The sequence below is a fragment of the Arthrobacter sp. UYCu512 genome (genome assembly GCF_040547075.1).
Taxonomy (GTDB): domain Bacteria; phylum Actinomycetota; class Actinomycetes; order Actinomycetales; family Micrococcaceae; genus Arthrobacter.
Genome location: NZ_JBEPPA010000003.1, coordinates 111,331 through 166,746 on the forward strand (window position 1 = coordinate 111,331; position 55,416 = coordinate 166,746).

The window sequence follows — 55,416 nt, forward strand, 5'->3', positions numbered from 1 at the left end:
GGAACCATAAGCGTCATTTTGTTACCCCGGTGATCTGGTTGCCGTTTTTATCGAATTCGTGGCCTTCGATTTCGTGGCGGATTTCTGCGGCGATCGGGTCGAGCCGGCGGTTTGAGTAACTGACGTACCAGCCGGTGATAGCGAAGGTGGTCACGAACTGCGCCAGCCCCATGACCAGGCCAACGTTGATGTTGCCCCACAGCTTGATGGACATAAACCCTGCCGCGTAGTCGGCCAGCAGGACGTAGGCGAAGTACCAGAGCAGGAAAGCAATGGCCATCGGAAAGACAAAGCTGCGGTGACGTTTGCGCAGTTCCTGGAACCGCTCGGTCGACTGGACTTCCTTGAAGTCCACGGCCGCCGCGGCGTCCGTATTTTGGGCTTCGTGACCCATCGTTCCTCCTCATTGAGAGATTTGAGTCCACACCGGCTGCCCTGGCCTGCTCCGAACAGCCCGCCGGCCAATGTGACTGCAATCACTGTCTCCCGTGACGTGCCTAACATGCCAGAACCGCAGTACCGTGCGTCGCTCAACGGTCGGGATGCTGCGCTCAGCGGTGCCGGCAGGACCGTCGGGAGCCTCACCTGCCCCTGCCCGTCCTGCGCCGCGATACGCTGGGCGCATGCCCGACTCTCCGCTGTTCATCACCGCCGCCATCGCAGTGATCGCGGCGGCGATCGCCGTCGTCGTCGCCGTCGGTTTAAAGGTGCTCCGCTCCTTCCGGGAGCTTGGCACCGACGCGGAGCGGGCCACCTACAAGACGCTGCATACGGCGTCGCGCGCCGGCCAGCACCTTCGCACGGGGCTTAACCCTGCCGGTGCCGCGAAGGCGAGCCGGCAGCTGCGCAACCTGCTGGGCTGTGACGCGCTGGCGATCACCGACGCTGCCGGCGTGCTCGCGTGGGACGGTGCCGGCGAGGAGCTTGAGCCGCTGCTGATGGAGCTGGCGTCCGGGGTGCTCGCCGGCGGCCACACCGCGGTGATCCCGGCGGGTGAACTGCAGGAACTGGCACAAAACAAGGGCTCCGTGAGCACCCGGCCGGAGGTGGAACGCGCCGCGGTGATTGCCCCGATCAAGGCCGGGGCCCGGGTAGTGGGCGTCGTGGCCGCTTTTGCCCCGGCGGCCGGCGCAGGGCTGGTACGGGCCACCAGCGAAGTAGCCGACTGGGTGGCCGCGCAGGTGGAGCTGGCCGAACTCGACGCGTCCCGCACGCTCCTGATGGAGGCAGAGGTGCGGGCACTCCGGGCCCAGATCAGCCCGCACTTCATCTACAACTCGCTGAACGCGATCGCATCGTTCATCAATACCGACCCGGTCCGGGCCCGTGAACTGGTGGTGGAGTTTGCAGATTTCACCCGCTACTCCTTCCGCCGGCATGGTGACTTCACCACCCTCGCCGAGGAACTGCGCTGCATCGACCGTTACCTGCTGCTGGAGCGGGCCCGGTTCGGCGACCGCGTCCAGGTGAGCCTCCGGATCGCCCCCGAAGTGCTCAGCACCGTCATCCCCTTCCTGAGCCTGCAGCCGCTGGTGGAAAACGCCGTCCGGCACGGTCTCGAAGCCAAGGAGGGCCCCGGCCACATCGCCATCACGGCGCACGACTCCGGCGCCTTCGCCGAGGTGACCATCGAGGACGACGGCGTGGGCATGGATCCGGACCAGCTGCGGACGATGCTCGCCGGGCACGGCGAGGGAGACCATGTTGGGCTGCGCAACGTTGACGCCCGGCTGCGGCAGGTCTACGGCGACGACTACGGGCTGGTCATCGACACGGCGCCCGGGGAAGGCACCCTGATCACGATGCGCGTGCCTAAATCCCAGCCTCGCCACGACGCCTGACCGGGACCCAAATGCCGTCGGCAGTAGTCTTGAGCCATGATTAACGTCCTCGTCGCCGACGACGAGTTGCCCGCCGTTGAGGAACTTGCCTTCCTGCTGGGCCGGGATGACCGAATCGGCGCTATCTTCCGGGCTTCCTCCGGTGCCCAGGCTCTGCGCGCCCTCGAGGCCGAGGAGGTCGACGCCGTCTTCCTCGACATCCACATGCCCGCGGTCTCCGGCCTGGATATCGCCCGCGTCATCGCCCGCAGCAGCAAGCCTCCCGCGATCGTTTTTGTCACGGCCGACGAGGACTGCGCGCTGGAAGCGTTCGAGTTGGCCGCCGTCGACTATCTGCTCAAACCCGTCCGGGCCGAGCGGCTGGCGAAGTCGATAGGCAGGATCAGCGAGTTGCTCAAGGACGGCGCACCGCGACCGGAAATGATCACCGTTGACCTCGGCGGCACCACCAAGATGATCCGCCGCGAAGACGTCACCTATGTCCAGGCCCAGGGAGACTACGCCAGGCTGCATACCACCGACGCAAGTTACCTCATCCGGGTACCGCTGGCCGACCTGGAACAGCAATGGGCCGAAGCCGGGTACCTGCGCATCCACCGTTCCTACCTCATCGCACTCAAGCATGTCAGCCAGATGAAGCTCGCGGCCGCCCGGCCGAGTGTCACCGTAGCGGGGGCCGAACTGCCCATCAGCAGGCGGCATCTGCCCGCGGTGCGGGAAAAACTCGAGGCGACCCGAATCCGTCCCCAGTCATGACCCGGGTCCGAGTCACAGCGCCCCGCAACACCACACCCGGCGCCGGCTTACCGCCGGCTGCACTGCCGGGCGCCGATTCGCGCGACGCCGCGGAGGAATCCGATGCCGGGCAGGTTTTTGTCCGTTCGCTAATCCGCTCGCAGTTGCGGCTTGCGGTGGTGGTGGCCGCAGGCTTCCTGCTGATCCTGGTTGCATTCCCGCTGATGCTGGGTCTGGTCCCCGGCCTCGCTGACTCAACGATCCTGGGACTGCCCTTCGACTGGGTGCTGCTCGGCGCCGGGATTTATCCGGTCATCGGACTCAGCGCCTGGCTCTATGTCCGGACGGCGGCCAGGAACGAGGCCCGCTACCGGGATCTCGTTGGAGACAAGTGAGGCGCCCGTGAACCCTGTCGTCGGCATAGCGGCCTTTGCCGCCGTCTCGCTGGCCACTGCCGCCATCGGCTTCTATGGGCTGCGGATCTCTCGCACCACCGGGGATTTTTATGTTGCCTCCCGTACTGTCCGGCCCTGGTGGAACGCCTCGGCGATCGGCGGTGAATATCTTTCGGCGGCGAGCTTCCTCGGCGTCGCCGGACTCATCCTGCTCTCCGGCACTGACGCGCTGTGGTTCCCGGTGGGGTACACGGCCGGCTACCTGATGCTGCTCCTTTTTGTCGCCGGCCCGCTTCGCCGCTCCGGTGCGTACACCATTCCCGATTTCACCGAAGCGCGGCTCGACTCCCGGGTGGTCCGCAGCGTCACGAGCGTCGTCGTTGTGGTGGTCGGCTGGCTGTACATCGTTCCGCAACTCCACGGCGCGGCGCTGGCCATCCGAATCACCACCGGGCTGCCCTCTTGGGTAGGGATGGTGGCGGTGGTCGCCGTCGTCTGCGTCACAGTGGTGTCCGGTGGAATGCGGTCCATTACCTTTGTCCAGGCGTTCCAGTACTGGCTGAAACTTACGGCACTTGCAGTGCCCATCCTCTTTGTCGTTTTTGTGCTGGCGGACTCCGGGGCACCGGCTGTGGCCCCGGCACCCGCGAACCCGACGGGCGCGGCGCCGGCGGGGCTATACCAGAACGTCTCGCTGCTGGTCGCGCTGCTGTTCGGGACCCTCGGGCTGCCCCACGTGCTGGTGCGCTTTTACACCAACCCCGACGGGCAGTCCGCCCGCCGCACTACCCTGATAGTTCTGGGTTTACTCTCGGTCTTCTATCTCTTCCCGACGGCGTACGGGCTGATCGGCCGGATGTTCGCGCCGGAGTTGGCGCAGAGCGGCCAGGCCGATGCCCTGGTGCTGCTGCTTCCCCGGGAGCTTGTGGGCGGCATGGCCGGTGATCTGTTGTCCGCCTTAGTGGTCGCCGGGGCCTTTGCCGCGTTCCTGTCCACGACGTCCGGACTGGTGGTTTCGCTCGCAGGCGTGATCAGCCAGGACCTCTTCGGCGGCAGTGTCAAAGGCTTCCGGCGGGCGGCAGTGCTGTCGGCAGTGGTCCCGCTGGGAATCGCATCGATGACGGGTTCCCTTGCCCTGGCCGGCAGCGTAGGGCTGGTTTTTGCCTTTACCGCATCCACACTGTGCCCGGTGCTTCTGCTGGGCATTTGGTGGCGCGGGCTGACCGACGCGGGGGCAATCGCCGGTATGGCCGCAGGGTCGGTGTTGTGCGGCGGGGCGATGGTGGCGGGGTCCATGCTGGGCGCCCGGGGTACCCCCGATTGGCTGGCGCAGCCGGCGGCCTGGACGGTGCCGGCCGCGTTTGCCGTGATAATCCTGGTTTCCCGGGCCACCCGGAACCGAGTGCCGCGGACCGTCACCCGGCTTATGACGCGCCTGCACACCCCTGAGCGGCCGCTGGTCACGGAGCGCTGACAACGCTCAGTCGATTGCGGCCATCAGCTCTACGACCCGGTCCAGGAAAGCGTCCACCTGGTTTTCCTCGTAGCCATCCTTGCCAACGGCGGGGCGGAAGACAGCGCGGCGGACATTGTCCACACTCAGCGGCTTGTCTTTTTCCAGGTAGCCGATCAGCGAGTGGCACAGGTCATCCACGTCGCTGGTGTTGTAGCTGCGGGCTTTGACCTTCGCGGGGCGCCGGAAGCGCTGGCCGTCGGGGCGGTGCAGCCGGCCACGGAGCATTCCGGCGAGCCGGCCGATCTCGCGGAGCCAGGCGTCCTCGCCGCGTTCGAGGACAAGCTCGTCGCGTTCCCGCACGGCGAGGGCGTCCTCAAGCCGGTCCAGGGCCGCGTCCACGGCTGCTGCAGCATAGCCGGCCTTAACGGGGTCGAAGGAGACGGCACGGACATCGGCGCTCTTGACCGGCCGCCCGGCGGACCGGGGGGATTCGAAGGAAACCCGGGCGCGCTGCATAAACTGGTCCACCTGCTTGGCATTGTAGCCGTACTGGTTCCGCTCCACGCGGTCAAAAGACGCAGGAATCTGACGTTGAATGTCCACTGTAACTGTTGTTCCTTCAATGCCGTTCGGCTGGTTTGCCCGGCCCCATTCTAGGGGCCGGAGGGTGGAAGATTGACAGCCTCACGCGCCGGCAAAGAGTGAGTAAAGGATAAACGCCGCCGGGGAAGCGAAGACGATCGAGTCCAGCCGGTCCATAACCCCGCCGTGCCCGGGCAGGATACTGCTCATGTCCTTGATCCCCAGTTCGCGTTTGACCATGGACTCGGAGAGGTCCCCGGCTGTTGCTGCGGCCACCATGCCCGCAGCCAGCGCCGCACCGAACCACCAGGGCTTGTCCAGTACGTAGACGGCGGCGAGCACCCCCACAAGCGTGGCACCGGCGATGGACCCGGCGAAGCCCTCCCAGCTTTTTTTGGGACTGATTTTCGGTGCCATCGGGTGCTTGCCGATCGAAGCGCCGACGAGGTAGCCGAAAGTGTCATTCGCGACCACCAGCAACAGCAGGGTGGCAATCTGCCAGGCTCCGGGGGGAATGAGGCCGTCCGGCCAGAGCCACACCGGCGTTTCGCCCGCCACGGTATGCAGCGGCAACACGGCGAAGCTGATCATAAACGGGATCCAGGCCAGGGTGAAGACTCCGGCGAAGATGCTGCGCGCGGAACCGGCGGCACCGTCCAGGGACCGCCACAACAGCACCGCTACGCTGCTGAGCATCATGGCGAACAGGAGGCTCTCGACGCCGCCAAAGTAGGAGGATACGGGCATCGCCGCGGTGCCGATCATCACCGGAACGATCGGCACCCTGGTGCCCGAGGCTTCCAGCGCCCGAAAGACTTCCCAGACGCCGAAAACGCCAAAGGCCGTGACGATCAGGACAAAACCCAGCGGCAGGAACAGCAGCCCGCCCAGGACAAAAAAGAGCATCCCAAGACCCACCACAATCGCGGCGGGTAGATTCCTGCCGGCTTTCGGCGTCGGGTTTGTCCGTTGCTTCCGCCGCACCCGGATATCAGCTCCGGGTTCCCCCTGTTCCTGCGTCATTAGACCTCGAGCAGCTCGGCTTCCTTGCGCTTGAGCAGATCATCGATACCGTCGACGTGGGCCTTGGTCATGGCGTCGAGTTCTTTTTCGCCGCGGTTGCCCTCGTCCTCGCCGGCTTCGCCATCCTTGACGAGCTTGTCCAGCGTTTCCTTCGCTTTGCGGCGGATGTTGCGGATGGACACCTTGGCATCCTCACCCTTGGTCTTGACGATCTTGACGTATTCCTTGCGGCGTTCCTGGGTGAGATCGGGGATGGTGATCCGGATGACGCTGCCGTCATTGGAGGGATTGGCGCCCACCTCGGAGTCGCTGAGGGCCCGCTCGATCTCGCGCAGTGCGCTCTTGTCGAACGGCGTGATCAGGATGGTGCGGGCATCCGGGATGGCAAAGGACGCCAGCTGCTGCAACGGCGTAGGCGAACCGTAGTAGTCCACCAGGACTTTGTTGTAGAGGCCCGGGTTGGCGCGGCCAGTGCGGATCGAGGCGAAGTCTTCCTTGGCTACCTCAATCGCCTTGTCCATCTTTTCCCCGGCTTCGAGCAAGGTTTCTTCGATCACGATCTCTCCTCAGAAATTGGTACACCCGCCACTGGCGGGGTGCTGTTGTGTTCCGGCTGCTTTCCCGCACTGCGGGGGCGGAACTGTCCTCGAAACATCCTAGCCGCTGCTAGGGACTGACTACGGTGCCCAGGTCCTCGCCCAGAATGGCGCGGGTGACGTTGCCATCACCTTCCATCCCGAACACCACCATGGTGAGGTTGTTATCCTTGCACATGGTCATGGCCGTCTGGTCCATCACACGGATGTCCCGGCGGAGGGCTTCGTCGTAGCTGAGGTGGTGCAGCTTCTCGGCCGTGGGGTCTTTCTTCGGGTCCGCCGTGTAGACGCCGTCGACGCCGCTTTTGGCCATCAGGACGACGTCGGCGTGAACCTCCAGGGCGCGCTGGGCGGCCACTGTGTCGGTGGAGAAGTACGGCAGGCCCGCACCGGCGCCGAAGATGACAACACGGCCCTTTTCCATGTGGCGGATGGCACGGCGCGGAATGTACGCCTCAGCGACCTGGCCCATGGTGATGGCGCTTTGGACCCGGGTCTCGACGCCGGCCTGCTCCAGGAAGTCCTGGAGGGCCAGGCAGTTCATCACCGTGCCAAGCATGCCCATATAGTCGGCCCGGGACCTGTCCATGCCGCTCTGCGAGAGTTCGGCTCCGCGGAAAAAGTTTCCGCCGCCGACGACGATGGCAACCTCGACGTCCGGCACTGCAGCTGCGATCTGCTTGGCCACGCCGCGGACGGTATCCGGGTCAACGCCGAGCTTGCCGCCCCCGAAGACCTCGCCGGAGAGCTTCAACAGGACGCGGCGCCTGCTCTTCTTTGGCTGGGCTGAAGTGGTGACGGTTTCCATGGTGCCTTCCCGTTGGTGAGCTCTGAGCTAGGTTATCGTGCCCGGGGCCAAAGGCGTGACTCGCCCCGGGCCAGGATGCGCCCGGGGTCACCCGGGCGCGTGCAGGGTGCATAACACTGGGCCTGCATACAAAAAGGGCGGCCACCGCAGTGGCCACCCCTTTTGCGTGTCTGACGAGGGTCAGACGGGTGTCTGGCTAGGAACCGACGCGGAAGCGCGTGAACGCGGTGCCCTTGACGCCGGCCTCGGTGAGGACCTGCGCAACAGACTTCTTGGCGTCCTTGGCGAACGACTGGTCAAGGAGGACCTCGCCCTTGTAGAAACCGGTAACCCGGCCTTCCACAATCTTGGTCATTGCTGCCTCGGGCTTGCCTTCAGCCTTAGCCGTCTCTTCGGCGATGCGCCGCTCCGACTCAACGAGCTCGGCCGGCACATCCTCGCGGGAGAGGTAGTTCGGGGACATCGCGGCGATGTGAACGGCGACGTCGTGGGCTGCGGTGTCTGCCGTCTCGCCTTCGCCGTCAACTGCGAACAGGACGCCGACCTGGGCCGGGAGATCCTTGGAGGTCTTGTGCAGGTAAGCGTCGACTGTGGCACCCTCAACGCGGGAAATCCGGCGGACAACAACCTTCTCGCCCAGCACGGCGCCCTCTTCGATAACAACCTCGGAGAGCGGCTTGCCGTCAACTTCGGTGGCCAGCAGGGTCTCGAGGTCGGCGGCGCCGGACTCGACTGCAACGGCCAGAACCTTATCGGCCAGCTGGATGAACTTGTCAGCCTTCGCGACGAAGTCGGTCTCGCAGTTGACTTCAATCATTACGCCGACGCCGCCGTCGACCTTGGCAGCAACCAAGCCCTCAGCGGTGGAACGGCCTTCGCGCTTGGTAGCGCCCTTGAGGCCCTTGATGCGGATGATTTCGATTGCCTTCTCGGCATCGCCGTTGGCCTCGTCAAGAGCCTTCTTGACATCCATCATGCCGGCGCCAGTGCGCTCGCGCAGAGCCTTGATATCAGCGGCAGTGTAGTTCGCCATGTGAACCCCTCTGTCTAGAAATTATGGGTGGTGTACGGACCGACAGGACGGCAGCTCACCAGGTGAGCCACCATCCTGTCAGTTCCCCTGCGCTGCGGAGAGCGGGCGGGGAGATCCGAATTTATTTGTCTGACTACTTGGCTTCGTCGGCCGCAGCAGCTTCGGCAACCGGTGCCTCTTCAGCAGCAGCAGCTTCGGCAACCGGTGCCTCTTCAGCAGCAGCAGCTTCGGCAACCGGTGCCTCTTCAGCAGCAGCAGCTTCGGCCTTGTTGCCTTCGAGGAGCTCGCGCTCCCACTCGGCGAGCGGCTCTTCCGGAGCTTCCGTGGTGCCGGTGGCGCGCTGGTTGCGGGCGATGAGGCCTTCAGCAACGGCGTCGGCAACAACGCGGGTCAGCAGGTTCACGGAGCGGATGGCGTCGTCGTTGCCCGGGATCGGGAAGTCGACTTCGTCGGGATCGCAGTTGGTGTCCAGGATCGCAACAACCGGGATGTTCAGCTTCTTGGCCTCGTCGACAGCAAGGTGTTCCTTCTTAGTGTCAACGATCCACAGCGCGGAGGGCGCCTTGGTCAGGTTGCGGATACCACCGAGGTTGGTGTTCAGCTTGGTGAGTTCGCGGCGAAGGAGCAGCAGTTCCTTCTTGGTGTAAGCGGAACCGGCGACGTCGTCGAAGTCGATCTCTTCCAGTTCCTTCATGCGCTGGATGCGCTTGGAGACGGTCTGGAAGTTGGTCAGCATACCGCCAAGCCAACGCTGGTTCACGTACGGCTGGCCCACGCGGGTGGCCTGCTCGGCGATGGATTCCTGCGCCTGCTTCTTGGTGCCGACGAAGAGAACGGTGCCGCCGTGTGCAACGGTGGCCTTCACGAACTCAAAGGCACGGTCGATGTAGGACAGCGACTGCTGCAGGTCAATGATGTAGATGCCGTTGCGCTCTGTGAAGATGAAACGCTTCATCTTCGGGTTCCAACGGCGGGTCTGGTGTCCAAAGTGGACGCCGCTGTCAAGCAGCTGGCGCATAGTTACGACGGGCATGCCGGCGCTCCTTCCGGCAGGTCATTCATGAGAGAGCCCATGGGATCTCTTACCCTGCCACTAGTTGACGGTTGATTAGCAACACCCAGGCGGGCAGTGCTCCTGGCATCCACTGCGCTTCTTCTCCGAACCACTGGCCCGGACCGAAAGAGGCGCAGTCCAGCTCATCTGAAGGGTTTAAGCTTCCAATAAGCCGGGCTGGATACGCGTAGTCAGCGCTGCTTCCCCGCACCCCTGAATGAGGCGTGCCGGCTTGGACAAGTACCTTGTTCAAGCGTGAGGGCACAGCAAACTGCTCCACCAAGTGTACTACAGGGACGGTGTAAAACCGGACGGCTTCCCCGCACCTGAAGGGGCTGCGTGCGAGCCCGAAACCTACCGCCCGGGCCCTACGCCTGGTGGCCGGCGGCTTGCGGATTTGAGGTCGCCGCGGCCGTGGAGCCGCCGTACGGGAGCCCCGGCTGCGCTATCCACATAACACCCGGCAGCGCTTCCTTCGGTCCGGGTGCGGTTGCAGGCTTGGAACATGAAACGTCGGATGCATCGTGCGGCCCTGTTCGCCGTTGTGTTGGCCATCTCCCCCGCGGCGGCCGCCGCCGTCCCGGGACCCGCCGGCGGTCCTGCCGGCGGCGGCCCAAGCGGCGGCGGCCCAAGCGGCGGCGGCCCCGGGGTGGCCGCCGGGTGGAGCTGGCCGCTGCACCCCGCCCCTGCCGTCCTGCGCGGCTTTGATCCGCCGGCGAAGCCGTGGCTGGGCGGCCACCGCGGGGTGGATCTCCAGGCTACGGACGCGGGCGCCCCGGTCACCTCGCCAGCCGCCGGCCGGGTGAGCTTTGTCGGCATCGTTGTGGATCGTCCGGTGATCACCGTGGATCACGGCAACGGGATCAGAAGCAGCTTCGAGGCGGTGCGCAGCGATTTGAAGGATGGTGCCGCCGTCGCGGAGAGGGCTGTCCTGGGCTGGATCCAGCCAGGCCACTGCACACCGGGACCGTGCATTCATTGGGGAGTCCGACGCGCCGATAGCTATCTTAATCCACTGGCCTTCGTGACCGACCTGCGGCCTTCAGTCCTACTCCCCCCGTTGGACCCCACCCCCGGATAAGGGTCAAGCCTGCAACCGACGGACCAGGGCCCCGCCGGACGGGATGCGGCCGCCGGAAGGGGATGCGGCCGCCGGGGCAGCACGCCTGCATCGACGAGCTTGGCGCAGGTGCCTTCGCGCGCTGGCTAGACGATCGCGGAGATGCCCGTGATCGCTCGGCCGGTGACGAGGGTGTTGATCTCGTGGGTGCCCTCGTAGGAATAGATGGCCTCGGCATCGGAGAAGACCTTGGCCATCTCATAGTCGGTCACAATCCCGTTGCCGCCGAGAATGCCACGGCCCAACGCCACACTCTCACGCATGCGTGCGGTGGTGAATGCCTTGGCCAGGGCAGACTGCTCGTCCTTGGCCTGGCCCAGGTCCTCCAGCTGGGAGAGGCGGACCATCATACCCATCGAGCTGACGGCGTTGCCGAGAATCTGCACAAGCTGGTGCTGCACCAGCTGGAAGGAAGCGATCGGACGCCCGAACTGGCTGCGTTCCACAGCGTAACGGCGCGCCACGTCGAAGGCCGCAAGCTGCTGGCCCACTGCCTGCCAGGCAACGGCAAGGCGGGTGACCTTGAGGACCTTGTTCGTGTCGCGGAAGCTGTTGGCGTTCGCGAGCTTGAAGAATTCCGGCACCACTACGTTCTCAAGGGTGATGTCGGCGTTCTGGACAGTGCGCAGCGAGATCTTGTTCTCGATCTTGGTGGCGCGGTAGCCCTCAGTTTTAGTGTCCACCAGGAAACCTTTCACCTGGTTGTCGGCAAGGTCCCGGGCGTAGATGACCACCCAGTCCGAGAACGTGGCGTTGCCGATCCAGCGCTTTGCTCCGTTTAGGATCCAGCTGTCTCCCTCCCGGCGTGCAGTCGTTCTTGTGCCGCCGGCAACATCGGATCCGCCAAGGGGCTCGGTGAGGCCAAAAGCGCCGATCTTTTTAAGCGAGTAGATGTCCGGTAGCCATGCGTCCTGCTGCTCCTGTGAGGCCAGCGCCTCAATGGAGCCGGTAAAGAGTCCGTCATGGACGCCCATAAACGTGGCAATGGAGGTGTCAGCGCGGGTTGCCTCGGCGTGCATAATTCCCGCGAAGAGGTTGGAGTACCCCTGCCGCCGGACCGGGCTGACCAGATCAATCTCGGCAAGCTTGGGAATCAGGTCCATCGGGAATTCCCCGCGGTTCCAGCAGTCAACGGCGATCGGTTTGACTTCCCGGGCCAGGAACTCCCGGACCTCCGCGAGCCGGTCCCGCTCCTTGCCGCTGAGCAGCTGCTCGAACGCAAAGAAGTCGCCGTCGGCGTAGGGGAGGTTGTTGATGTCGATGTCAGCTTTGGACATGGTGTTCCTTCACGTGGGATCAGCAGCGGCCAGGATGACGCGGGCGTTGCGCCGGCAGGATGTTACTCACGAGTAACTTACCGCACCACTCGGGAGCACCGCAAGTGACGCAGGCCATAGCCCAGTGCAGGAAAGGCCATATTTTCATCCCGTAACAAGCTGCCGGCGACGGCGCCAGGCAAAAAGAAGCCGCGCGGAAGCGGGCAATCCCCGGGGGCCGGCCAAAAAACAGTAGCCGGGCAAAAACGGGAGCCGTGGCTGGCGCTGTCACGCCGGCCACGGCTCCCGTGGATGCGGGCCCGGCAGGGTCCCGCTTAAAGGTAGGGCTACTCGGACTTGAACCGAGGACCTTAGGATTATGAGTCCCGCGCTCTAACCAGCTGAGCTATAGCCCCGTGGGCCAGGAAAACGTTTCCGGCCTGAGGGCCGTTCGCTTTCCGGGCAAAATCACTCTAGCAATAGTAGTGTCCCGGGTCAGACAACGAGGTCGTCGTAGCTCGCGCCGCGGTAAAGGTCCTCGAAGCACCGGAGGGTGCGTTCGAGGCTGTGGCTTTCCACCATTCCCCGGCTCGCCTTGCCCATCGCCGCCAGCTCGTCCGCGGGCAGCGACAATACCCGGACCATCTTGGCTGCCAGGTCGTCACTGTCATTGGGTGTAAACAGGTAGCCGTTCTCGCCGTCGTGCACCAGGTGCGGCAACGCCATGGCGTCGGCCAGCAGGACCGGAGTGGAGGCCGACATCGCTTCCAGCGTCACGAGGGACTGCAGTTCGGCGGTGCCGGGCATACAGAACAGATCAGCGGCCTGGTAGGCCTTGCGGAGATCGGCGTCACTGGCCAGCCCGAGGAACTTCACCCGGCCCTGCAGGCCCAACCGCGCAACCTGTGCCTCGAGGGCCGGGCGCACTTCGCCGCCGCCGACAATCTCGAGGTGAACGTCAAGCTCCTTGGGTGTCTTCGCAACAGCATCGATGAGGACGTCTATGTGCTTTTCCTCGGCCAGCCGGCCCACGAACAGTGCTGTGGGGCTGGCGTGGCGCACCAGCTCCTCGCCGGGTTTGAGTTCGTAGGCGGCGGAGTCGATGCCGTTGGAAAGCGGCAGCACCTTGCGCAGGAAGGCGTGCTCGTGCATTGCCTGGGCGGCCAACGGGGTCGGGGTGGTGACGACGTCGGCCTGGCCCATGACCTTCCCCATGTCCTTCCAGGAAATGCGCCCCACAATGTTCTTGAACCACTGCGGGAACGGCAGGAACGGGTTCAGGTTCTCGGGCATAAAGTGGTTGGTCGCCACAACCCGGATGCCGCGCTTGAGTGCCTCGTAGAGCACATGTTCGCCGATCATGTAGTGGCTTTGGATGTGCACCACATCCGGCTTGATCCGGTCGAACAGCAGGCTGATTTCCTTTTTGATTTCCCAGGGGAACGTGATCCGGAAGTATTCGTGCGTGGGCACTGAGTGCGAGCGGATCCGGTGGACCGTACCCTCCTCGCAGAATTCGGTGTAACTCCCGCCTGTGTCCGGGCGGCAGGCGAGGACGTGAACGTCGTGACCGCGCGCCTTCATGCCCTTGGCCAGGCGGTAGCCGAACATGGCAGCGCCATTGACGTGGGGCGGATAGGTGTCCGCGGCAATCAGGATGGTCAGCGGGTGCTGGTTGTCAGGCATGGTCACGTGGAGAGCTCCTGGTGGTCACGGTGAGGGCAGCTGGGTTGGTGGTGGCCGGCTGGCCAACGGCAGAGGCGTACCTGGCCTGCTGCTGAGTTCTGGTTGATGTCCTAGGACACGCGCCCTTCGGCCTTCCGCGCTTCCCTCTTGCGCTTGGTGACTTCGGGATGGTGCCTGGACAAGGCGATCACTCCCACGATAGCAAGCGAACCGGCCACGCCCATCGCCATCGCAGTCACGGCATGCACGTCGGCGCGCAGCTCACCCAGGATCGTGATCCCGATCGCGATGCCAACGATCGGGTCTATCACAGTCAGCCCGGCAATCACGAGGTCCGGCGGACCGCCGGAGTACGCGTTCTGGACGAACCAGGAGCCCAGTCCGCCGGCGGCCGCGATGGCGACCACCGAGTACCACGGCACGTTCAGCAGAACGAGCCCGTTCGGGTCCAGGAGGTGCCTGCCGATGATGCGGGTCAAGACGGCAACAAAGCCAAACAGGATACCGGCGCCGAGGATGTAGACGAAGGCGCTCATCCGGTGTTTAAACATCACGGTCAGTGTCCCGAACACACCAACCCCCAAGGCGAGCAGGAGCACAATGGTTAGCTCATCGGAGGAACTGACCTGGTGGTTCTCCTGGGTCACGTTGACGGCCAGGAGCACAAACATTGCCGAGCCCGTGACGCAGGCGGAGATGGCCACCACAGTGGCCCGGTTGATGCTCAACCCCTGGTCCTTGGCGTTGACGATGGTGGTGATGACCAGGGCAATCGCCCCGATCGGCTGGACCACGGTCAGCGGCGCCATGACCAGTGCGACGGCGTTCATCGCCATGCCCACGGTCAGCAGCAGCAGGCCAAACACCCAGCGCCGGCTGCGGAGCAGCCTGAGCAGGCCATGACTGCTCAGGGCCAGTCCCCCGGTGTCCGCCTTGACGGCGCTCCCCTGGCGCTGGGCGCCGATGGCGAGGCAAAACGCACCGAGAACGGCCAGCAGGACAGCGAACCACACCATTAGGGGGTGCCGCCGTCGACGTCGGGTGTGTGGTCCTTGACTGCGGTCCCCTTGCGGATGATGGCCCAGAAATAGTTGTAGGCGGCGATCCAGTGACCCACGAGGCCCAGCCCGAGGCAGATCCAGGCTGCGACGAGGTAGATGCCGGCGCCCGGAACAGGGAGCTTCGCGAGCACAAGCAGCGGTGTTCCAAGCAGCAGCAGGGCAGTCCGGACCTTGCCGATCCGGCTGACGGGCAGGTCAGGGTGGCTGTGGAAGTAGTACAGCGACAAGGTCAGCAGGACGCCGTCCGGGATAAGGAGGGCCGCGAGGTACCACCATTGCACAACGCCGGCGATCACGAGCGTCACGGCAACGGCAATCAGCGCCAGCCGGTCCGCGATGGGATCCATAACCCGCCCCAGATGGGACATCTGGTCGTAGCGGCGGGCAACGTAGCCGTCCACCCAGTCGGTGCTGCCCATGACCGCCAGGACGAGGGCAGCAAAGCCATACTCCTGCGCCCCGAGGACGAGCCAGATGAACAGCGGGACGCCAAGGAACCGGACCACTGTCAACACGTTGGGGATGGTGAAGACCCTGTCGTGGTGAGTCTGGGGCTGACCAGGCCGGGCTCCAGCGCCGATGAACCTCATCGGATCCCCCTTTCCCTGGCCGGCAACGTGCGGACGTTGCAGTTCAGCGTTCTGCCTAACCTTTGAGTAGTTTGCGCAGCAGGAATACCATCGCAGCGGCCGAGGCGGCCAACGCGACGAGCGGTTTCCACCGCTGTCCCAAGTCGGCTGCCATACCCGCCGCTCCGGTCGGGCTGCCATCCGGCACCGCACTGCGTGCCGGAATGTGCCCGACGGCGGAGCGGAACCCTGCGACCTTGCCGCCGAGCTGTTCCTTGCCGTTCTGCAGCTTCGCCTGCGCTGCGGTCAGCAGGGCCTGCGCCTGGGGCTTGACGTCGAGTTCAGCATTGAGTTCATCACGGACCCCGGTGAGATGGGCCCGGCGCTGGTCCAGCCGGCGTCGCAGTTCCGATTCCGTGGGCGGCGGACCGAAGTCGGGCTCGGCGGCTTTCTTCGCTTCCTTCTCAGCTTTGGCCTTGGCTGCGGCCTCAGCCTTCGCGGCCTTCGCGGCCTTGAACTGAGCGGACGAAGGATCCAGCAGGGCAGCATCGAAAGCGGAGCCCTCCTTGGCGATGCCAAGGTCGTACTTGAGGCCGCGGATGGTGTCGGCCGGGACCAGCGGCATGGCCTTTTTGAATTTGTTGACACCTACCAGGCCGGCTATCGCGGCAATCAGCAGGAAGACGGCGCAAACCAGCAGGGCGGCGAGCCAGGCCGGCATAATCGTGGCGAGACCCATGATGGCGGCGACAATAAGGCCAATGACGAGGAAGGCGACGAATATAAGGGCGACGGCGAGAACGGCGGCGGCAACGCCGACTTGGATGCCTTTGCGCTTGATCTCGACTTTAGCCAGGGCAATCTCGTCGTTGAGCTGCCGCGGAGCCAGCTTGAAGATTAGTTTCAAGGTCTTGGGCAGCGCTGAAATGCGCGGCGCCCCGGTTGTCCCGCCGCTGTGACGTCCGCTCATCGGTCCTGCCTCACTCGTTACGTCTGTGATTCCGCTTCCGCGGGCTTGTCGGGTCTGCGCAACCTGACGCAGACCCCGGTGTCAAAACTACCATTCAGTCTTCCCGGCGCGGCGCCGGCGCGGGCTGTGGCGCGCCCGTTCGAGGCACCTAGCGGTGAGAGTGAGCCCTAGGATTGGTCTCTGTGACTACACCCACGAATCCCGGTGATTCCCTGAGCCGCCGTCGGAAGCTCCTCTACATTCTGATGCTCGGCGCGCTGACCGCGTTGGGGCCGTTCACTGTGGACCTTTATCTTCCGGCGTTCCCGGCCCTGGAAGAGAGCCTGAAGGTCTCGGAGGCGGCTGTCCAGCTGACGCTGACCGGCACCACCATCGGCTTTGCGTTGGGCCAGTTGGTGGTCGGTCCGCTCAGCGACAAGTTCGGCCGGCGGCTACCGCTGATCCTCGCGACCGGAGTGCACATCACGGCCTCCTTGGGGGCGGCACTGTCAACTGATATCTCCACGCTGGGCTTCTTCCGGGTGCTGATGGGGATCGGTGCCGCGGGCGGGGGCGTGGTGGCCATGGCCATGGTCCGGGACCTGTTCAGTGGCTACGCCATGGTGCGCATGTTCTCCCGGATGGCCCTGGTAAATGGCCTGGCGCCCATCCTTGCTCCGGTAATCGGCTCGCAACTGCTGCTTTTTATGCCGTGGCCCGGGATCTTTTTGTTCTTGGCCGGCTACGGGGCCTGCGTCCTGACCGCAGCGGTGTTCGTCGTCCGCGAGACGCTGCCCCGGGAAATGCGCGGAAAAACCGGCATGACTGCCCGCCAGCGCTACGCCGTGCTGTTCGCCGACCGGATTTTTGTGGGGCTGCTGCTGGTCGGGGGTATGAACTTTGCCGGGCTGTTCACCTACCTTTCCGCGTCACCTTTCCTGTTCCAGAATGTGTACTCCTTCAGCCCGCAGCAATACGGGCTGCTCTTCGGCGTGAATTCGCTGGGTATTGTCGCCGGTGTGCAGACCAGCTCGCGGCTTATCCGCAGGGTCCCCCCGCAGTGGATTCTGGCCTGCTCCACGGCGTGGATGTTCCTGATGGCAGTGTTGATCGTAATTTTCGACCAGCTGGGCCTCGGGCTGTGGGGCGTGATGGTGCCGCTGTGGTTCTACATCCTCGGCGCGGGATTCACCTTTCCCTGCGTCCAGGTGCTGGCTTTGGCCAAGCACGGAGCGCAGGCCGGGACCGCTGCTTCCCTGCTGGGTGCCGCCACCTTTCTGCTGGCGGGCCTCATCTCGCCGGTGGTCGGCTGGCTCGGAGTCACCTCAGCCACGCCGATGGGCGCCGTCCAGGCCGCGTGCATCTTCCTGTCCGCCGCGTCTTTGTGGCTGATAGTCCGGCCCCGCACGGTACCGGCGATCCAGTAGCAAGCCACCCGCGGGACATGCCCACCCTCCGCGGGACAAGCCCCCCTCCGCGGGACATGCCCACCCTTGGCACCCAGGACCGGGCACATAGCCACTATGTCCGCCGGGGAACCCGAACACAGAGCATGTCCACCTGGTGCGGGCGTGGTCCCGCCGTCCGGCCCTGTTGCGGCCCCACACCGGGCGATAAAGTGGAAGACGTGCCCCACTGGCAGGATCCTCCGCCCTTACCGGCCACGTGGCAGCGGTCCGACACCGGAATCCTGCCTCTGTGGTGGGATCGCCTGTGCACCCAAATGAGCCAACAGTCGGCCGCGCTCTTCGCCGCAGGGCTGTTCGCCGAGGACCGCCGGCGCCCGATCGCGCAGTGGTACAACCCGGCCCACAATTCCGCGCTCCTGGTCGCCCCGGAGACCTCCCCGGAGTGGCCCGTGCAACGCTTCGCCATCTTCTACGCTCCGCCAGGTGGCGGCTTCACCCAGGTCCACTCGGCGCCGCACGAATGGCACCCGCGAGAACCACGCACGTCCCCCACCGAACGCGAAGCCTTCCAGGCCGCCGTGGCCGAGGCTGAACGCTTCCTGCAGGTGGAGATGTACTTCGTCTGAGCACGCGGGAGGGTGCCCGGCACAAGCACAAAAAAGGTCCCGCAGCCGGATACTCACCGACTGCGGGACCTGTCCGCTCCTCCTGCTGGACTTGAACCAGCAACCCTTCGATTAACAGTCGAATGCTCTGCCAATTGAGCTAAGGAGGAATGAAGCAGGTATGACATTAGCAAAGGTTTTGCCGCTTAGGAAATCGGCCTGCTGCAACTCCCGGCTACCCCCCTCGATACCCCCGCCGGGTATAAAAAGTCCCCGCCCCGGTTGCCCGGGACGGGGACTGCGCGCTCCTCCTGCTGGACTTGAACCAGCAACCCTTCGATTAACAGTCGAATGCTCTGCCAATTGAGCTAAGGAGGAATGAAGCGGATACAAGCCTAGCAAACACCGGGCCGGGAAGCGAAATTGAATCCCCCTGCCGGCCTGTCAGGCCTCCGAGCGCAGCGACCGCCTCTGCATTTCCAACTCCATCAGCTCGCGGTTCAGCCGTTGGAAGTCCTCCGGGTCGGCGGAGGCGTCCAGGCGCTGAAGCTGTCCCATCTTCTCGGCCTTGACCCTAGTGATCTGCAGTTCGAACAGCCGAGCCAAGATATCCCGGCAGTAGCGCAGCACGCCGTCGGACGTGCTGGCGGGCAGCGGCACCACGGCCAGCTCGGACACAAGCGGGCGCAGCGGTTCGGGCACCTCCTGCAGCAACTGCTCCACCCACCGTGCCGGATCGCCAGCGAACGCCAGGCCGGTGGCCCGGATGGCCTCGTGGATGGCCAGGTACGCCGGTGTGGAAAACCTCGCCTCGGAGAAACGCAGCCAGGTCTCACCTTCCAGCATCGCGGACTGCTGCAGGGCAACCTCCAGCGCCTGCCGTTCCATTGCCGCCACGGGGTCGCGCGGGTCGGGCCGGTTAAAGGCCGGCAACCCGGCCGCCGCCGGCACGGGTGCCACCCCGGGCGCGGAGCGGCCACCGGCGACTGGCGAGGGACCTTGACCCTGCCCCCGGCTCTGGCCTTGGTAGTGGCCGCCGCCCGACGGCGGCTGGGCGGAACGCTTGGCGGCTGCGAGCACGGCACGGCTGACTTCCTCTACCGGCATGCCCAGCCAGCCGGATAATTCCCGGGCATAGGCGGGACGGATGCCGGCGTCGCGGATCTGCGCGACGACCGGTGCCGATTCCCGCAAGGCTGCGATCCGGCCCTCGACGGTGTCCAGATTGTGCCTCTTCAGGCTGGCCCGGATCGCGAATTCAAACAGCGGGCGGCGGGTGCCGATAAGGTCACGGACGGCAGCGTCACCCTTGGTCTGTCGCAGCTCGCACGGGTCGGCCCCGCCTGGCTCGACGGCCACGTACGTCTGGGCGACGAACCGCTGGTCCTCTTCGAAGGCACGCAGCGCCGCCTTCTGTCCGGCAGCGTCGCCGTCGAAGGTAAAAATGACTTCGCCGCCGCTGCCGTCGTCGGACAGCAGGCGGCGGGCAATCTTGATGTGCTCGGTACCGAACGCCGTACCGCAGGTGGCCACGGCGGTCGTGATCCCGGCGAGGTGGCAGGCCATCACGTCGGTGTAGCCTTCCACCACAACGATCTGGCGGTCCTTGGCGATGTTGCGCTTGGCGAGGTCGATCCCGTAGAGGACCTGCGATTTCTTATAGAGCGCTGTTTCGGGTGTGTTGAGATATTTCGGGCCCTGGTCGTCTTCGTAAAGCTTGCGGGCTCCGAAGCCGATTGTGTCCCCCGCGATGTCGCGGATAGGCCAGATCAGCCGCCCCCGGAACCGGTCGTAAATTCCCCGGCCGCCTTCGGAGAACAAACCGGTGAGTTTGAGTTCGGGATCGGTGTACCCCCGGCCACGGAGGTGCTTAAGCAGGGAATCCCAGCCCTGCGGGGCGTAGCCGACGCCGAACAGTTCGGCGGCGGCACGGTCGAAACCTCGGCCGTGCAGGAAGTTGCGGCCTTCCGTAGCCCCGGTGGTCAGCAACTGGGCGCGGAAGAACTCATCCGCTACCTTGTGGGCGTCGAGCAGGCGCTGCCGCCGGCCGACGTCTTCGCGGTTCGGGCCGGAGCCGCCGTCCTCGTACCGGAGTTCGAAGCCGATCCGGGCGGCGAGTTTTTCCACGGCTTCCTGGAACGAGGTGTGGTCCAGTTTCTGCACAAAGGAGATGACGTCGCCGTCTTCGCCGCAGCCGAAGCAGTGGTACCGGCCGACCTGGGGCCGGACGGTGAACGAGGGCGACCGCTCGTCATGGAACGGGCACAGGCCTTTGTAGGAGCCCAGCCCGGCGCCCTTGAGGGTCACATAGCCGTCGACGACTTCCTTGATGTCCGTGCGCTGGCGTACTTCATCGATATCTTCACGTTTGATCAGGCCAGCCACAGTGCCATCCTAGTACCGCGGACCTCAGGCGGCCGCCCACTGGCAGGACACTGCGGGCAAGTCACCGGAGACGTCACCACAGCGATGGCAGGCTGCCCACGAGCCGCTCATACATCGCCAGCGCGGACCCATCGGTCAACGACGCGACTTGGTCGATCACCACACGCAGCCGAGCACCGTCGTCGGCGGCGTCTCGCCAGTCCGCCGCGAACATGGGCTCCAGGTGTCGGTCCCCGGTCGCGCTCAAAGCGGTCACCAGGGCGTGCAGGACCTCGCGCTGGCGTTCGTAAATGGGCTGCCTGTGTTCGGTGGTCATCACGAAGGTGGTGGCCAGGCCTTTCATCACGGCGATTTCCATCACGGTCTCGTCCGGGACAATCAGCTCCGCGTTGTACCGGGTCAGATTCTCCGGTCCGTAGACCGCCCGGGTGGACGCCAGCGCACTCTGGCAGAACCGGCCAATGAGCTGGCTTGTCATGTCCTTGAGCGCTGCCATGGACTTGCGGCTCCCATCGGCCTCGCGCACCCAGACGCTGGTGGCCTCCAGCCGGGCGAGGGCGGCATCTATCTCGGCGGCGTCGTAATGCGGGAGGTACCACTGCTTCGCGTAGCCGACCACCCGGGCCCGGTGGTCGGGATTGTCCATCCAGCGGAGCTGGAAGTGCCCGGCGACGATCGCATCCTCGACGTCGTGCACTGAGTAGGAGATGTCATCGGCGAGGTCCATAACCTGCGCTTCGAGGCAGGAGCGGCGTTCGGGCGCATCCTCGCGGATCCAGTCGAAGATCGGCAGGTCGTCCTCGTAGGCGCCGAACTTGCTGGTCCGTTCGCCGCGGATGACGGGTGCATTCGCGGCTGACCACGGGTACTTCGCCGCGGCGTCGAGGCTCGCCCGAGTGAGGTTCAGCCCGGCAGGCCGGCCGTCCGGCGCCAGGACCTTGGGCTCCAGCCGGGTCAGCAGCCGCAGCGTCTGGGCGTTTCCTTCGAAGCCGCCGATCGCGTGGGCTACCTCGTTCAGGGCAGATTCACCGTTGTGGCCGAAGGGCGGATGGCCAAGGTCGTGGCTGAGGCAGGCGGTGTCCACAACATCGGGGTCGCAGCCCAGGGCGCGGCCCAGTTCCCGGCCCACCTGCGCCACTTCGAGGCTGTGGGTGAGGCGGGTGCGGACGAAGTCGTCAGTATCCGGGGCCACTACCTGGGTTTTTGCCCCGAGCCGGCGCAGGGCGGAGGAGTGCAGGACCCTGGCGCGGTCCCGTTCGAAGTCAGAGCGGTAGGTGGACTTGGCCGGTTCCTCCACCCAGCGGGCACAGTCGCGGCCCAGGTAGCCGTCCAGCACGGGCGCGGTTGTCCTGGTTTCAGCCACCGGAAACGTCCAGTTCCGCGTGGCTGATCTCACGCGACTGCTCGGCGTCCATGTTGCGGTCCAGCAGCCAGTCCTTGGGCAGGGCGGGCTTCTTGGGCGAGCCGGCGCGTCCGCGGGGGCCCTCGGCGTCACTGCCGGGGTACGGCGAATCAAGGTCCAACTGGTCCAGCGTTTCGCGCAGGACCTCAAGACTAGTCACCATGGCGAGTTTGGTCCGCAGTTCACTGCCGACCACGTAGCCCTTGAAGTACCAGGCCATGTGCTTGCGGATTTCACGCAGCGCCTTGCCTTCATCGTTGCCAAAGGTTTCGACCATCAGCTCGGCGTGCCGGTAGACACCCTCGGCCACTTGCCGCAGGTCCGGCTTGTGCCGCTCGTCGCTGCCTTCGAAGGCAGCCATAAGATCACCGAACAGCCACGGGCGGCCTTGGCAGCCGCGGCCCACGACGACACCGTCCACGCCGGTCTCCCGGACCATCCGGATGGCATCCTCGGCCGACCAAATGTCACCGTTGCCGAGCACAGGGATGTCCGGAAGGGCTTCGCGCAGCCGGGCAATCGCGGACCAATCGGCCTGGCCCGAATAGAACTGCGCGGCGGTGCGGCCGTGGAGCGCCACGGCGGCAACGCCGGAATCGCGGGCAATCCGTCCGGCGTCAAGGTAGGTGAGGTGGTCCTCGTCGATGCCTTTGCGCATTTTGATGGTCAGCGGGATGTTGCCCTTGGACGCTTCCTTCACGGCGGTCCGGACAATCGAGGTGAACAGATCGATCTTCCAGGGCAGGGCGGAGCCGCCGCCCCGCCGGGTTACCTTGGGTACCGGGCAGCCGAAGTTGAGGTCGATGTGGTCCGCCCGGTTCTCCTCCACGAGCATCCGGACTGCCTGGCCGACCGTGACCGGGTCCACGCCGTAGAGCTGCACGGACCTGACCTTCTCGTCCTCGTCATGCGAAATGATGCGCAGCGATTCCGGCGTGCGTTCGACGAGGGCACGGGAGGTGACCATCTCCGCGACGTACAGGCCGCCTCCGTATTCTCGGCAGAGCCTGCGGAAGGCTGAGTTGGTAATGCCGGCCATGGGAGCAAGGATCACGGGAGTATCCACCGTAAGCGGGCCCAGCTTCAGGGGCGGGAGTTCCAGCTTGGGGGCGGGAGGGGTAGCTACAACAGTCACTTGTCCATTGTCTCAAATCCGGGCAAATCGGTCGGAACCCCCGCCCGCTATGTGGAAATCCGGTGTCAGTCCCGGTCGGCGGCCCGGCGTCCGCGCCGCCCCGCCGGCCCAGTTTCAAAGGCGCCGGCGGCAGCGGCACCGTCGAAGTCCGGACGCGGACCGGCAGCTGCACCGGCACCGGCAGCGGCTCCTTCGCGCAGGGCGGCATCGATGACTGCGGCACCGGCGGGGCCCGCGTCGGCCCCCTTGTGCAGGGTGTCCTCGGTGGCTGCCCTGCCCGCAGCTGGCCTCATCCCGGTCGCTTTAACGACCAACACGGCGATCAGCGTCGTCACCGGGATGGCCAGGACAAGCCCGACGGAACCGACGAGGGTGCGGATCACTTCCTCGGAGAGCTCGGCGCTGGTCAAGGCGTCCCCGAGCGGCCTTTCGTAAAGCATCACCAGGATCAGCACCGGCAGGGCCGCGCCGGCGTAGGCGAAGGCGATGGTGTAGACGGTGGAGGCGATGTGGTCGCGTCCGATCCGCATGGCGGAGGTGAACAGCTGGCGGGCGGACGTTTCCGGCGCCAGTTCCCACAGCTCCCACACCGCCGAGGACTGTGTGATGGTGACGTCGTTCAGGACGCCCAGGCCCGAGATGATAAGGCCGCACAGGATGATGCCGGAGATCGAGATGTTGTCCGAGATGTTCGCCAGGGTGGCGGAGTCGTGGCTGCCCACCCCGGCGAGGTTGGCGGCGTCGGTGGCCCAGGCCGCCAGCAGCGCGGTGATGGCGAGCCCGAACATGGTCCCGAGCAGCGCCGTCGAGGTCCGGGCGGAGAAGCCGTGGGCGAAGTAGAGGACCCCGATCATGATCACCGTGGACCCCACCAGTGCCAGCAGGAGCGGCGGTTTGCCTTCCACGAGGCCGGGCAGCATAAAGCTGACCAGCACCGCATAAGCCCCGACGAGTCCGATCAGGGCGCGCAGCCCGCGCCAGCGGGCCACGGCGATGACAACGACGGCGTAGAGCACCGCGAGGAAAATGATCGGCATGGTCCGGACGAAGTCGACGAAGACGTAGGCCGGCGCGCCATGGGTGTCCGCCCCCTGGGCCTTGGAGAGGTTCAGGTAGCGGATGTTGTCGCCGGGCTTTACGCCGTGGGACTTCGCGACGTCCGGGTTGATGACCACCTTGACGGGGTTTCCGCCCCTGTCCGGGTTTGTGAACGCAAAGGTGCACTCCGATCCCTGCTGCGGTCCCGCGTCCGCCACGGGCTGCCCTTGCTGGAGCGCATCCATGCAGCTGCCAGTGACAACGCGCTGGATCTTGCCCGTGTCGAAAGTGACGCCGGGCGCGGCCGCATAGGGGCTGGCCAGCGTGATGCCCTCTTTGCTGCCCGAGGGCCACAGCAACGCCATCGCCACGAGTGTCAGCAGCGTCAGCGGGATCAGGACAGCGGCCAGAATGACGTTGGCTTTCTTGCGGGCGGCGAGCGCAGCCGGCGTCAAATCCGCCTGCCCGTGCGGGGTGTGTAAATGTCCGGCGCCCATCAGCGGTTCAACCTCATGGGAAAAACTCTACGGCGCTCCGCGGCGCCGTCCGGACCAGCGACGCCGCGACACTGTATCCCGCCTGGTTAGGCCGGCGCGATATTCTGGTTCATGCGGAAGAGGTTCTGCGGATCGTATTTGGCCTTATCCGCCCTCAACCGCTGATAGTTCGGCCCGTAATTTTCCGCGACCGGCCCAGATCGTCGCCGTCCATGAAGTTGATGTAGCCCGCAGTCTCTGAATAGGGCAGCAGGGCCGCTGCATAGTCCCGCACCCAGGCGATGTTCGCCTCGGTGTCCCGGGAGTCCTCCCAATGGCACGCTATGACCGGCGAGAACCTGGCGTCCCGGTTCGGAAACGCTTATTCCTTCACCCAGAACCCGTCAAGAGGATGCGGCCGGTACGCCCGCAGGGCACGCGTCCCAGCTCTAAAGCCCATCTTTCCCGGGCACTGCTCCGAATGTCCTGTGGGCCGTCCCCGGGAACCGCGGGACCTGACGCGCCCTGCGGCTCGGAGCCCCACTGCGGGCGCTGCGCCCTATGGTTGGAAACGACGGTTGAAAACGACGGTTGAAAACGACGGACACGATGTGGAGGTACGGCATGGCCATACGCAAGATAGACGACCGCGAACCTGAGCGCCCGGGCCCCGCCGCCAAGGCCGTATTGAGCATTGCCGCGGCAGCCGGGGAAACCCGGGGAGTTGCCCTGGTCCTGCACGGCGGACGGTCCGACAGCTTCGAATCCGTCCGTGCCCGGCACCTGAGTCCGGCCCGGATGCTGCCCTTCGCCCGCGCCCTCCGCAACGCCGGCACGGACGATGGCCTGGCAGTCTGGACTCTTCGGAACCGGTACCGGGGCTGGAACGGCGCGGCGATGTCCCCGGTCCAGGATGCCCGGTGGGCACTGAACCACATCAGCCGTGAACATCCTGGGGTTCCGATCTATCTTCTGGGCCACTCGATGGGGGGCTTGACCGCACTCTGCGTCGCGGACCACCCGCAGGTGGAAGCCGTCGTCGCCCTTGCGCCCTGGCTTAACGCCGAAACCCCGGTGGAGCGAGTGGCCGGCCGCCGGATCCTGATCGTCCATGGCACCGAGGACCGCTGGACCAGCCCCGGGAACTCGCTCGCGTATGCCCGCCGGGCCGACGGCGTCGCCGAGTCCGTGGACTACGTCTCCCTCAAGGGAGCAGGGCACTTTATGTTCCGCCGGCTGCACCTGTGGAACTTGCTCGCCAACGGTTTTATCCTCGATGCGTTCGCGGGCGGTTCAAGGCCGGACCCACACGGCGGCGCCGGCTCGTTCCGCAGCCTCCTTCCCGCCGCCGCCAGCCTCCCGGTGGTGCTGTAATGGCGGACTTTCCGCTCACCGGCTTCGTGGCCAGCCTGCCGTGGGTGGCGGCGGGCCTTGTGGTGCTGCTGGCCATCACCTTCAGCATCGCCGTCCGGCAGAACCGCCACTCCGTCATCGACACCGTCTGGGGCCTGGGCTTTGTAGTGGCGGCCGTCATCTCCTGGTTCCTTTCCGCCGGAGCCGGCGACGGCGGCCGGCGGCTGCTGCTGCTGGCGCTGGTGGCGGTCTGGGGCATCCGCCTCGCCGTCCACATCGGGCTTCGGGCCCGCGGCGGCCACGAGGATCCCCGCTACGTCGACATGCTCTCCGCAGCTCCGGGGTCCCGCAACAGCTACGCGGTGCGCAAGGTCTACCTGCCGCAGGGTGTGATCCTGTTCTTCGTCTCCCTGACCGTCCAGGTCGGGATGTTCGGCACCGGAAACCTTGGCTGGCTGGCATGGCTTGGTGTGCTGCTGTGGACTGTCGGTTTTGTTTTCGAGGCGGTTGGCGACTGGCAGCTGGCGCAGTTCAAGGATGATCCGTCCCGGCGCGGGACCGTGCTCAACACAGGGCTTTGGCGTTACACCCGGCACCCGAACTACTTCGGCGACGCCGCTGTTTGGACCGGAATCTTCCTGGTGGCCGCCGATTCCTGGCCGGGGGTATTGACGGTCCTCTCCCCTGCACTGATGATCTGGCTGCTAGCGGGCAAATCCGGCAAGCCGTTGACCGAGAAGGCCATGTCCGCCCGCCCGGGCTATAAGGAATATGTGGAGTCCACGTCGGGCTTCCTGCCCCTGCCGCCCCGCCGGATTCAGGGCGGTCGCTGACATGCCCTGGCGCCCCAGGCCCAATGACGGCTTCTACCGCGTGATCGTCAGCACCGGGCGAATGCTGCGCCGGCTCTTCCGGATCCGGGTCATCGTGACCGGGCAGGAACACCTCCCGGCGCCGGAGTCCCGCGGCGGGGGCCGGGAGGGTCGGTCCCGGCGGGTGGTCCCGGGCCGTGGCGCCGTCGTCGCGATCACCCACTTCGGGTACCTCGACTTCGCCTTCGCCGAAGTGCTGCTCTGGTGGCGCGCCAAGGCCCAGATGCGCTTCCTCATCACCCAGGGGGCGGCCGACCACTGGTTCGCGGGCCCGGCCATCAGCGCAGCCGGGCACATCGTCGTCGGCTATGGAACCGGCGCCCATGCCTACGACGCCGCCGTGGAAAAGCTCCGCGCGGGCGAGATCATCGCGATCCTGCCGGAGGCCGGCGTCAGCCGCAGCTTCCGCGTGCGCGAGTGCAAGACCGGCGCGGTGCGGATGGCGGCCGAGGCCGGGGTGCCCATCATCCCTGTGTCCGTCTGGGGCGCCCACCGGCTGATGACCAGGAACCACGGCTTTTCCCCTGCCCGCGCCTGGCGCGCGCCGGTCCGGATCCACGTCGGGGAACCGGTCTGCGTCGACCCGTCCCAGGACGCCCGGGCGGCCACCGACTCGCTGCGACGGTCCCTGCAGGCTGGCATCGATACCTGCATCGCGGACTTCCCCCTGGACCCGGCCCCGGGTGCGTGGTGGATGCCCGCGGCCCTCGGCGGCGGAGCACCTACCGAGGACGAACGCAGGCGGCTGGACAAGGCCGAAGGTCCGCGGCGCGCAGGCGGCCGGCGCCGATAAGCCTGGATACCGCCATCGTTTGGCTACACTCCTACGGGTACAAATGAGCACTCAATGGAGAGGTACACCCCTGTGGCAAACACAGTCCTGAGCAAAAGCGAAAGCGGCGAAGAACGCGGTCTCGCCCGGATAGCCCAACGGTTGGCCGCGTGGACCGAGAAGTGGTTTCCGGACGCCTACGTCTTCGCCCTGGCCGGCGTCATCATCATCGCTGTGGCCGCCTTGGCCATCGGAGCTTCGCCCCAGTCCATCGCCGATTCATTCGGCAACGGATTCTGGGACCTGACGGCCTTTACCCTGCAGATGGCGATGGTGGTGCTGACCGGCTACGTTGTGGCGACCTCACCGCCCGTAGCCAAGCTGATCAGCCGGCTGGCCCTCGTCCCGGCCACCGCCCAAACCGCGGTCAGCTTTGTCGCGCTGATGTCAATGTCGGTGTCCTTCCTGAACTGGGGCCTGAGCCTCATCTTCGGCGGCCTGCTGGCCCGTGCCATAGCCCGCCGCAAAGACTTGACGGTAGATTACCGCGCGCTTGGCGCCGCAGCCTTTATGGGCCTCGGCGCCGTCTGGGCGCTCGGGCTGTCCTCCTCCGCAGCACAGCTGCAGGCCACCGCCGCCTCACTGCCGCCGGCACTGCTGAAGATCACCGGCATCCTGGACTTCGGCACCACCATCTTCACGTGGCAGTCGCTGCTCACCCTGGCAATCCTGATGGCGCTGACCACAGTCATCGCGCACTTCTCGGCGCCCCGGGGCGGCGCCATCCGCACCGCCGCGGACCTCGGCGTCGACCTTGACGACGCGCCGGGCGAACCGGCACCGCGTTCGCGCCCGGGCGAGTGGCTCGAATACAGCATCATCCTGCCGGTGCTGGCCGGCATCCTGACACTCGGCTGGCTTATCTCGCAGTTCCTTACCAAGCCCTTCCTCACCGTGGTGAGCAGCCTCAACGGCTACCTGCTGGTCTTCCTCATCCTGGGCCTGGTGCTGCACGGGACCCCGCGGAACTTCCTGCAGGCCGTCACCAAGGCTGTTCCGGCGACCGCCGGAATCCTGGTCCAGTTCCCGCTCTATGCGGCGATGGCCGCGATCCTCACCAAGGCCACCGGCAACGGCGGGATGACCATCTCCGCGCACCTGGCCGAGTTCTTCTCGGGCATCGGCAGCGGCGGCGGGTTCGCCGTCGTTATTGCGCTGTACACCGCCCTGCTCGGCCTGCTTGTCCCCTCTGGTGGCGGCAAGTGGCTCGTCGAGGCGCCGTACGTGATGCAGTCGGCCACCGACGTCCAGATGAACCTCGGCTGGACCGTGCAGATCTATAACATCGCCGAGGCCCTGCCGAACCTGATCAACCCGTTTTTTATGCTTCCGTTGCTCGCCGTGCTGAAGTTGCGGGCCCGGGACCTGGTGGGCTTTACCTTCCTGCAGTTTGTGTTCCACCTGCCGGTGGTGCTGCTGCTCGTCTGGCTCCTGGGCATGACGTTCGACTTCGTTCCCCCGGTGATGCCGCCGGGTAAATAGGCCTGCACGCAAACTGACCCGCAGCTGTGGCCGTTATCACGCTTCATAACGGCCGCAACTGCGGGTCAGTTGAGTTAATGGCTAGGCCGGGTCCGAGACCACCAGCGTATTGGCACCCTGCAGACGGGCTTTGCCGCTTTCGAGCAGCGGCTCGACGACGGCGCTCAGCGCCGACATCGAGTCGTCCAGTTCCAGCAGCACCGGGTGCTGGAACGCAATCAGCGCCAGCAAGTCCCGAACCGCTGCCTGGGCTTCGTCCGCGGAGAGGTTCGGCTCGTGGCCCAGGAATACGTCGGTGGGCTGGCCGGACGGGGCTTCGCCCGCCGTTCCGTCGACGGGTACGAGCTCGGCGTAGCTGATGGCAAAAGCCTCGAGCCTGCCCTTCCTGCTGGCCGGCACCCCCGCACCGAAGGCACTGGCCTTCGGTGCGCGCAGCACAATCGCGCCGTGCGCTCCGCTGAGCTCGTCCAGGAACAAGCGCTGGACCTTGGCAATACTGAGCTCACCCGGGCTGTCCCAGCCGTGCACGGACGTGTAGTAGCGTCCCACCACATCGCTGAGCTCCACCGAACCGGTGGCCAGGTCCTCCACCTGCTCGGAGGCAGCAGCCTCGGAACCGTCGCCGAAAACGGGCAGCTTAAGCGCGCCGGGGTCGACGACGACGAGCCGGGAACGCTGGATCGGCACCATCCCTGCCGCCTCGACGAAGGCCGCGCCGGGGGTGCCCGGCTCCACCTTGGTCCGCAGCCGGCTGACACCGGACGGCGACTGGGCCGCCTCGTGCCGCAGCATGGTCAGCAGCGTCGAGCCGACGCCCGTGCGGCGGTGGTGCCGGTCAACCTCGATGTAGGCCCAGAGCCGTTCCGGGTGCAACGAGGCCTCGTGCACAACGCCGGCCGCGACCGGGATGGCCACACCGTCGACGACGTCCTCGGCCACGATGCAGCGCCGCCACGGCGCCCCGCCCGAGGGGGCCAGGGTACCGCGGAACTGCCGGGCCTGCTCGGTCTCGGGCCCGCCCCAGATTTCGAGCAGTGCCAGGTCGTCGCCGTCGCGCCATTGACGGTATGCGATCGCCACGATCAGGCGCCGATCAGCCGTGCGGCCAGGTAACCCTCCACCTTGTCCAGGGAAACGCGCTCCTGGCTCATGGTGTCGCGTTCGCGGATGGTGACGGCCTGGTCGTCCAGGGTCTCGAAGTCCACTGTGATGCAGAACGGCGTGCCGATTTCGTCCTGACGGCGGTAGCGGCGGCCGATGGCGCCGGCGTCGTCGAACTCGATGTTCCAGCTTTTGCGCAGCTGGGCAGCGAGGTCCTTGGCTTTCGGGGACAGATCCTCGTTCCGGCTGAGCGGAAGCACTGCCGCCTTGACCGGGGCCAGGCGCGGATCAAGCTTGAGTACTGTGCGGACGTCGACGCCGCCCTTGGAGTTGGGTGCCTCGTCCTCGGTGTACGCGTCGATCATAAACGCCATAAACGAACGGGTCAGCCCGGCGGCCGGTTCAATCACGTACGGGGTGTAGCGCTCGTTGGTGGCCTGGTTAAAGTAGCTCAGGTCCTGGCCGGAGGCCTTGGCGTGGGTGGAGAGGTCGAAGTCGGTGCGGTTGGCGACGCCCTCAAGCTCACCCCACTCCGAGCCGTGGAAGCCGAAGCGGTACTCGATGTCGGTGGTGCCCTTGGAGTAGTGGCTGAGTTTCTCCAGCGGGTGCTCGAAGAAGCGCAGGTTCTCTTCCCGGATGCCGAGGCCCGTGTACCAGGACATCCGCTCCTTCATCCAGTACTGGTGCCACTGCTCGTCGGTGCCCGGTTCGACGAAGAATTCCATTTCCATCTGCTCGAACTCACGGGTGCGGAAGATGAAGTTGCCCGGTGTGATCTCGTTGCGGAAGGACTTGCCGATCTGGCCGATGCCAAAGGGCGGCTTCTTGCGGGACGTGGTGAGCACGTTGGAGAAGTTCACAAAGATGCCCTGGGCCGTTTCCGGACGCAGGTAGTGCAATCCCTCTTCGTTGGCCACCGGGCCGAGGTAGGTCTTGAGCAGGCCGGAGAATTCCTGCGGCTCGGTCCATTCTCCGCGGGTGCCGCAATTTGCGCAGGCGATGTCCTTAAGGCCGTTCTCGGGGGGACGGCCCTTCTTCTCCTCGAATTCTTCCTCGAGGTGATCGGCGCGGTAACGCTTGTGGCAGGAGAGGCATTCGACCAGCGGGTCGGAGAACACGTCAACGTGCCCGGATGCTTCCCAGACCTGGCGGGGCAGGATGACCGAGGAATCCAGGCCAACGACGTCGTCGCGGCCACGGACCACTGACTGCCACCACTGGCGCTTGATGTTTTCCTTCAGCTCGGCACCCAGGGGCCCATAGTCCCAGGCAGAACGGGAACCCCCATAGATTTCACCGGCCTGGAATACGAAACCCCGGCGCTTGGCGAGGGAGATGATCTGGTCGAGGACGGATTTTGCTGCCATGGGAACTCCACTTTCTACAGGGCCGCTGGGTGCGGTCCGCGGTCTCAGCCCCGGAACCCCGGCTGGTTGCCGGTCGGGGCACTACAAAAACGCAAAACTAAAACACAAACACCGGCACGCGCCAACCAGCCGGTCCCGGAGGAGTGCTTAATGGTGGCGGTGCAGGAAGCTGCGCCTCCTAGCCTACCGGGCAGCCGGTCCCCGGCCCCGCCCCAGGACACCCCGGGGCCACGGCAGGCTCGCGAGCACAATGGCGGCCAGGGTCAGCAGTGTTCCCAGAACGGTGGGCAGCTCCACCACCGTGCCGGGCGACGGGAACGCCAGGTCCAGTCCCAGCGAACCCAGCAGCTGGCCCGCGATCATGCCCAGTCCGGTCACCAGCACGCCCAGGCTGCGCACCAGCAGGGCCCCGACGCCGATAAAGACGCAGCCCATGGGCCCGCCCAGGTAGTACCACCACTCCCCCGGCAGCGCGTTGCCTGGACCCGCGACGGCGGCCTTGACCAGCCACGCGGCCCAGAGCAGGACCGAGCCGGCGATGAAGTTCATCAGGGTAGCGGCGATCGGTGTGCCGTAGTGCACAGCAGCGGTGCCGTTCATGGCCTGCTGGAAGCTCATCAGGAAGCCGGCCAGGACGGGGACCAGGACCGGAACCAGCAGATCGGACATTCCCGCTTCAGCACCGGAGAAGCGCGGAGATACGGCCCAGGCGACGGCGGCAACGGTCAGGACGCTGCCCAGCACCCTGATTCCGGTGATGGATCTCCGGCCGGCCGGGCCAATCCCGATCCGGTCGACAAGCAGCCCGCTGAGGGTCTGGCCGGTCACGGCAGCGACCGTGAACAGGGCTACCCCCAGCACGCCGATCGTGAACGACTGCGCGAAGACGAAGAAAGCGCCGATGCAGCCGGCCAGGACGAAGTAGGGCGGGAACCGGCGCTCCCGGACGGCCGGCAGGATCTGCGCCAGCCCGGCCCGTCCGCGCGGCAGGACGAGCGAAATCACGATCATCACCACCAGCCCGGTCGAGAAACTCACCACAGCGGCGCCGATTCCGTCCGCGAGCGCCGTCCCCAGGGCGCCGTTGATCCTGCCCTGCACGGGCATCATCAGCCCCGCCGCCACGGCGAGGGGCAGCCCCGCGAGGAACGGAAGCCGGGGTGTGTGGGTCATTGCTGGCCCCTTTCGTCAGGCATCATTACTTCTATGAGCAAACCGGAAATTGCAGAGGTCCCCATCCGCGACGACATGATCCGGCTCGGCCAGCTCTTGAAGCTGGCCAGCCTGGTTGAGGACGGGGTGGAAGCGGCGGAGCTGATCAAGGGCGGACTCGTGAAGGTCAACGGCGATATTGACGAACGCCGCGGCCGCCAGCTCCACCACGGGGACACCGTAACCGTCAACGGCAGGACAGTGCGGATCAGTACCCCTGCCGGAGCGTAACCCGGACACTGGCGCCGGGCACAGTCCGCCCCGGCGCCGCCGGTTCAGCTCCTCAGCACCTCATGGGTCAGGAACTCGCCGACGTGCCCGATTTCCTGCTGGTTGATGCCGTGCCACATTCCGGTGTACAGGACCTTGGTGAGCTTAACGTGTTGACGGGCCCAGCCCAGGGTGAAGTCGACCTTCTCGGCCGGGATCACGGGATCCTGCTGGTCGCGGCCCCAGAACATCGGCACCGTCCCGTCCAGCTCCGCGTCACGGAAACCGCTGTCAGCACCGGCGTCGACCGCAAAACCGGAGAGTCCGACGACGGCGGCGTAGTCCGCGGGCCGCCGGCGTAACAGCGCGGTGGCGAGCGCCATCCCCATTGAAAAGCCCAAAAGCGTCACGGACGGGTGGTTCGGACGAACCGAGTCGAGCCAGTTCTCGACGTACCCGGCGGCATCCTTGACGGCGTCCAGGGAGTAGCCGATCGACGCCGACAACGGGAACCAGGTGAAGCCTGCACCGGAGACCATCGGGGCGCGCACCGACGCGACGGCGAATTCCGGCGGCAGCAGCTCGGCCAGGCTCATAAGGTCCGCTTCGTTGGCCCCATAGCCGTGCAGCAGGACCAGCAGCGGCCTGCCGGCCCGCTCTGGCTCCGGTTGGGACCACAGGACAACAGGGGCGGGGAAGGCAACAGCGTGTGTCATGGCTCCATTCTTACAGTTACCTGGAAGTAACAATTTCCGGTGGCGCGGCTTTACCGGAAGAGTGCACCATATGAAGGTGAACGAAACTGAAGCCCTCGCGACCTCCCCGGACAACGTCATTGCCCATCCCTGGTCCCGCTACGTGGCCATGGGTGACTCCTTTACCGAGGGCATCGGCGACCCCGAACAGGCGAGTCCGGGTGGACACCGGGGCTGGGCGGACCGCGTGGCCGAGGAACTGAGCCGCGGCCACGACGGCTTCGCCTATGCCAACCTGGCCGTCAGGGGCCGTCTCCTGCAGCAGATAGTGGACCAGCAACTGGCGCATTGTCTGTCCCTGCGGCCCGACCTTGTGACCTTGTCCGCCGGCGGAAACGACCTGATCCGCCCCGGCGGAGACCCGGATGCCCTGGCCGAGAAACTGGATTCGGTGGTGCAGATCCTCGCCCTGGCCGGCGCCACAGTGGTCCTCTTCAACGGTCCCGACACCGGTTCCTCCGTGCTGGGCCGGGTACGGAGCAAGGTGGCCATCTATAACGAGAACCTCCGCACCATCGCGGCCCGCCACGACGCCATCATCGCGGACATGTGGTCCCTGCGGCAGCTGAACGACCCGCAGATGTGGGATGCGGACCGGCTGCACTTCTCGCCGCTGGGCCATCACACCATCGCGGCCATGGTCCTGGAATCCCTCAACGTCGAGCACACCCTGGAGCCCCTCTCCCCCAAGCCGCTGCCGCCGCAAAGCTGGCGGCAGGCCCGGTCCGGTGATTTGGTGTGGGCCCGTGAATACTTTGTACCGTGGGTGGTCCGGCGGATCCGGCACCGTTCCTCCGGCGACGGCGTCACGGCCAAGCGCCCGCTCCCGGGGCCCGTCTTCGGACCCGGCATGCCGCTGGGGTCGGGCGAAGGCCCTCCCGGCACCGGCATGCCGCTGGGGTCGGGCGAAGGCCCTCCCGGCACCGGCGAGCCAGTACGGTCCTGACGTGCGCCCGGCCGCGGGCACCCCGGAACGGGTCTGCGCGTTAGGCTGGAAGGACACTTCCTGAAAGGCGTGCCGTGAACAGTCTGTTCTTTTGGATCATCGTGTTGTCATTCCTGGTCCCGATGGCTATGCGCTACTACAAGAAGTCGGTGCGCGGCCGAAACCGGAACCAGGGTATGCCCGGCGGGCTGCCGGACCGGTTCGGCAACTTCCCCGGCGCCGGTCCCGGCCCCGGCCCCCGCCCCGGCCAGCAGGGAAACCCGCCGCGGGACGGCTTCACCCAGCGGGACTACTACGGCGGATTCGGACAGCTCGGCGCACCGCAGCCTCCCGCGAAGCAGGACTACCGCGCCCCGTATGAGGACAGCCCGGAGTACCTGAATCACCCGCCGCAGCAGCAATGGCAGCCGCCGGCGCCGATTCCGACCCCGGAGCCGACGCCGGAGCCGACGCCTCAACCGCCGGCGGCCCCGCAGGGCTTCCGGGCGCGCAAGCTCGCCGACCTGGACCAGCGCTACAGCGACGGCGAGCTCTCCATGGAGGACTACATGGCCCAGCGGGCCGAGATCATGAAGGGCTAGCGAAGTCCACGTCGGCAGCGTTCACGGTTCCTGCGGTGCGCCCCGGAGCCCGATGGTACCGCCAATAGAGATTCGTGTGGGCCACCACAAGTTCCGGCGGCGGCGCACCAAATTCACTGAGGTCCTCGGTGGTGTGGGCGTCCGCCACCAAGGTGACGTCATATCCGCGGGTGATGGCACCGTGGAGTGTGGAGCGAATGCACTCGTCGGTCTGCGCTCCGGCCAGGAACAAACGGCCGATGCCGCGGCCGGCCAGCACTGACTCCAGGTCGGTCGCTTCGAAGGCGTCGCTGTACTCCTTGGGCACCAGCGGCTCCGCCTCGCCCCGGACGAGCTCGGGAACATAGCGCCAGCCTGCGCTGCCGCTCGGGAGTTCCGCCCCGCTGTGCTGCACCCAGACGACCGCCGCCCCGGCGGCGCGCGCCTTGTCCACGAGGGTGGCGATGGTCGCGATGACGTCGTCGCGGCGGTAGGCCGCCGCGACGACGTCGAGCTGCATGTCCACGACGACCAGGGCCGTGTTGGGCCGGTTCTCAAGCGTGCTCATATGCCGACTTTAGTCGACCTGCGGGAAACCCAGGTCGATCACCGAGGTGGCGGGATCCGGCCAGCGGGTGGTGACGACCTTGCCCCGGGTGTAGAAGCGGATGCTCTCCGGACCGTACATGTGGGTGTCGCCGAAGAGCGAGTTCTTCCAGCCGCCGAAGGAGAAGGTACCCACCGGCACCGGGATCGGCACGTTCACGCCGACCATGCCGGCCTCGACGTCGAACTCGAACTGCCGGGCCGCGCCGCCGTCGCGGGTGAAGATCGCCACGCCGTTGCCGAACTCGTTGTCGTTGACAAGCTGCACGGCGTCGGCGTAGCTCTCGACCCGGACTACGGAGAGGACCGGGCCGAAGATCTCATCGTCGTAGACCTTCATGCCGGGCTTGACGTGGTCCACCAGGCTGACGCCGATGAAAAAGCCGTTGGAGTCGAACTCCTGTTCCCGGCCGTCCACCACTACTGTGGCGCCCTCGTCGGCCGCACCGGCCACATAGGAGGCCACCTTGTCCCGGTGTTCGGCCGTGATGAGCGGACCCATCTGCGAGGCCGGGTCCGTGCCGGGGCCGATCGTGAGCGCGGCCATCCGGGTGCTGATCGCCGCCACGAGTTCGTCAGCAATGTTTCCGACCGCGACCAGCACGCTGACGGCCATGCACCGCTCCCCGGCGGAACCGTAGGCGGCCGAGACGGCGGCGTCGGCGGCCATTGCCAGGTCCGCGTCGGGAAGGACCACCATGTGGTTCTTGGCGCCGCCCAGGGCCTGCACGCGCTTGCCGTGGTCGGCGGCACGCCTGTAGATGGACTGGGCGATCGGCGTCGAACCGACAAAGCTGATGGCCTTGACGTCCGGGTGTTCGAGCAGGACGTCGACGGCTTCCTTGTCGCCGTGCACAACGTTCAACACACCGGCGGGCAGGCCGGCCTCGGCGAAGACCTGGGCGATGAAGACCGCGGATGACGGATCCTTTTCGCTGGGCTTAAGCAGCACAGTGTTTCCGCAGGCCAGGGCGCTGCCGATCATCCACAGCGGCACCATGGCCGGGAAGTTGAACGGCGTGACGCAGGCGACGACGCCGACCGGCTGGCGCACCGAGTGAACGTCGACACCGCCGGCGACCTGTTCGGAACGTTCGCCCTTGAGCGCGTGGGAGAGCCCGGTGGCGAACTCGATGTTCTCCAGGCCGCGGGTGATTTCGCCCTCGGCGTCGGAGAGGACCTTGCCGTGTTCACTGGTCAGCAGGGCAGCCAGTTCGGGCCGGCGGGCCAACAGCAGTTCGCGGACCTTAAAGAAGATGGTGGTGCGCTTGGCGAGGCTTGTGGCGCGCCAGCCCGGCAGCGCGGCGCGGGCGGCTTCAACGGCTTCCTGGACGCGGCCGGCAGAGGCCAGGGCGACCTCCTTTTCCTGCTCGCCGGTGGCCGGGTTAAAGACGGGGCCGTAGCGCTCGGCATCGGAGATCAGGGCGCCGTTGATGAAGTGCGGAATGCGTTCCATGGGGAGGATCTCTTTCTAAAAGGTTTAGGGCTGCTTGGCGGACTCGAACGAGCCGTCAACCAGCTTGACGATTGCGGAGCAGTCCGTGCCGGACTGGCCGCCGTCGATGAGCCGCTGGAAAAGCTGCTGGACGTGCTCGCCGATCTCCAGCGGCGTGCCGGTGTCGCGGGCGGCGCTGATGGCCAGGCCGATGTCCTTGTTGGCGAGCTCGGCGGTAAACGTCGGCGCGAAGTCGTTGTTCGAGGCGGCGGTGGGCACAACGCCGGCCACCGGGTACCAGGTCCGCAGCGCCCAGCTGTCGCCGGAGGAGACGGAGGCGATGTCCCAGAAGACCTGCTTGTCCAGGCCCAGACGGTCCGCGAGCACCGCGCCCTCGGCCGTCGAGGCGAGGTTGATAAAGAGCATCAGGTTGTTGCAGATTTTGGCGGCCTGGCCGGTGGTGGCGCCGCCGGTGGGGATGATGTTCGCCGCCATCGGCTTGATGTATTCGGTGGCGTCGGCCACCGCGCCGGCCTCCCCGCCGATCATAAACGTCAACGTGGCGGCCTTCGCACCGCTCATGCCGCCGGAGACGGGCGCGTCGACAAAGCGGAAGCCCGCCGCAGCGGCGGCGTCGTGCAGGGCCTGGGCCGAGGCGATGTCGATCGTGGAGGAGTCCACCAGCAGGGTCTTGGTGTCGGCGTGGGCCAGCACGCCGTCTTCGCCCAGGTACACGGCGCGGGCATGTTCGCCCTTGGGAAGCATGGTAAACACAACGTCGGCGCCGTCAACCGCCTCGGCGATGCTTACGGCGGGCTTGACACCGCCTGCGGCGGCGGTGGCAACGGCCTCAGGGTTGAGGTCGAAACCGCGGACGTTGTGGCCGGCCGCGGCGAGGTTCACGGACATGGACCCGCCCATGTTCCCCAGTCCGATCCAGGCGATAACTGCCATGGCATAAGCTCCTTTGCTTTGGGTCATCCCGTGCGCGCCGTCAAACGCAGCGCCCGGATTCCGGCAGTGGCCGGATGCTCAGTATTAAGCATCACACCCCTGCTACAGTGCAATCAAGGGAAAAAACCACAGATGCTATGTGCACGGATGCACATGCTTAGTTGCGAGGGAGACCCATGGATGTGAGGCGGCTGCCGAGCCCGGACGATCTGCTGATCCTGCTGACGGTAGCCCGGCTGGGCCGGTTCAACGCGGTGGCAGAGACCCTCGGCACAACCCACACAACCATCTCCCGCCGCATCCTGGCGCTGGACAAACAGCTGGGCGGGCGCACCCTGGAGCGGAGTCCGCACGGCTGGGAACTGACGGACCTTGGCAACGAGGCCGTGGCCGCCGCCGAGGCGATCGAGGGCACCCTCGGTGCGCTCACAAACCGCATCGCGCAGTCCGAAGACGTACTCTCGGGCCTGGTCCGGGTCAGCACACCCGACGGCTTCGGGGCAGAATTCGTTGCACCGGCGCTTGTCCGGATGCAACGTCAGCATCCGCTGCTGAACGTTGAAATGCTCAGCGCCACGCGCAAGGTCAGCCGGAACCGCTCCGGCGTGGACCTGGAGGTGGTGGTCGGCAACCTCGACGTCAGCAATGCGCAGCCCATTTTCCTGGCCAACTACTTTCTCCGGCTGTACGCCAGCCCGCAGTACGCCCGGGACCGCGGACTTCCGGTGACGCTCGACGACGTCCGGCAGCATGGTTTTGTGTCCTACGTCGAATCGGCGCTGCAGGTCGCCGAACTTGGCCACCGTTCCACCCAGCTTCCCGTCCCGCGGTCCAGCTTCCAGGCCACCAGCATCTTTGCCCAGCTGGAGGCGGTCCGCCGGGGTGCGGGCATCGGGCTGTTGCCGAACTTCCTGGCGGTCGGCGACCCCGACTTTGTGCCGGTCCTGCCGGCGGACTTCCAGCGCCAACTTCCGATCTGGGCGGTGGCCCGCGCGGAATCGTTGCGCTCCGCGCCGGTGCAGGCCGTCCTGGCGGCCGTCCGGACCGAGATCTCCGAGCGCCAGGATGTCCTGCTGGGCTGAGCCCGGCGGCCAACAACAACGGCCCTTGTCCCCGCACCGCGGGGACAAGGGCCATTGTTGTTGCTGCTATTTCGTTGCAGGTATTTTGTTGCAGGTACTTCTTGCAGTTACTTCCTGCCTGTTAGTTCTTGCCCGCGGCGAGGAGGTCGGCGGTGCCCCGGGCGTCGGCGGCGTCGACGTCGTGGAGCGAGATGCCGCGGGTTTCCTTGAGGAAGTACACCGCCACCATCGTGACCAGGCAGGCACCGAGCAGGTAGATGGCCACCGGGGTGGAGGACTTGAACGTGCTCAGCAGCGAGGCTGCGATGATCGGAGCCATCGATCCGGCCACGATCGAGGTGACCTGGTAGCCGAGCGAGACACCCGAGTAGCGCATCCGGGTCGGGAACATCTCGGCCATAATTGCCGGCTGGCCGGCATACATCAGTGCGTGGAAGAGCAAGCCGATGGTGATGGCAGCAAGGATGATGATGTCGTTTTTGGTGTCCATCATCGGGAAGGCGAAGAAGCCCCAGGTGCCGCCCAGGACGGCGCCGGCCATGTAGACCGGTTTGCGGCCGAGGCGGTCCGACAGGCGGCCGACCATCGGAACCACGGCGAAGTGGACAGCGTGTGCGACGAGCAGCAGCAGCAGGATCCGTGAGGTGTCAGTCTGGACAACCACCTTCAGGTACGTGATCGAGAAGGTGACTACCAGGTAGTAGAGGATATTCTCCGCGAAGCGCAGGCCCATGGCGGTGAACACACCGCGCGGGTACCGGCGGAAGACTTCGCCCACGCCGTAGCCCTTCTTCTCAACGGTGACTTCCTTCTGGGCCTCCAGGAAGATGGGGGCGTCGGTGACCTTGGTCCGGATGTAGTAGCCGATCAGCACAATCACCGCGGAGAGCCAGAAGGCCACGCGCCAGCCCCAGCTGAGGAAGTCCGCGGAGGACAGCGTCGAGGAGAGGATGAACAGCACCGCAGTGGCCAGCAGGTTGCCCAGCGGAACTGCGGACTGCGGCCAGCTGGCCCAGAAGCCGCGGGATTTGTTCGGGCTGTGCTCCGCGACGAGGAGGACTGCGCCGCCCCATTCACCGCCGACGGCGAAGCCCTGGGCGAACCGCAGGAACACCAGGAGGGCCGGAGCCCAGTAGCCGATCTGCTGGAAGGTCGGCAGGCAGCCCATCAGGAAGGTGGCAACTCCGACCAGGATGATGCTGAGCTGGAGCAGCTGCTTGCGGCCGAACTTGTCGCCGAAGTGCCCAAACACGATGCCGCCGATGGGGCGGGCAACGAAGCCAACTGCATAGGTGAGGAAAGCCGCGATGATACCGTCCAGCTCCGAGCCGGAGTTGGGGAAGAAGGTCTTGCCGAAGACGAGGGTCGCCGCGGAGGCGTAGAGGAAAAACTCGTACCACTCGACGACAGTGCCGGCCATGGAGGCCGCGACTACTTTTTTGAGGCCGGACGTCTTGACGTCGGGCTCTTCTGCGCGCCGTGCGGCCGCGTTTTCCGTGCTCATTTCGACTCCTTTGGCATCGTCTTCGACGCCTCGTGGACCATTGGGAGGAGAGCGCCTGTGAGGTGAGACACGCGGCGCCATTCCCCACGAGTATGTCCGGTTCCGGCCCGGGCCTCAACGGCCATTAGTGCAGAGCGCATCTGCAAAAGTGCACACCCGCGGCGGCTTTTGGCTGCTGGACTACCCGAAGAAGTGCTGTCGGAGCTGGGTGTTGAGCTGCCCAATCTCAGTCAGGAAGCCGTCGTGGCCGATGGGCGCCTCGATGGTGTGCACCGCAACGTTGCCCGGCAGGGCAGCCGCGAGCGCCCGGGACTGTTCCGGGAAGTACAGCCGGTCCGAGTCGACGGCCGCCACAAGGAAAGCCGCCGTCGCAGGGGCCAGCGCCTCCGTCAGCGCGCCGCGGCCCCGGCAGACGTCATGGCTCATCAGCGCCTCGGTGATGGCGATGTAGCTGTTCGCATCGAAGCGGCGGACCAGCTTGTTGCCCTGGTGGTCCAGGTAGCTCTCCACCTGGTAACGCCCGCGCCCGGCGAGTGACCCGGCACGCAGCGGAGCCTCGGAGTCCTGGGCGTTCCGGCCGAACCGTCCATCCAGCTCTGCGGCCGAACGGTAGGTGATATGCGCTATCCGCCGGGCCAGGGCCAGTCCCGCCTCCGGCCCGGGACCGCCGTAGTAATCCCCGCCGTTGAAGTTGGGGTCCTGCCGGATGGCGAGTGTTTGCGCCTGGGCGAAGGCAATCTGCTCGGCGGTGCTGCTGGCTCCGATTGAAATAACCCCGCAGCGCCGGACCCGGTCCGGGTAGCTGACGGCCCATTCGAGGGCACGCGCCCCGCCCAGGGAACCGCCGAGCACGGCGTACCAGCTCCGGATTCCCAGCGCGTCCGCGAGCCGGGCCTCGGCGTCGGTGGTATCGCGCAGCGTGACCAGCGGGAACCGTGAGCCCCAGGGCTTCCCGTCGGGTGCCGTCGACGAGGGTCCGGTGGAGCCGTAGCAGCCGCCCAGGATATTGATCGAAACGACAAAGTACTTCCCCGTGTCCACCGGGGCGCCCGGGCCCGCGAGCTGCTCCCACCAGCCCGGCTCCGCACTGGCGCCGCGCGTGACGTGGGTGTCCCCCGTCAACGCGTGCTCGATCAGCACGGCATTGGAGCGTTCGGCGTTGAGGGTCCCCCATGTTTCGTAGCCGAGGGTGGCGTCCGGCAGCCGGGCGCCGGATTCGAGAACCAGGTCACCGATCCGGAGGTACCGGACGGTTCCGTCCGGCACAGCCGCGCCGTCCGCGGCGACGCTGCCGCCGGGGTCCGGGGCATGGGAATGGGAGGTCTTGCTTGCGGATTCACCCTGGCGGGTGGCGGCAATCGTCATGTGAGGACCTAACTTCGCGCTTGCCCGCCGGCAGCTCACCGGCAGGCCAGGTCTTCACCCGGGGCACCCCGCCGCAAATGGAGGGTTGCCGGCCAGCAAGCCGGGGCTGTCGCTGGCACTCATGACCTCCCCTGAGTGTACGAAATGCGGCCGCCCGGTGGCGAAGAATGTGACGCCCGTGTGACTTCCCCCCGGGGAACGGTTGGTCAGACGGTCTTGGCGGCGCGGAAACCGGCATCCAGGTCGGCGAGGATGTCGTCGATGTGCTCCAGGCCGACGGAGAGCCGCACCAGGCCGGGGTTCACCCCGGCAACGACCTGCTGCTCCGGCGAGAGTTGGCTGTGTGTCGTCGACGCCGGGTGAATGACCAGCGAGCGCACATCGCCGATATTAGCGACGTGCGAGTGCAATTCAAGGGCGTCCACAAAGCTCTTGCCGGCCTCGGCTCCGCCGGCGATGTTAAAGGAGACAACGGCGCCGGTCCCCTTCGGTCCGTACTTGCGGCCGCGCTCGAACCAAGGGCTGGACGGCAGGCCGGCATAGGCGACGGATTCGACGTCGTCCCTGGCCTCCAGCCATTCGGCGACCCGGCCGGCGTTGGCAACGTGCCGCTCCATCCGCAGGCTAAGGGTCTCGATGCCTTGGGCGATAAGGAAGGCGTTGAACGGGGACACCGCAGAGCCCAGGTCGCGCAACAACTGCACGCGCGCCTTGAGGATATAGGAGAGGTTCGCGCCGAGGGCACCGTCCACGCCGAGGTCCCGGGCGTAGACCAGCCCGTTATAGCTGGGATCCGGGGTGTTGAAGCCGGGGAACCGTTCCGGGTCCTTGCCGAAGTCGAAATTGCCCGAGTCCACTATCACGCCCGCGATCGCCGTTCCATGGCCGCCGAGGTACTTGGTGGCCGAATGCACCACAATGTCCGCACCCCACTCGATCGGCCGGATAAGGTACGGCGTGGAGAGGGTGTTGTCTACGATCAGCGGGACACCGGCCGCGTGGGCCACCTGGGAGATGCCCTCAAGATCCAGCACGTCCTGGCGCGGGTTGGAGACCACTTCGCCAAAAAAGAGCTTGGTATTGGGCTGCACGGCGTCACACCACTGTGCCAGGTTGTCCGGGTCCGCCACGAAGGTCACGGAAATGCCAAACTTCTTCAGTGTGTGCGCCAGCAGGTTGTAAGTACCGCCGTAAAGGCTGGGACTTGCCACCACGTGGTCTCCGGCTTCGGCGACATTCAGGATGGCCAGGGTCTCCGCCGCCTGTCCGGAGCTCAGCAGCAGAGCCGCGAGTCCGCCTTCCAGGCTGGCAACCCGCTGCTCCACGGCATCCTGGGTGGGGTTGCCGATCCTGGTGTAAATGGGGGCCAGCTCCGCCAGGGCAAAGCGGTTCGCGGCACTCTCGGCGCTGGGGAACACAAACGACGTCGTCTGGTAAATCGGCAGCGAGCGGGCGCCGGTGGCGCTGTCGGGCTCCTGGCCGGCATGGATCTGACGGGTTTCGAAGGACCAGGCACTTGACATCGGGACACTCCTTAGGGGAGCGGGCACAGCCTGAGCCTGGGCACCGTGGCCCGGGCCCGTGCTGGCGCCGCGCTTGCCTCCCGGCGGGCGCCGGACGGCCAGGTCCTCACCCGGGGCACCCCACCGCGATACGAGGGTTGCCGGCCAGCAAGCCGGGGCTGTGCGCTGGCACTCATGACCTCACCCCAGTCTAGGAACCGGTTGCAGGCGGTGGATAGCTTTATGACAAAGATGAAGCTGGCCCGGCCGCGGCGCTGCTGATGCCATGCCAATGCGGCCACGTGTGCTGCCAAGTGTGCTGCCGAGAGTGTGGCCGGAACAGTCCGGATCCGACCCCAACTGCCAGTAAGGGTACCCTAAGCTGAGAGGCGCATCACAAAGTGCCAAGATGATGGCATGCGCATGGATCACGTCTCTTACGCCTGTGAACAAGATGGCCTCGCTGCCACCACCGAACGAATTGCGTCTGCCCTCGGCGTGGAAGCCGTGAAGGGCGGAGTACACCCCCGATTCGGGACCCGCAACATGATCATCCCGCTAGCGGGACACAAGTACCTCGAGGTGGTGGAGGTCCTGAACCACCCGGCCTCCGACAAGGCCCCCTTCGGCCAGGCCGTCCGCGCCCGCTCCGAAGCCGGCGGCGGCTGGATGGGCTGGTGTGTGGAGGTCGACGACCTCGCCCCGTTCGAAGTCCGGCTCGGCCGCGCCGCCGTCAACGGCAACCGCAAGTTCCCGGACGGCCGGGAGCTGGTCTGGAAGCAGATTGGCATCCTTGGGCTCATCGCCGATCCCCAGGTCCCGTACATGCTCAAATGGGAAGGCGATCCGGAACTCCACCCGTCGAAGGCCTACGAGGGCAACGTCAAAATGTCCGCCCTCACGATTGCCGGTTCGGCCGAGCGCGTCACCGAATGGCTCGGCGTCCCGGTGGAGAAGCCGCTCGAAGACGTGGCCGTGCACTGGATTGCTCCGCGCGGGACACCCGGCATCCTCTCCGTCACGTTTGAGACGGCCTCCGGAGCCGTCACGATCTGAGGCTTCACCGCCCCGCACTTCGGCCGCCATCAGCGGGTGTCAACGACGTCACCCACCGATGGTGGCCGAATTTCTTAAAGCACGTATGGGCCGCCGCAGCCGTGCCCCGCAGATCCCCTCCGCGCAGAACCCCTCCGGCGGCTCAGCCCAGGCCGATGGCCTTGCCAAAGAGGCTGAAGCCGACGAAGGCCACGGTGTCCAGCAGCGCGTGGGCGATCACCAGCGGCATCACGCGCCGCGTTCGGGTGTACACCAGTGCAAAAACGACGCCCATGATCGCGTTGCCGATGAACGGGCCGAAGCCCTGGTACAAGTGGTAGCTTCCGCGCAGCATGGAACTGGCGAAGATGGCCAGCGGCAGGCTCCAGCCGAACTTGCCGAGCCGGTCCAGCAGGTAGCCCACCACAATCACTTCCTCCACGATCCCGTGCCGGACCGCGGAGAGGATGAGCACCGGCACCGTCCACCAGTAGGAATCAAGGGCACTGGGGATAATCGCCGTGGTGATCCCCAGCGCCCGGCCCGCAGCGTACAGGCCCAGGGAAGGTACACCGATCAGGGCCGCCAGCCCGAGGCCCTGGATCAGGTCCCTGCCCGGGCGGGCAAACGTGAATCCCAGTTTCCCGAACGCCGTGGCCCCGCTGCCGGCCGCACCGGACACCCGGTGTTCGGTGAGGAAATAGAACACCAGGACCACCGGTACCAGCGCGAAGACAATGTCCAGCAGCTGGTAGCTCAGGTCAAAGTATTCGCGGCTGCTTTGGGAGCGGTTCAGGGTGGAAGTCCCCTCCGCCAGCGGCCCCCGGGTCAGCTTGTCCAGCAGCTGAACGACCGAGTACACGGCGGATTGGCCCAGGGACAGGCCCAGGACGATCCAGACTTCTAGCCGCAGGCGACGGCGGGAGGGAACCAGCATGGTCCTATCTTGCCCGGTTTTTCCCGGTCGTCACGCCTATGCTTGGGGTTTATGAGTGCGCCCGGGAAAATCATCATGATCCGGCACGGCCAGTCCGCCGCCAATGCCGACACCTCGATCTACAACCGGGTGCCCGACTACCGGATCCCGCTGACCGGGCTTGGCATCGACCAGGCACGGGCAGCCGGCGAACGGGTACGGCGGCTGCTGGACGGGCAGCCGGCCTGCGTCTACGTCTCCCCGTACCTGCGCGCCTATCAGACCCTGGAGGCGATGAACCTCGGCGCGCTGGTTGAACGCGTGATCGAGGAGCCGCGCCTGCGTGAGCAGGACTGGGCCAACTTCCAGATCGCCGGTGAGATCGAAGACCAGAAGGAACTCCGCAACGCCTACGGCCACTTCTTCTACCGCTTCCGCGAAGGCGAATCCGGCTCCGATGTCTATGACCGGATCTCCTCATTTATGGAAACGCTGTACCGGCACTGGTCCAAACCCAGCTACGCCCCCAATGCGCTGTTTGTGACCCACGGGCTGACCATGCGGCTGTTCTGCATGCGCTGGTTCCACTGGTCCGTGGAGTACTTCGAATCACTCAACAACCCGGACAACGCCGAGGTCCGTACCCTGTACCGCACCGCAGAGAAAAAGTATGAACTCGACAAACCGTTCAGCCAGTGGGAGGCCCGGCGTGTTGATGAGACCGTGCTGAACGCTCCGCGGATGGTGTTCTAGCGGCCGCAGCGGCAGGCGTCAGTGCGCCCGGACCCCGGCCCGCCAGACCGCGTGGGTCAACGGGATGCCGGGCCGGTAAGCCAGATGGGTGGCGGACGGCGCGTTCAGCAGATGGAGGTCCGCGCGGTGCCCGACGGCGATCGAACCGACGGCGCGTTCTCCGTCGGCGTCGTTACCGGACTCCCGGCCAAGGGCCAGCGCACCGCCGTACGTGGCGGCGCGCACGGCCTCATGGACGCTGAGCCGCATCTGCAGCACCGCCGTGGTGACGCAAAACGCCATCGAGCTGGTATAGGAGGTGCCCGGGTTGCAGTTCGAGGCCAGGGCGATTTGGACGCCGGCGTCAAGCAGTTCCCGGCCCGGTGCCAACGGCTGCCGGGTGGACAGGTCGCAGGCCGGCAGGCAGGTCGCCACCGTCCCGCGTCCGGCGCCAGTGCCGGGGCGCTTCCCGCCGTTGCCGCCGTCCCCGCCGTCCCAGCCGGACCAGCTGCCCGCGAGGGCGTCGACGTCGGCGGCGGACAGGTAGTTGACGTGGTCCACGCTGGCCGCGCCGAACTCCACGGCGAGCCTGACGCCGGGGCCCTCGCCGAGCTGGTTGCCGTGCACACGCAGGCCCAGCCCGGCGTCCCGGCAGGCCTGGAGCACGCGCCGGGACTGGTCCTCGGTGAACGCTCCCCGTTCGCAGAAGACGTCGGCCCAGCGCACAAACGGCCGGACGGCGGAGAGCATCGGGCCGCACACGAGCTCCGTGTATTCCTCGGCGTCCATCCCCGCGGGGACAAGGTGCGCGCCGAGGTAGGTGACCTCGTCGACGACTGTGGAAGCGATCCGCGCGCTCCGGGCCTCGTTGTCAACGTCCAGGCCGTAGCCGGTTTTGGTTTCAAGATAGGTGGTGCCCTGCGAAACAGCTTCGGCTACCCGGCCCATCGCCAGTCGGGTGAGGTCGAAGTCGCCGGTGGCGCGGGTGGCCCCGGTGGTTACGGCGATCCCGCCCGCACTGTAGCTCTCCCCCGCCATCCGGGCCTCGAATTCGGCGGTCCGGTCACCCGCAAAGATGAGGTGGGTGTGCGAATCGACCCAGCCCGGCAGCAGGGCACGGCCGCCGGCGTCGACGGTGCCGTCGGCGGCCGGCGCGTCGGACGCCCGGCCCAGCCAGGCGATCCGTTCGCCGTCGATCACCAGCGCGGCGTCCTTCAGGACCCGGTAGTCCCGGTCCTGGGTCATCAGCTCTGCAATGTTTGTGATCAGGGTGCTCATAAGACCATTCTTCAGTGCCGGATGGACCAGCGCGTCGCCGCCAGCGGCGCCGCTGTCCGGGATGCCGGACCGGCGGCAGTGGATCCGGCGCCCTGGCCTGCGAGGATAAGTTCCGCGGCCAGCTCGGCGATGCCGGAGGAGGTCTGGAAGCCATAGCCGCCCTGCCCGGCCAGCCAGAAAAAGCCCCGGGCTTCGGCGTCGAATCCCACCACGGGCACACCGTCGGCCGCCTCCGTCCGCAATCCGGTCCAGGCCCGGCGGACACCGCGGATGCCGAGGGTGGTCAGGGTATTAAGCCGGGCGCTCAGCGCCTCGATGTCCCCCGGGTGCGGCTGCGCGTCCTCGGGGCCGCTGGGCACCGATTCCGACGGCGAGATCAGCACCTGCCCGCCGTCCCGGCGGAAGTAGAAGGAATTGTCGGCCGCGCACACCATGGGGCTGGACTCCGGAAGGGGATGCTCGACGTCGACGATAGCCGCGGTGCGCCGGTACGGCTGCAGCTGGACTTTCTCGACCCCGCTGAGTACTGCCAGTTCGTCCGCCCACGCGCCCGCGGCATTGACCACAACGGCGGCGGCGAAGCCTTCCTGCCCGGCTCCGAGTTCCCAGCCGGACCCGAGCCGCTGGGCCGAGTGGACCTTTGCGCCGGTAATGATGTCCACGCCGCCGGCGGCCGCGCGCCGGCGGTGGTCCTCGAGCAGCAGGGGTGCGTCACAGCCGAAGGAGCCGGTGTCCAGGCCCGCGGCGGAGAAGGAGCCGGGGAGCAACGCCGGGCAGAGCTCCATCGCCGCGGCGTGGCTAATCGGCACCATCTGCCCGCTGGACTCGCCGCGGACAGCCTCGTCGTCGCCGATCAGCATAAAGCTGCGGGGCGAGAGCACCGGTTCCGGCAGTTCGGCGTCCCGGGCGGCGATCAGCGCGAGGGTCCGCACCGTAAGCTCCTGGACAACTGCCGGGCCGTAGCTGGGGATCAGCTGCCGGGCCGAGCGTGCCGAGGTGTGGTAAGCCAGGCTCTGCTCGGCTTCCACCAACGCGACGCTGCACTTCCCGGCGAGAGCTGAGGCAAGGGACAGGCCGGCGATCCCGCCGCCGACAATCACAACATCGTAATTAGCTGACATGGTTCCATCCTCGCAGACGCAGAGCCTGCGGCGCCGTTTCCGGCGCCGCAGGCTTACGGTCCGGTGCCGCTTAGCCCGCGACGGCGGAGCGGCTGCGCACAAAGGCCTGCACACAGGCCTCGACGTCTTCGGCGCTGTGCGCCGCGGAGAGCTGTACCCGGATCCGGGCCGCACCCTTGGGAACTACCGGGTAGCTGAACGCCGTGACAAAAACGCCGTGCTCCAGCATCGCGTCCGCGATCTTGGCGGCCAGGACGGCGTCCCCGAACATCACCGGGACGATGGCGTGCTCCCCCGGGAGCAGCTCAAAGCCTTCCTCGGCCATCCGGCGGCGGAACAGCGCGGCATTGTCAAAGAGTTTGCTGCGCAGTTCGCCGGAGTTCTCCACGAGGTCCAGGGCCTTGAGGGTGGCAGCGACGATGGCCGGGGCCAGCGAGTTGGAGAACAGGTAGGGACGAGCCTTCTGCCGGAGCATGGCGACGACTTCGCGGCGGCCGGAGACGTAACCGCCGGAGGCGCCGCCCAGGGCCTTGCCGAAGGTGCCGGTGTAGATGTCCACGCGGTCCGAGACGCCGGCGTGTTCCGGCGTGCCGGCTCCGCTGGCGCCCATAAAACCGACGGCGTGTGAGTCATCCACCATGACCATGGCGTCGTATTTTTCGGCGAGGTCGCAGATCGCTTCCAGCGGGGCCAGGAAGCCGTCCATCGAAAAGACGCCGTCCGTGACGATGATCTTGCGGCGGGCCGGGTTCTCCTGCGTGCTGGCCTCGATCAGTTTCGATTCGAGGTCCGCCATGTCCTGGTTGGCGTAGCGGAAGCGCTGGGCCTTGCAGAGCCGGATGCCGTCGATGATCGAGGCGTGGTTCAGGGCGTCGGAGATGACGGCGTCTTCCGGGCCAAAGAGGGACTCGAACACACCGCCGTTGGCGTCGAAGCAGCTCGAGAACAAGATGGTGTCCTCGGTGCCGAGGAACGCCGAGACGCGTTCCTCCAGGGCCAGGTGCAGGTCCTGGGTGCCGCAGATGAACCGCACGCTGGCCATGCCGAAGCCCCGCTCGTCCATCGCGGACTTGGCGGCGGCAATGATTTCGGGGTGGTCCGCGAGGCCCAGGTAGTTGTTGGCGCAGAAGTTCAGCACGTCCGCGCTGGCCCCGCCGATCCGGCCGGCCTTGATGTGGTTTGCCTGGGGCGAGTCAATGTGCCGCTCGGTCTTGAACAGGCCGGCGCCGCGGATCTCCTCCAGTTCGTGCTGCAGCTGGTTCTTAATGGCTGAATACATGGTGTGGGCTCCTGCGCTGGTGGGGTCGGTGGGCCGAAACGGTGGGGGTTAGAAGCAGGTCCAGTCGAGGACCACTTTGCCGCCGACGCCGGCCCGGGCGATCTCGAATCCCCGGTCCCAATCGGTGGCGGGAAGGGTGTCCGTGACAACGGCGGAGATGTTGGCGTGCAGGACCGGGTTGGAGGACAGCATGGCGCTCATGGCGTACCAGGTCTCGAACATTTCCCGGCCGTAGATACCCTTCATGGTCAGCATGTGCGTGACCACTTTGCCCCAGTCGATGTCGATGGACTGGCTGGGCAGTCCCAGCATCGCGATCCTGCCGCCGTGGTTCATGTTCTCGATCATCTCAGGCAACGCCGTGGGGTGTCCCGACATTTCCATGCCGATGTCGAATCCTTCGCGCAGGCCCAGTTCCCGCTGGGCGTCCTTGACCCGCGTCTTTGAGACGTCGATGGCGAGGTCCACGCCGAGGGTCCGCGCGAGTTCCAGCCGCGGTGCGGAGACGTCGGTGATTGCGATCCTGCGGGCGCCGGCGTGGCGGGCGACGGCGATCGCCATCAATCCGATAGGCCCGGCGCCGGTGATCAGCACGTCCTCGCCGACCAGTGGGAAGCTCAGCGCGGTGTGCACGGCGTTCCCGAAGGGGTCGAAGATGGCACCGAGTTCCGGCGTCACGGAGGAGTCCTGATGCACCCAGACGTTGGTCTCGGGGATAACAACGTACTCGGCGAACGCGCCGTCGCGCTGCACGCCGACGCTGACGGTGTTGATGCACATCTGCTTGCGGCCGGCGCGGCAGTTGCGGCAGATGCCGCAGACGATGTGGCCTTCACCGGACACCCGGTCCCCGACCTTGACGTCCAGGACGTCCTCGCCGGTCTCGACGACTTCGCCGTAGAACTCGTGGCCGGCGATCAGCGGGGCGTTGATGATGCCCTGCGCCCACGCGTCCCAGGACTGGATGTGCAGGTCGGTGCCGCAGATGCCCGTGGTCATGACCCGGATCTTGACGTCCCCGGGGCCGGCCTCCGGTTCGGGGCGGTCAACGAGCTCGAATCCTGCGTGCGCGCCGGCCTTGTAGAGAGCCTTCATGGGCCTTCCTCACTGTGCCGTTCGGCACGTTGGGTGCGCTGCCTGGGACAGCGGGTGTGGGACAACTCACCCATTAGAGCCGGTGAAAAGCATTAGCACAACCGTACTTTTCTCAATCGACGATTTAGATTCCCCTTGCGCATATACTGGGCGGCATGGAAATCCATCAGCTCGAGATGCTCCGCGAACTCGGGGCCCTCGGGAGCGTCAAGGCCGTCGCCGAAACCCTGCTCGTTACACCCTCGGCGGTGTCGCAGCAGCTGGCTGCCCTGCAGAAATCCGTGGACGTGCCGCTGACCCGCAAGGAGGGCAGGAACCTGGTCCTGACCGAGGCCGGGCAGGTGCTCGCCGATGCCGGGGCCGCCGTCGTCAGCGCCATGGCCGATGCCCGGACTGCTATCGGCGCCTATCACGGCTCGGCGGTGGCGCCGGTAACGCTGAGCGGTTTCCACAGCGCCGGGCAGGCCCTGTTCGCCCCGCTCGCCCGGCGCCTGGCCGGGCCGGGGCAACCGCGGATCCTGCTCACGGACGAGGACGTGGCCCAGCAGGACTTCCCGGCGCTGACGGCCCGGTATGACCTGGTGCTCGCGCACCGGATGGACCACAGCCCGGGCTGGCCCCAGGAGCGCGTCGCGGTGATCCCGCTCGCGCACGAGCCGCTGGATGTCGCGCTGCCGGCCGGGCACCGGCTGGCCGGCCAGGCGGGGGTGACCGCGGACGACGTCGTGGGCGAACCCTGGGTGACGAGCCGCGCGGGTTACTCCCCCGCTGACGTCCTGGCCGCCCTCGCGGCCGTCTCCAGCAGGGAGCTGAACATCGTCCACCGGATCAACGATTACTCCACTGTGGCGGCGCTCGTGGCGACCGGGGGTGTGATCGGGCTGCTTCCCCGCTACACCGCCCGGCCTGCCCTGAACCCGGGGATTGTGCTGCGGCCGCTGGAGGGCATCAGCACCCGGCGGCGGATCGACGTGCTGGCCCGGCCGGAGAACCTTAAACGCAGATCGGTCATGATCGTCTGCGAAGCATTGCAGACCATCATGACCGAACTGGTCCGTTAACCCAACTGATAACCCAACTGACTCGCAGTTGTGGTCGTTTTGAGCGGGCAAAACGACAACAACTGCGAGCCAGTTGGGCGGGGCGCTAGCCTTCGACGCCGAGGCGCTGCAGGATCAGCTCCCGGACGCGGCCGGCGTCGGCCTGGCCGCGGGTGGCCTTCATAACGCCGCCGACGATCGCACCAATTGCTTGGATCTTGCCGCCGCGGATCTTGTCCGCGACGCCGGGCTGCGCGGCGAGGGCCGCGTCGATGGCTTCCAGGAGCGGGCCGTCGTCGGAGACCACTGCCAGGCCGCGCTGCTCGACGATCTCCGCCGGGGTGCCTTCGCCGGCGAGCACGCCGTCCAGGACCTCGGTGGCCATCTTGTTGTTGATTTTGCCGTCCTCGACCATCGTGTTCAGTTCCACGATGGTGGCCGGTGACACGCCGAGCTGGCCGGGATCGACGTCGGCGTTCTTGGCGCGTCCGACGATCTCGCCCATCCACCACTTGCGGGCCACAGTGGCCGTGGCCCCGGCGGCGATGGTTTCCTCGATTTCGTCCATCACGCCGGCGTTAACAACGTCGCGGAACTCCAGGTCCGAATAGCCCCAGTCGGCCTGCAGGCGCTTACGGCGGGCGGCCGGCGGCTCGGGCAGCGTGGCCCGGAGTTCCTCGACCCAGGCGCGGGACGCGACAATCGGCACCAGGTCCGGTTCCGGGAAGTAGCGGTAGTCGTCGGCGTCGGACTTGGGCCGGCCAGAGGTGGTGGAGCGGGTGTCCTCGTGCCAGTGGCGGGTTTCCTGGGTGACGGGCTCGCCGGAGTCCAGCACGGCGGCGTGCCGCTGGATCTCGTAGCGGACAGCGTGTTCGACGGCGCGCAGCGAGTTGACGTTTTTGGTCTCGGAGCGGATGCCGAAGCGTTCGCGGCCGTGCGGGCGCAGCGAGACGTTGGCGTCGCAGCGCACGTTGCCGCGCTCCATCTTGGCGTCCGAGACGCCGAGGTTCTTGACGATCTCGCGGACCGCTGCCACGTAGGCCTTGGCGAGTTCGGGGGCGCGGGACCCGGCACCCTCGATCGGCTTGGTGACGATCTCCACCAGCGGCACCCCGGAGCGGTTGTAGTCCACGAGCGAGTAGTCCGCGCCCTGGATGCGGCCGGTGGCGCCGCCCATGTGGGTCAGCTTGCCGGCGTCCTCCTCCATGTGGGCACGCTCGATTTCAACGCGGAAGATCGTCCCGTCGGCGAGCTCGATGTCCAGGTAGCCGTCGTACGCAATGGGCTCGTCGTACTGGGAGGTCTGGAAGTTCTTCGGGGTGTCCGGGTAAAAGTAGTTTTTCCGGGCGAAACGGCAGGTCTCGGCGATCTTGCAGTTCAGCGCCAGGCCGATCTTGATCGAGGACTCGATCGCGGCCTTGTTTACCACGGGCAGCACGCCGGGCATGCCGAGGTCCACCTCGTTGACGTTGGTGTTGGGCTCGTCGCCGAAGACGTTCGGCGCGGAGGAGAACATCTTCGTTTTGGTGTTGAGCTCCACATGGACTTCGAAGCCCAGGACGGGATCGTATTTCTCCATCGCCTCTTCGAAGCTGAGGGTTGCGTCAGTCATTAGTGGGAACCTCCGTGGCTCGCGACAGCGTCGTTAAGGGATGGGGCCGTCAGGGAAGGAGCCTTATCCAGCAGCGGGCCGCCCCACTGCGCCTCCAGCAGGGACTCGAGCACCGCACCGACCCGGTATAGCCGGGCATCCTGGCGGGCCGGGGCCAGCAACTGGACACCGACCGGCAGGCCGTCCTCGTCGGCCAGGCCGCCGGGCAGGGACAGCCCGGGCACGCCTGCCATGTTGGCGGGGATGGTGGCGACGTCGTTGAGGTACATCGCCAGCGGGTCGTTGAGCTTCTCGCCGAGCTTAAACGCCGTGGTGGGCGCCGTTGGGGAGATCAGCACGTCGGCCTTGGCGAACGCGGCGTCGAAGTCGCGCTGGATCAGGGTGCGCACCTTCTGGGCCGAGCCGTAGTAGGCGTCGTAGTAGCCGGCGCTCAGCGCATAGGTACCCAGGATGATCCGGCGCTTGACCTCGTCGCCGAAGCCGGCGGCACGGGTGGCAGCCATCACGCGCTCAATCGTCATCGGGCCCTCTTCGGGCAGGACCCGCAGGCCGTACCTGACGCCGTCGAACTTGGCCAGGTTGGAGGAGGCCTCGGAGGGCATGATCAGGTAGTAGGCGCCGAGGGCGTACTTGAAGTTGGGGCAGGACACCTCGACGATTTCCGCGCCGGCGCCCTTGAGCAGCTCGAGGGATTCGTTGAAACGATTTTCGACGCCGGCCTGGTAGCCCTCGCCATGAAGTTCCTTGATGATGCCGATCTTCATGCCGGTCACGTTGCCGATCGACGCGGCGGCCACGAGGTCCTCCAGCGGGTCCGGCAGCGAGGTGGAGTCGCGCGGGTCGTGCCCGCCGATGACCTGGTGCAGCAGTGCGGAGTCCAGTACGGTACGCGAGACCGGGCCGATCTGGTCCAGCGAGGACGCCATGGCGATCGCACCGTAGCGGGACACCCCGCCGTACGTCGGCTTGACGCCTACGGTGCCGGTGACGGCGCCGGGCTGGCGGATCGAGCCGCCGGTGTCGGTGCCCAGGGCCAGCGGCGCTTCGAAGGCCGCCACGGCAGCAGCCGAGCCGCCGCCGGAGCCGCCGGGGATCCGGTCCAGGTCCCAGGGGTTGTGGGTGGGGCCAAAAGCGGAGTGCTCGGTGGAGGAGCCCATCGCGAATTCGTCCAGGTTCGTTTTGCCCAGGATCGGCATTTTCGCGGCGCGCAGGCGCTCCACGACTGTGGCGTCGTAGGGACTGCGCCAGCCTTCGAGGATCTTGGAGCCGGCCGTGGTGGGCTGGCCGATCGTAACAATAAGGTCCTTGACGGCGATCGGCACACCGGCGAGCGCGTGCAGCCCTTCGGCGGCGGCGCCGCCGGCGGCGCGGATCGCGTCCACTTCGGCGGCGACGGCGAGCGCTTCGTCGGTGTTGACGTGCAGGAAGGCGTGGACCTTGCCGTCGACGGCGGCGATGCGGTCCAGGTGCGCCTGGGTTACCTCGACGGCCGAGACCTCACGGGCGGCGAGTTTGCCGGCGAGCGCCGCGGCGGAGGAACGGATCAGTTCGTTGTT

The 55,416-nt window shown here is 66.4% G+C and carries 53 protein-coding genes, 3 tRNA genes and 2 riboswitches (2 of these 58 cut by a window edge); of the genes, 18 read left to right on the forward strand and 38 right to left on the reverse strand.

The features are described from left to right. Both ABIB49_RS04500 and ABIB49_RS04505 read right to left on the reverse strand, forming a co-directional pair. A protein-coding gene (locus tag ABIB49_RS04500; RefSeq protein WP_282359317.1) for a monocarboxylic acid transporter crosses the window boundary here: on the reverse strand, positions 1–17 show its beginning. 1,600 nt of this gene lie to the left of the window's left edge; the window shows 17 of its 1,617 coding nt (coding positions 1–17); it begins with the start codon at positions 15–17; its stop codon lies beyond the left edge, outside the window. After that, positions 14–394 (reverse strand): DUF485 domain-containing protein, encoded by a 381-nt coding sequence (locus ABIB49_RS04505; protein ID WP_226774253.1) that lies wholly within the window; start codon positions 392–394, stop codon positions 14–16. Before ABIB49_RS04505 ends, ABIB49_RS04500 begins: the two co-directional genes overlap by 4 nt. 229 nt (positions 395–623) lie before the next feature. Between ABIB49_RS04505 and ABIB49_RS04510 the strand changes: the two genes are divergently transcribed. The 4 genes from ABIB49_RS04510 to ABIB49_RS04525 are packed head-to-tail and all read left to right on the forward strand — an operon-like array spanning position 624 to position 4,445. Beyond that, the gene (locus tag ABIB49_RS04510; protein ID WP_226774254.1) at positions 624–1,841 is read left to right on the forward strand and encodes a sensor histidine kinase; all 1,218 of its coding nucleotides are present in this window, start codon (positions 624–626) and stop codon (positions 1,839–1,841) included. Positions 1,842–1,877: 36 nt separating this feature from the next. After that, positions 1,878–2,597: a LytR/AlgR family response regulator transcription factor gene (locus ABIB49_RS04515; protein WP_226774255.1), complete on the forward strand. Its 720-nt coding sequence runs from the start codon at positions 1,878–1,880 to the stop codon at positions 2,595–2,597. After that, positions 2,594–2,971 carry a DUF485 domain-containing protein gene (locus ABIB49_RS04520; RefSeq protein WP_226774256.1) on the forward strand — a complete coding sequence of 126 codons (378 nt, stop codon included), beginning with the start codon at positions 2,594–2,596 and terminating at the stop codon, positions 2,969–2,971. The genes ABIB49_RS04515 and ABIB49_RS04520 overlap by 4 nt, the downstream gene beginning before the upstream one ends. 7 nt (positions 2,972–2,978) lie before the next feature. Beyond that, positions 2,979–4,445 carry a sodium/solute symporter gene (locus ABIB49_RS04525; protein WP_226774257.1) on the forward strand — a complete coding sequence of 489 codons (1,467 nt, stop codon included), beginning with the start codon at positions 2,979–2,981 and terminating at the stop codon, positions 4,443–4,445. Positions 4,446–4,451: 6 nt separating this feature from the next. On the opposite strand, the gene ABIB49_RS04530 is transcribed toward ABIB49_RS04525, so the two are convergent. The 6 genes from ABIB49_RS04530 to rpsB all read right to left on the reverse strand — a co-directional run bounded on the left by ABIB49_RS04530 (position 4,452) and on the right by rpsB (position 9,502). Then, complete coding sequence (locus ABIB49_RS04530; RefSeq protein ID WP_226774258.1) at positions 4,452–5,030, reverse strand: DivIVA domain-containing protein; 579 nt, start codon at positions 5,028–5,030, stop codon at positions 4,452–4,454. 81 nt (positions 5,031–5,111) lie between these two features. After that, a complete protein-coding gene (locus tag ABIB49_RS04535) occupies positions 5,112–6,032 on the reverse strand; it encodes a phosphatidate cytidylyltransferase (protein WP_226774259.1) in 921 nt (306 codons plus the stop codon). Beyond that, positions 6,032–6,589 (reverse strand): ribosome recycling factor, encoded by a 558-nt coding sequence (gene frr / locus ABIB49_RS04540; protein ID WP_226774260.1) that lies wholly within the window; start codon positions 6,587–6,589, stop codon positions 6,032–6,034. The genes ABIB49_RS04535 and frr overlap by 1 nt, the downstream gene beginning before the upstream one ends. 109 nt (positions 6,590–6,698) lie before the next feature. Then, positions 6,699–7,436 carry a UMP kinase gene (gene pyrH / locus ABIB49_RS04545; RefSeq protein ID WP_226774261.1) on the reverse strand — a complete coding sequence of 246 codons (738 nt, stop codon included), beginning with the start codon at positions 7,434–7,436 and terminating at the stop codon, positions 6,699–6,701. Positions 7,437–7,632: 196 nt separating this feature from the next. Next, positions 7,633–8,469, reverse strand: a complete 837-nt coding sequence (tsf, locus tag ABIB49_RS04550; RefSeq protein WP_226774262.1) for a translation elongation factor Ts — start codon at positions 8,467–8,469, stop codon at positions 7,633–7,635. 133 nt (positions 8,470–8,602) lie between these two features. Continuing rightward, a complete protein-coding gene (gene rpsB, locus ABIB49_RS04555; RefSeq protein WP_226774263.1) occupies positions 8,603–9,502 on the reverse strand; it encodes a 30S ribosomal protein S2 in 900 nt (299 codons plus the stop codon). Between the two features lie 526 nt (positions 9,503–10,028). On the opposite strand from rpsB, the gene ABIB49_RS04560 reads away from it, so the two are divergent. Continuing rightward, positions 10,029–10,604, forward strand: a complete 576-nt coding sequence (locus ABIB49_RS04560; RefSeq protein ID WP_354156753.1) for a M23 family metallopeptidase — start codon at positions 10,029–10,031, stop codon at positions 10,602–10,604. A gap of 125 nt (positions 10,605–10,729) precedes the next feature. Here the strand turns inward: ABIB49_RS04560 and ABIB49_RS04565 are convergent, their stop codons facing one another. From ABIB49_RS04565 to ABIB49_RS04590, 6 genes are all read right to left on the reverse strand, one after another. Further along, positions 10,730–11,920 (reverse strand): acyl-CoA dehydrogenase family protein, encoded by a 1,191-nt coding sequence (locus tag ABIB49_RS04565; RefSeq protein ID WP_253033274.1) that lies wholly within the window; start codon positions 11,918–11,920, stop codon positions 10,730–10,732. A gap of 321 nt (positions 11,921–12,241) precedes the next feature. Then, positions 12,242–12,315 (reverse strand) — tRNA-Ile (locus ABIB49_RS04570). A gap of 79 nt (positions 12,316–12,394) precedes the next feature. Beyond that, the gene (locus tag ABIB49_RS04575; protein ID WP_253033275.1) at positions 12,395–13,591 is read right to left on the reverse strand and encodes a glycosyltransferase; all 1,197 of its coding nucleotides are present in this window, start codon (positions 13,589–13,591) and stop codon (positions 12,395–12,397) included. Between the two features lie 104 nt (positions 13,592–13,695). Then, entirely contained in the window at positions 13,696–14,601 is a 906-nt protein-coding gene (locus ABIB49_RS04580; RefSeq protein ID WP_226774267.1) for a DMT family transporter, read from the reverse strand. After that, positions 14,601–15,236 (reverse strand): CDP-alcohol phosphatidyltransferase family protein, encoded by a 636-nt coding sequence (locus ABIB49_RS04585; protein ID WP_226774268.1) that lies wholly within the window; start codon positions 15,234–15,236, stop codon positions 14,601–14,603. Before ABIB49_RS04585 ends, ABIB49_RS04580 begins: the two co-directional genes overlap by 1 nt. A 55-nt stretch (positions 15,237–15,291) precedes the next feature. Further along, complete coding sequence (locus ABIB49_RS04590; protein WP_282359302.1) at positions 15,292–16,185, reverse strand: phage holin family protein; 894 nt, start codon at positions 16,183–16,185, stop codon at positions 15,292–15,294. Positions 16,186–16,367: 182 nt separating this feature from the next. On the opposite strand from ABIB49_RS04590, the gene ABIB49_RS04595 reads away from it, so the two are divergent. Together ABIB49_RS04595 and ABIB49_RS04600 are read left to right on the forward strand one after the other, a co-directional pair. Next, positions 16,368–17,591 (forward strand): multidrug effflux MFS transporter, encoded by a 1,224-nt coding sequence (locus tag ABIB49_RS04595; RefSeq protein WP_283479911.1) that lies wholly within the window; start codon positions 16,368–16,370, stop codon positions 17,589–17,591. 200 nt (positions 17,592–17,791) lie between these two features. Next, positions 17,792–18,199 (forward strand): hypothetical protein, encoded by a 408-nt coding sequence (locus ABIB49_RS04600; RefSeq protein WP_309485681.1) that lies wholly within the window; start codon positions 17,792–17,794, stop codon positions 18,197–18,199. A 76-nt stretch (positions 18,200–18,275) separates the two neighbouring features. Here ABIB49_RS04600 and ABIB49_RS04605 read toward each other — a convergent pair. The 7 genes from ABIB49_RS04605 to ABIB49_RS04635 all read right to left on the reverse strand — a co-directional run bounded on the left by ABIB49_RS04605 (position 18,276) and on the right by ABIB49_RS04635 (position 24,955). After that, positions 18,276–18,348: transfer RNA gene (locus ABIB49_RS04605), tRNA-Asn, on the reverse strand. Between the two features lie 135 nt (positions 18,349–18,483). After that, positions 18,484–18,556, reverse strand: a tRNA-Asn gene (locus tag ABIB49_RS04610). 66 nt (positions 18,557–18,622) lie between these two features. Next, positions 18,623–20,563 carry a DNA primase gene (gene dnaG, locus ABIB49_RS04615; protein WP_354156754.1) on the reverse strand — a complete coding sequence of 647 codons (1,941 nt, stop codon included), beginning with the start codon at positions 20,561–20,563 and terminating at the stop codon, positions 18,623–18,625. 73 nt (positions 20,564–20,636) lie between these two features. Then, positions 20,637–21,926 (reverse strand): deoxyguanosinetriphosphate triphosphohydrolase, encoded by a 1,290-nt coding sequence (locus tag ABIB49_RS04620; RefSeq protein ID WP_226774273.1) that lies wholly within the window; start codon positions 21,924–21,926, stop codon positions 20,637–20,639. Beyond that, the gene (gene dusB / locus ABIB49_RS04625) at positions 21,919–23,100 is read right to left on the reverse strand and encodes a tRNA dihydrouridine synthase DusB (protein ID WP_354156755.1); all 1,182 of its coding nucleotides are present in this window, start codon (positions 23,098–23,100) and stop codon (positions 21,919–21,921) included. The genes ABIB49_RS04620 and dusB overlap by 8 nt, the downstream gene beginning before the upstream one ends. Positions 23,101–23,165: 65 nt before the next feature. Further along, entirely contained in the window at positions 23,166–24,635 is a 1,470-nt protein-coding gene (locus ABIB49_RS04630) for a YibE/F family protein (protein ID WP_354156756.1), read from the reverse strand. An 86-nt stretch (positions 24,636–24,721) separates the two neighbouring features. Then, positions 24,722–24,955, reverse strand: a complete 234-nt coding sequence (locus ABIB49_RS04635; RefSeq protein ID WP_282359297.1) for a BBE domain-containing protein — start codon at positions 24,953–24,955, stop codon at positions 24,722–24,724. Positions 24,956–25,238: 283 nt separating this feature from the next. Here ABIB49_RS04635 and ABIB49_RS04640 point away from each other — a divergent pair, with 283 nt between their 5' ends. The 4 genes from ABIB49_RS04640 (at position 25,239) to ABIB49_RS04655 (ending at position 29,153) form a co-directional block, all read left to right on the forward strand. Beyond that, on the forward strand, positions 25,239–25,988 hold the full coding sequence (locus tag ABIB49_RS04640; protein WP_282359296.1) for an alpha/beta hydrolase: 750 nt from the start codon (positions 25,239–25,241) through the stop codon (positions 25,986–25,988). Continuing rightward, the gene (locus ABIB49_RS04645; protein ID WP_354156757.1) at positions 25,988–26,800 is read left to right on the forward strand and encodes a DUF1295 domain-containing protein; all 813 of its coding nucleotides are present in this window, start codon (positions 25,988–25,990) and stop codon (positions 26,798–26,800) included. Before ABIB49_RS04640 ends, ABIB49_RS04645 begins: the two co-directional genes overlap by 1 nt. A gap of 1 nt (position 26,801) precedes the next feature. After that, a complete protein-coding gene (locus ABIB49_RS04650; RefSeq protein ID WP_226774976.1) occupies positions 26,802–27,632 on the forward strand; it encodes a lysophospholipid acyltransferase family protein in 831 nt (276 codons plus the stop codon). Between the two features lie 72 nt (positions 27,633–27,704). Beyond that, on the forward strand, positions 27,705–29,153 hold the full coding sequence (locus tag ABIB49_RS04655) for a short-chain fatty acid transporter (RefSeq protein WP_226774975.1): 1,449 nt from the start codon (positions 27,705–27,707) through the stop codon (positions 29,151–29,153). An 81-nt stretch (positions 29,154–29,234) separates the two neighbouring features. Here ABIB49_RS04655 and ABIB49_RS04660 read toward each other — a convergent pair whose 3' ends face one another. From ABIB49_RS04660 to ABIB49_RS04670, 3 genes are all read right to left on the reverse strand, one after another. Further along, entirely contained in the window at positions 29,235–30,233 is a 999-nt protein-coding gene (locus ABIB49_RS04660) for an N-acetyltransferase (RefSeq protein WP_226774974.1), read from the reverse strand. 2 nt (positions 30,234–30,235) lie between these two features. Further along, positions 30,236–31,621, reverse strand: a complete 1,386-nt coding sequence (locus ABIB49_RS04665) for a glycine--tRNA ligase (RefSeq protein ID WP_226774973.1) — start codon at positions 31,619–31,621, stop codon at positions 30,236–30,238. A 183-nt stretch (positions 31,622–31,804) separates the two neighbouring features. Beyond that, positions 31,805–32,794, reverse strand: coding sequence for a DMT family transporter (locus tag ABIB49_RS04670; RefSeq protein WP_226774972.1), 990 nt, complete (start codon positions 32,792–32,794; stop codon positions 31,805–31,807). A 33-nt stretch (positions 32,795–32,827) separates the two neighbouring features. On the opposite strand from ABIB49_RS04670, the gene ABIB49_RS04675 reads away from it, so the two are divergent. Further along, entirely contained in the window at positions 32,828–33,064 is a 237-nt protein-coding gene (locus ABIB49_RS04675) for an RNA-binding S4 domain-containing protein (protein ID WP_226774971.1), read from the forward strand. A 44-nt stretch (positions 33,065–33,108) separates the two neighbouring features. Here ABIB49_RS04675 and ABIB49_RS04680 read toward each other — a convergent pair whose 3' ends face one another. Then, on the reverse strand, positions 33,109–33,759 hold the full coding sequence (locus tag ABIB49_RS04680; RefSeq protein ID WP_226774970.1) for an alpha/beta hydrolase: 651 nt from the start codon (positions 33,757–33,759) through the stop codon (positions 33,109–33,111). A gap of 70 nt (positions 33,760–33,829) precedes the next feature. Here ABIB49_RS04680 and ABIB49_RS04685 point away from each other — a divergent pair, with 70 nt between their 5' ends. Both ABIB49_RS04685 and ABIB49_RS04690 read left to right on the forward strand, forming a co-directional pair. Next, positions 33,830–34,744 (forward strand): SGNH/GDSL hydrolase family protein, encoded by a 915-nt coding sequence (locus ABIB49_RS04685; protein ID WP_502913755.1) that lies wholly within the window; start codon positions 33,830–33,832, stop codon positions 34,742–34,744. A gap of 74 nt (positions 34,745–34,818) precedes the next feature. Further along, the gene (locus ABIB49_RS04690; RefSeq protein ID WP_354156758.1) at positions 34,819–35,325 is read left to right on the forward strand and encodes a hypothetical protein; all 507 of its coding nucleotides are present in this window, start codon (positions 34,819–34,821) and stop codon (positions 35,323–35,325) included. Here ABIB49_RS04690 and ABIB49_RS04695 read toward each other — a convergent pair. Genes ABIB49_RS04695 through mmsB form a run of 3 tightly spaced genes read right to left on the reverse strand, consistent with a single transcriptional unit; the run spans position 35,312 to position 38,299 of the window. Continuing rightward, the gene (locus ABIB49_RS04695; RefSeq protein WP_354156759.1) at positions 35,312–35,872 is read right to left on the reverse strand and encodes an isochorismatase family protein; all 561 of its coding nucleotides are present in this window, start codon (positions 35,870–35,872) and stop codon (positions 35,312–35,314) included. The genes ABIB49_RS04690 and ABIB49_RS04695 overlap by 14 nt on opposite strands. Before the next feature lie 9 nt (positions 35,873–35,881). Next, entirely contained in the window at positions 35,882–37,366 is a 1,485-nt protein-coding gene (locus ABIB49_RS04700) for a CoA-acylating methylmalonate-semialdehyde dehydrogenase (protein ID WP_354156760.1), read from the reverse strand. 24 nt (positions 37,367–37,390) lie between these two features. Then, positions 37,391–38,299, reverse strand: a complete 909-nt coding sequence (gene mmsB / locus ABIB49_RS04705; protein WP_283479899.1) for a 3-hydroxyisobutyrate dehydrogenase — start codon at positions 38,297–38,299, stop codon at positions 37,391–37,393. Between the two features lie 176 nt (positions 38,300–38,475). Between mmsB and ABIB49_RS04710 the strand changes: the two genes are divergently transcribed. Beyond that, the gene (locus ABIB49_RS04710; protein WP_354156761.1) at positions 38,476–39,381 is read left to right on the forward strand and encodes a LysR family transcriptional regulator; all 906 of its coding nucleotides are present in this window, start codon (positions 38,476–38,478) and stop codon (positions 39,379–39,381) included. A 121-nt stretch (positions 39,382–39,502) separates the two neighbouring features. Here ABIB49_RS04710 and ABIB49_RS04715 read toward each other — a convergent pair whose 3' ends face one another. The 3 genes from ABIB49_RS04715 to ABIB49_RS04725 all read right to left on the reverse strand — a co-directional run bounded on the left by ABIB49_RS04715 (position 39,503) and on the right by ABIB49_RS04725 (position 43,773). Continuing rightward, positions 39,503–40,885 (reverse strand): MFS transporter, encoded by a 1,383-nt coding sequence (locus ABIB49_RS04715; protein ID WP_282359282.1) that lies wholly within the window; start codon positions 40,883–40,885, stop codon positions 39,503–39,505. A 180-nt stretch (positions 40,886–41,065) separates the two neighbouring features. Then, positions 41,066–42,250: a homoserine O-acetyltransferase MetX gene (gene metX / locus ABIB49_RS04720; protein ID WP_354156762.1), complete on the reverse strand. Its 1,185-nt coding sequence runs from the start codon at positions 42,248–42,250 to the stop codon at positions 41,066–41,068. An 11-nt stretch (positions 42,251–42,261) separates the two neighbouring features. Beyond that, positions 42,262–42,377, reverse strand: a riboswitch (SAM riboswitch). A 79-nt stretch (positions 42,378–42,456) separates the two neighbouring features. Further along, a complete protein-coding gene (locus ABIB49_RS04725) occupies positions 42,457–43,773 on the reverse strand; it encodes a bifunctional o-acetylhomoserine/o-acetylserine sulfhydrylase (RefSeq protein ID WP_354156763.1) in 1,317 nt (438 codons plus the stop codon). Between the two features lie 64 nt (positions 43,774–43,837). Then, positions 43,838–43,953: riboswitch (SAM riboswitch) on the reverse strand. Between the two features lie 216 nt (positions 43,954–44,169). Here ABIB49_RS04725 and ABIB49_RS04730 point away from each other — a divergent pair. Continuing rightward, positions 44,170–44,808 carry a VOC family protein gene (locus ABIB49_RS04730; RefSeq protein WP_226774623.1) on the forward strand — a complete coding sequence of 213 codons (639 nt, stop codon included), beginning with the start codon at positions 44,170–44,172 and terminating at the stop codon, positions 44,806–44,808. Positions 44,809–44,950: 142 nt separating this feature from the next. Here the strand turns inward: ABIB49_RS04730 and ABIB49_RS04735 are convergent, their stop codons facing one another. After that, positions 44,951–45,724 (reverse strand): CPBP family intramembrane glutamic endopeptidase, encoded by a 774-nt coding sequence (locus tag ABIB49_RS04735; protein WP_226774624.1) that lies wholly within the window; start codon positions 45,722–45,724, stop codon positions 44,951–44,953. Positions 45,725–45,775: 51 nt separating this feature from the next. Between ABIB49_RS04735 and ABIB49_RS04740 the strand changes: the two genes are divergently transcribed. Continuing rightward, a complete protein-coding gene (locus ABIB49_RS04740; protein WP_226774625.1) occupies positions 45,776–46,456 on the forward strand; it encodes a histidine phosphatase family protein in 681 nt (226 codons plus the stop codon). 18 nt (positions 46,457–46,474) lie between these two features. Here the strand turns inward: ABIB49_RS04740 and ABIB49_RS04745 are convergent, their stop codons facing one another. From ABIB49_RS04745 to tdh, 4 genes are all read right to left on the reverse strand, one after another. Then, a complete protein-coding gene (locus tag ABIB49_RS04745; RefSeq protein WP_354156764.1) occupies positions 46,475–47,713 on the reverse strand; it encodes an amidohydrolase family protein in 1,239 nt (412 codons plus the stop codon). Between the two features lie 11 nt (positions 47,714–47,724). Next, complete coding sequence (locus ABIB49_RS04750; RefSeq protein ID WP_354156765.1) at positions 47,725–48,834, reverse strand: NAD(P)/FAD-dependent oxidoreductase; 1,110 nt, start codon at positions 48,832–48,834, stop codon at positions 47,725–47,727. Between the two features lie 70 nt (positions 48,835–48,904). Further along, the gene (locus tag ABIB49_RS04755; RefSeq protein WP_354156766.1) at positions 48,905–50,113 is read right to left on the reverse strand and encodes a glycine C-acetyltransferase; all 1,209 of its coding nucleotides are present in this window, start codon (positions 50,111–50,113) and stop codon (positions 48,905–48,907) included. 48 nt (positions 50,114–50,161) lie between these two features. Further along, positions 50,162–51,208 carry an L-threonine 3-dehydrogenase gene (tdh, locus tag ABIB49_RS04760; RefSeq protein WP_282359272.1) on the reverse strand — a complete coding sequence of 349 codons (1,047 nt, stop codon included), beginning with the start codon at positions 51,206–51,208 and terminating at the stop codon, positions 50,162–50,164. A gap of 155 nt (positions 51,209–51,363) precedes the next feature. Between tdh and ABIB49_RS04765 the strand changes: the two genes are divergently transcribed. Beyond that, a complete protein-coding gene (locus ABIB49_RS04765; protein ID WP_354156767.1) occupies positions 51,364–52,269 on the forward strand; it encodes a LysR family transcriptional regulator in 906 nt (301 codons plus the stop codon). A gap of 85 nt (positions 52,270–52,354) precedes the next feature. Here the strand turns inward: ABIB49_RS04765 and gatB are convergent, their stop codons facing one another. Next, a complete protein-coding gene (gene gatB, locus ABIB49_RS04770; protein ID WP_354156768.1) occupies positions 52,355–53,860 on the reverse strand; it encodes an Asp-tRNA(Asn)/Glu-tRNA(Gln) amidotransferase subunit GatB in 1,506 nt (501 codons plus the stop codon). After that, a protein-coding gene (gene gatA, locus ABIB49_RS04775; RefSeq protein WP_226774632.1) for an Asp-tRNA(Asn)/Glu-tRNA(Gln) amidotransferase subunit GatA crosses the window boundary here: on the reverse strand, positions 53,860–55,416 show its 3' portion. The gene runs 9 nt beyond the window's last position; only the last 1,557 of its 1,566 coding nucleotides appear in the window; the start codon falls outside the window, past its right edge — the gene reads right to left on this strand; its stop codon occupies positions 53,860–53,862. Before gatA ends, gatB begins: the two co-directional genes overlap by 1 nt.

Bases quoted from the DNA above. Each gene is read 5' to 3' on its own strand.
- ABIB49_RS04505 (WP_226774253.1), bottom strand. From the start codon at position 394: ATGGGTCACGAAGCCCAAAATACGGACGCCGCGGCGGCCGTGGACTTC.
- ABIB49_RS04510 (WP_226774254.1), top strand. From the start codon at position 624: ATGCCCGACTCTCCGCTGTTCATCACCGCCGCCATCGCAGTGATCGCG.
- ABIB49_RS04515 (WP_226774255.1), top strand. From the start codon at position 1,878: ATGATTAACGTCCTCGTCGCCGACGACGAGTTGCCCGCCGTTGAGGAA.
- ABIB49_RS04520 (WP_226774256.1), top strand. From the start codon at position 2,594: ATGACCCGGGTCCGAGTCACAGCGCCCCGCAACACCACACCCGGCGCC.
- ABIB49_RS04535 (WP_226774259.1), bottom strand. From the start codon at position 6,032: ATGACGCAGGAACAGGGGGAACCCGGAGCTGATATCCGGGTGCGGCGG.
- pyrH (WP_226774261.1), bottom strand. From the start codon at position 7,436: ATGGAAACCGTCACCACTTCAGCCCAGCCAAAGAAGAGCAGGCGCCGC.
- tsf (WP_226774262.1), bottom strand. From the start codon at position 8,469: ATGGCGAACTACACTGCCGCTGATATCAAGGCTCTGCGCGAGCGCACT.
- rpsB (WP_226774263.1), bottom strand. From the start codon at position 9,502: ATGCCCGTCGTAACTATGCGCCAGCTGCTTGACAGCGGCGTCCACTTT.
- ABIB49_RS04560 (WP_354156753.1), top strand. From the start codon at position 10,029: ATGAAACGTCGGATGCATCGTGCGGCCCTGTTCGCCGTTGTGTTGGCC.
- ABIB49_RS04565 (WP_253033274.1), bottom strand. From the start codon at position 11,920: ATGTCCAAAGCTGACATCGACATCAACAACCTCCCCTACGCCGACGGC.
- ABIB49_RS04580 (WP_226774267.1), bottom strand. From the start codon at position 14,601: ATGGTGTGGTTCGCTGTCCTGCTGGCCGTTCTCGGTGCGTTTTGCCTC.
- ABIB49_RS04585 (WP_226774268.1), bottom strand. From the start codon at position 15,236: ATGAGGTTCATCGGCGCTGGAGCCCGGCCTGGTCAGCCCCAGACTCAC.
- ABIB49_RS04590 (WP_282359302.1), bottom strand. From the start codon at position 16,185: ATGAGCGGACGTCACAGCGGCGGGACAACCGGGGCGCCGCGCATTTCA.
- ABIB49_RS04630 (WP_354156756.1), bottom strand. From the start codon at position 24,635: ATGGGCGCCGGACATTTACACACCCCGCACGGGCAGGCGGATTTGACG.
- ABIB49_RS04640 (WP_282359296.1), top strand. From the start codon at position 25,239: ATGGCCATACGCAAGATAGACGACCGCGAACCTGAGCGCCCGGGCCCC.
- ABIB49_RS04645 (WP_354156757.1), top strand. From the start codon at position 25,988: ATGGCGGACTTTCCGCTCACCGGCTTCGTGGCCAGCCTGCCGTGGGTG.
- ABIB49_RS04650 (WP_226774976.1), top strand. From the start codon at position 26,802: ATGCCCTGGCGCCCCAGGCCCAATGACGGCTTCTACCGCGTGATCGTC.
- ABIB49_RS04665 (WP_226774973.1), bottom strand. From the start codon at position 31,621: ATGGCAGCAAAATCCGTCCTCGACCAGATCATCTCCCTCGCCAAGCGC.
- ABIB49_RS04670 (WP_226774972.1), bottom strand. From the start codon at position 32,794: ATGACCCACACACCCCGGCTTCCGTTCCTCGCGGGGCTGCCCCTCGCC.
- ABIB49_RS04675 (WP_226774971.1), top strand. From the start codon at position 32,828: ATGAGCAAACCGGAAATTGCAGAGGTCCCCATCCGCGACGACATGATC.
- ABIB49_RS04680 (WP_226774970.1), bottom strand. From the start codon at position 33,759: ATGACACACGCTGTTGCCTTCCCCGCCCCTGTTGTCCTGTGGTCCCAA.
- ABIB49_RS04685 (WP_502913755.1), top strand. From the start codon at position 33,830: ATGAAGGTGAACGAAACTGAAGCCCTCGCGACCTCCCCGGACAACGTC.
- ABIB49_RS04695 (WP_354156759.1), bottom strand. From the start codon at position 35,872: ATGAGCACGCTTGAGAACCGGCCCAACACGGCCCTGGTCGTCGTGGAC.
- ABIB49_RS04700 (WP_354156760.1), bottom strand. From the start codon at position 37,366: ATGGAACGCATTCCGCACTTCATCAACGGCGCCCTGATCTCCGATGCC.
- mmsB (WP_283479899.1), bottom strand. From the start codon at position 38,299: ATGGCAGTTATCGCCTGGATCGGACTGGGGAACATGGGCGGGTCCATG.
- ABIB49_RS04710 (WP_354156761.1), top strand. From the start codon at position 38,476: ATGGATGTGAGGCGGCTGCCGAGCCCGGACGATCTGCTGATCCTGCTG.
- ABIB49_RS04715 (WP_282359282.1), bottom strand. From the start codon at position 40,885: ATGAGCACGGAAAACGCGGCCGCACGGCGCGCAGAAGAGCCCGACGTC.
- metX (WP_354156762.1), bottom strand. From the start codon at position 42,250: ATGACGATTGCCGCCACCCGCCAGGGTGAATCCGCAAGCAAGACCTCC.
- ABIB49_RS04725 (WP_354156763.1), bottom strand. From the start codon at position 43,773: ATGTCAAGTGCCTGGTCCTTCGAAACCCGTCAGATCCATGCCGGCCAG.
- ABIB49_RS04730 (WP_226774623.1), top strand. From the start codon at position 44,170: ATGCGCATGGATCACGTCTCTTACGCCTGTGAACAAGATGGCCTCGCT.
- ABIB49_RS04735 (WP_226774624.1), bottom strand. From the start codon at position 45,724: ATGCTGGTTCCCTCCCGCCGTCGCCTGCGGCTAGAAGTCTGGATCGTC.
- ABIB49_RS04740 (WP_226774625.1), top strand. From the start codon at position 45,776: ATGAGTGCGCCCGGGAAAATCATCATGATCCGGCACGGCCAGTCCGCC.
- ABIB49_RS04745 (WP_354156764.1), bottom strand. From the start codon at position 47,713: ATGAGCACCCTGATCACAAACATTGCAGAGCTGATGACCCAGGACCGG.
- ABIB49_RS04750 (WP_354156765.1), bottom strand. From the start codon at position 48,834: ATGTCAGCTAATTACGATGTTGTGATTGTCGGCGGCGGGATCGCCGGC.
- ABIB49_RS04755 (WP_354156766.1), bottom strand. From the start codon at position 50,113: ATGTATTCAGCCATTAAGAACCAGCTGCAGCACGAACTGGAGGAGATC.
- tdh (WP_282359272.1), bottom strand. From the start codon at position 51,208: ATGAAGGCTCTCTACAAGGCCGGCGCGCACGCAGGATTCGAGCTCGTT.
- ABIB49_RS04765 (WP_354156767.1), top strand. From the start codon at position 51,364: ATGGAAATCCATCAGCTCGAGATGCTCCGCGAACTCGGGGCCCTCGGG.
- gatB (WP_354156768.1), bottom strand. From the start codon at position 53,860: ATGACTGACGCAACCCTCAGCTTCGAAGAGGCGATGGAGAAATACGAT.